We start from the raw sequence: 56,513 nt of genomic DNA, 5'->3' as shown, positions 1-56,513 counted from the left end.
CGGCGTTGGCGAGGGGCATGTTGAAGACGAGCTGGTACGGCAGGCCGTACTGGACTCCCTTCGCCGCGCCCGGGGTTATCAGGCTCGCCTGGTACTTGCCGACGACGTCCGTGCCGGTGAGCGGGCTGTACACACCCGCCTTGACGATCTGCTCGAACTGGGCGCCCCGGAAGGCGGTGAACAGGTCCCCGGTCTTGGAGCCCTGGATGCGGCGCAGGGCGGTGGACTGGTAGTCGGCGGACGGGGAGATGTCCTGTTCGACGCCGGCGTCCGGGTACTTCTCCACGAACGCCTTGATCAGCCCGGCGAGCACCGCCTTGTCCTCGGCCCGCCAGTGGGCGAAGGAGACGGTGCCCTTGACGGTGCCGGAGGTGGCGAGGGCGGAGGGCTTCGAGCCGCTGGAGGCGGTGGTGCCGCCGGGGCCGGCGCAGGCGGCGAGGCCGAGTCCGAGTCCGGAGGCGGCGAAGAGACGGAGGGCTGCTCTCCTGTCGAGCGCAGGGGACATGGCTGAGCCTCTTTCTATGCGTGGGCGGTGGTGAGTTGACGGTCAAGAAGCGGCCGGACGCACTCGCCGAACCGGATCGCCTCCTCCAGGTGCGGCTGGCCGGAGAGGATGAAGTGCTCGATGCCGAGGGCCGCGTACTCCTCGATGCGCTCGGCGACCTGCTCATGGCTGCCGACCAGGGCGGTGCCGGCGCCGGGCCGCACCAGTCCGAACCCGGCCCACAGGTTGGGGTGGATCTCCAGCCGGTCGGTCCGCCCGCCGCTGAGCGCGGCCATGGCCCGCTGCCCGGCGGAGTCGGAGCGGCTGAACCGCTCGTGGGCCGCGCTGATCGCGGCCGGGTCGAGGGAGTCGAGGATCCGGTCGGCCTCGGCCCAGGCCTCGGCGGCGGTGTCCCGGCTGATGACGTGCAGCCGGATGCCGTAGGACAGTTCACGCCCCTCGGCGGCGGCCAGCTCCCGTACCCGCCCGATCTTCTTGGCGACCGCCGCCGGCGGCTCGCCCCAGGTGAGATAGGTGTCCGCATGGCGGGCGGCGACGGGGAGGGCGGCCTCGGAGGAGCCACCGAAGAAGACGGGCGGGCGCTGCAGCGGCGGCCGGCGCAACCGGCCCCCGGCGACCCGGTAGTGGGCGCCCTCGAAGTCGTACGGCTCCCCGGACCAGGCCCGGTGCAGCAGTGCGAGGAACTCCTCGGTCCGCGCGTACCGCTCGTCGTGGGACAGGAAGTCGCCGTAGCCGCGCTGTTCGTCGGCGTCGGAGCCGGTGACGACGTTGAGGAGCAGCCGTCCTTCCGACAGCCGCTGGTAGGTGGCGGTCATCTGGGCGGCGAGCGGGGGTGCGATCACGCCGGGACGGAAGGCGACCAGGAACTTCAGCCGCCTGGTGTGCGGGAGCAGCGCGGCGGTGGTGAGCCAGGAGTCCTCGCAGTCGCTGCCGGTCGGGGTCAGCACGGCCTCGAACCCGGCGGACTCGGCGGCGCGGGCGACCTGGGCGAGGTAGTCGAGGGTGGGCGGGCGGGTGGTGGACCGGGACTGGAGGGAGTCGCGGGCGGTCACCCCGACCACGTCGCGGTCGTCGCCGGTGGTGGGCAGGAACCAGTGCAGACGCACGGTCATGGAGGTCTCCAGGAAAGGAGCAGATGCAACGTTGAATCACGCCGGGGACGGTCGGGCCGGGGCGTGCCGGAACGGGGGAAGGAGCGCCGGAGAAGGGCGCGCGGGGTCAGCTACACAGCGACGCGGCGACCCTGAGCAGGTCGACGTGCGCGCGCTTCACAAGCTCGACGCCGGATTCCATGGGCCGGGACTATACACACCGGGGGTTACGGGCAAGACGGGGATCTCGCAGGGTGGGACGAGGGTGCGCAAGTCCGCGACGTCCGGCGGATTCTGATGCCGGATCAAATGTGTACGGGGAAGGCCGCCTGGAAGGCCAGGCGAGGGGCGGCGGTCGCCCCGATCCGGGTGAGCAGGTCGTCGAGCGCGAGGTATTCCTCCCAGGGCTCCCGTCCCGTCGCGTCCGCCAGTGCCCTGACGACCCTGTCCTCGAGGCCGGCGACGCGCTTGTCCTTCCACACCTTGTCGGCCGTGCCGACCAGGAGGTCCTCGATCGTCACCTCGGGGGCGTCCCAGTCCGCATGGGTGGCGGCGAACCGGGCCAGCGCGGGCCGGAAGCCGCGGCTCAGCAGCAGGTCACGACCGGCGGCCTCGTGGGCCGAGCCGGGCCCGGCGAGTTCCTCGGGATGGCGGACCTTGCCCACGTCGTGGGTCGCCGCACCGAAGAGGACGGCGTCGCGGTCCACGGCCAGGTCCGGGTACCGGCTCCGCACCCAGTCGACCAGGTCGACCGCGACGTCGTGAACCGCACGCAGGTGCGCCGCCAGCCGAGGCGGGGCGCTCAGCGAACGCAGCAGTTCCGCCACCACGGGCGGCAGCGGCCGCAGCGGGGGCTCGCCCGGCGCGTCCAGGGCACGCGTCAACAAATCCGCAGGCATCGCGGTCATCCGGCGGACATCACCCGCACCATGCCCGCGTCACCATGACTCGGCCTGCCGGAACAGCGTGATCGCCTCGGCGAAGAACCAGACACAGAACACCAGACACGCACCCCACAGCCCCCACAGGACCCAGCGGACCTCTCGTCGTATGCGCACAGGCGGTTCATCCCCCCTCAGCAGAGGATCCAGCCCGAACTCACCGAGCTCCGCCCCACCGTGCCCTTAACCCACACGCACCGGTGACCCGCGTGGACCGTGACCGGGCCCGCGCGGTGGCTGTACTTGCCCTTGTCGACGACCGGGCGGTTGCCGCGGGCCTGGACGCTGACGGACATCGTCCGCTTGCCGCCGGACGTCCTGGGAAGGGTGATGGCGCAGATGTAGCCGCCCTGCCGGTAGACGTGCACCGTGCCGGTGGCGAAGGACAGGGTCCGCACCTCGCGCCCGGCACAGTTCGCGGCCGTCACGGCCTGGGCCTCGGCCGGTGCCGCGAGCGCGAGCGCTCCGGAGGCGGTCAGCACGGCCGCACCGAGCGCCAGCCGCCGGCGTATCGCACCACTGTCCACAGTCGTCCCCTCCCGTACCGCAGCTCTGCCCCAGCCATGACCGTACTGATGTACGGACGCGGGACGTGTGTCGGATGGTTGCACGACCGTCAGGGAGCCGGGGCGACCGGCCCTGCCGGGGGCGCGAGAAAGGTCAGCGGGTCGCGCCCACCGGCTCCTCCGGTTCCTCGGGCTGGCCGATGAAGGTGCGCCACAGCTCGGCGTACCGGCCGTCGAGGGCCAGCAGCTCGTCGTGGGTGCCGTCCTCGGCGACCCGGCCGTGGTCCATGACCACCACCCGGTCGGCGCGCGCCGCGGTGGTCAGCCGGTGCGCCACCACCAGGGTGGTACGACGGCCCGTCAGGCGGTCGGTGGCCATGTTGACCTGGGCCTCCGTCGCCAGGTCCAGGGCCGCGGTCGCCTCGTCGAGGAGCAGCACATCGGGGTCGACCAGCTCGGCGCGGGCCAGGGCGATCAGCTGGCGCTGGCCCGCGGAGAGGTTGCGGCCGCGCTCGGCCACCTCGTGGAGGTAGCCGCCGTCGAGGGTGGCGATCATCTCGTGGGCGCCGACCGCGCGGGCCGCCGCCTCCACCTCGGCGTCGGTCGCGTCCGGGCGGCCGTAGGCGATGGCGTCCCGGACGGTCCCCGGGAAGAGGTACGCCTCCTGCGGGACGACGCCGAGCCGGTGCCGGTACGAGGTGAGGTCCAGGTCGCGCAGATCCGTGCCGTCGACCGTCACCCGGCCGCCCGTCGGGTCGTAGAACCGCGCCACCAGCTTGACCAGGGTCGACTTGCCGGCGCCGGTCTCGCCGACGAAGGCGACGGTCTGCCCGGCGGGGACGGTCAGGTCGATGCCGCCCAGCGCTTCTTCGTCGTCGCCGTAGGCGAAGTGCACGTCCTCGAAGGCGATGTCGCCGTGCAGCGAGGCCACGTCGAGGGGCCTGGCCGCCGACCGGGTCGACGTCGGCTCGCGCAGGAGTTCCTGGATGCGGCCGAGGGAGACGGTGGCCTGCTGGTAGCCGTCGAAGACCTGGGAGAGCTGCTGGACGGGGGCGAAGAACAGGTCGATGTAGAGCAGGTACGCGACCAGCGCGCCGGTGGTGAGGGTCGCCGCCTCGACCCGGTGGGCGCCCTCCATCAGGACGCTCGCCGCGGCCACCGACGACAGCAGCTGGACGAACGGGAAGTAGACCGATATCAGCAACTGGCCCCGGATACGAGCCTTGCGGTAGCTCTCGCTGCGCTCGGTGAAACGCCGGCCGCTGTCCCGCTCGCGCCGGAAGGCCTGCACGATCCGGAGCCCGGACACCGACTCCTGGAGGTCGGCGTTGACCACCGACACCCGCTCCCGGGCGAGTTCGTACGCCTTCACGCTCGCCCGGCGGAAGAAGAAGGTCGCGACGATCAGCGGGGGCAGGGTGATGAAGACGACGAGCGCGAGCTGTACGTCGATCACCAGCAGGACGACCATGATGCCGAAGAAGGTGACGACCGAGACGAAGGCGGTGACCAGGCCCGTCTGGAGGAAGGTGGAGAGGGCGTCGACGTCGGTCGTCATCCGCGTCATGATGCGGCCGGTCAACTCCCGCTCGTAGTAGTCGAGTCCGAGCCGCTGGAGCTGGGCGAAGATCTTCAGGCGCAGGGAGTAGAGGACCCGCTCGCCGGTACGGCCGGTCATCCGGGTCTCGCCGATCTGGGCCGCCCACTGGGCGAGCACCGCGAACAGGCCGAGCAGCGCGGCCGCCCAGACCGCGCCGAGCGCCATCCGGCTGACGCCCTGGTCGATGCCGTGCCGGATCAGGACCGGGAGCAGCAGGCCCATGCCGGCGTCCACGGCGACCAGCCCGAGGCTGACCAGCAGGGGCGCACCGAAGCCGCGCAGCAGGCGGCGCAGGCCGTAGGAGTCCTCGGGGCGTACGGCACCGGCCTCGTCGATGTCGGGGACGTCGGTCGCCGGGGGCAGCGCCTCGACCTGGGCGAGGAGTTCGGGGGTGGCGGGGGTGCCGGCGAGGGCGAGGTCGCGGGGCGTACGGTCACCGGTCCACAGCCGCGGGGTCACGCCGCGCTCGGCGTCGAACTCGGCCTCCAGCTCGTCCCGTACGGACATGTCCTCGCGCGGGACGACGGGCAGGGCGTGTCCCGGGGAGACCCCGCCCAGCTCGTCGGGGTCGGTCAGGAGCCTGCGGTACAGGGCGGAGCGCTGCTGGAGTTCCTCGTCGGTGCCGATGTCGGCGAGCCGGCCGCCGTCGAGGACGGCGATGCGGTCGGCGAGGTTGAGGGTGGAGCGGCGGTGCGCGATGAGCAGGGTGGTGCGGCCCCGCATCACGTGGGCGAGGGCCTCGTGGATCTCGTGCTCCACGCGGGCGTCGACGGCCGAGGTGGCGTCGTCGAGGACGAGCAGGCGGGGGTCGGTGAGCAGGGCACGGGCGAGGGCGATGCGCTGGCGCTGGCCGCCGGAGAGGGTCAGGCCCTGCTCGCCGACCTTGGTGTCGTAGCCGGCGGGCAGCTCGGCGATGAACCGGTCGGCCTGGGCGGCGCGGGCGGCGGCGAGGATCTCGTCCTCGGTCGCGTCGGGACGGCCGTACGCGATGTTGCTGCGGACCGTGTCGGAGAAGAGGAACGAGTCCTCCGGGACCAGGCCGATCGCGGCCCGCAGCGAGTCGAGGGTCAGCTCGCGGACGTCGTGGCCGCCGATCAGGACGGCGCCGTGGGTGACGTCGTAGAAGCGCGGCAGGAGCAGGGAGACCGTGGACTTGCCGGAGCCGGAGGAGCCGACGACGGCGAGGGTCTCGCCCGGCCGGATCTCGAAGCTGAGCCCGTTCAGCACCGGGCGCTCATGGTCGTACCCGAAGGACACGTCGTCGAACTCGACGGTCGCGGGCGCGTCGGCGGGGAGGGTCTTGGTGCCCTCCTTCAGCGTCGGCTCGGTGTCGATCAGCTCCAGCACCCGCTCGGTGCCGGCCCGGGCCTGCTGGCCGACGGTGAGGACCACGGCGAGCATCCGGACCGGGCCGACCAGCTGGGCGAGGTAGGAGGAGAAGGCGACGAAGGTGCCGAGGGTGATGTGACCGCGGACGGCCAGCCAGCCGCCGAGCGCCAGCATGGCGACCTGGCCGAGGGCCGGGACGGCCTGGAGGGCCGGGGTGAACCTGCTGTTCAGCCGGATGGTGCGCAGGCGTCCCGCGAAGAGCCGGCGCCCGACCTCCCGGAGCTTCCCGGTCTCCTGCTCCTCCTGCCCGAAGCCCTTGACCACGCGTACGCCGCTCACCGCGCCGTCCACCACCCCGGCCACGGCGGCGGCCTGGGCCTGGGCGTACCAGGTGGCGGGGTGCAGCTTGCTGCGGCTGCGCTTGGCGATCCAGTACAGGGCCGGGGCGACGGCCAGGGCGACCAGGGTGAGCGGCGGCGACAGCCAGGCCATGATCGCGAGGGAGATCACGAAGAGCAGGACGTTGCCGATGGTCATCGGCAGCATGAAGAGGAGGCCCTGGATCAGCTGGAGGTCGCTGGTGGCCCTGCCCACCACCTGGCCCGTGGACAGCTCGTCCTGGCGCCGTCCGTCGAGCCGGGTGAGCGTGCCGTACATCTCGGTCCGCAGGTCGTGCTGGACGTCGAGAGCGAGCCGCCCGCCGTAGTAGCGGCGGACGAACGTGGTCGCGTAGACGAGGACGGCGGCGCCGATCAGGGCACCGGCCCAGGGCCCCATGGACCGGCTGTGATCATCGATGACGTCATCGATGATCACCTTGGTGATCAGCGGTACGACGGCCAGCACCGCCATACCGGCCAGCGAGGACCCGAGCGCCAGCACGACATCCCGGGGATGCCGCCAGGCATACCCCGCCAGCCTGTGCGCCCAGCCGCCCTGCCGCCGCTCCCCCTGTTGCGCTGCCACGCGGGTGCCCTTCGTTCGCCCTGCTCTTCCGCAGCTCACAACACGAAAGGAAGCGGATTTCATCCCTCCGCAACAATTGGGGAGGCGGGGCCGAGGGGGCTTGCTGCGGCGTCTACTCGTGGGCGCTGATCACACCACCGGCGCTGAGCACGATGTACACGCCGTTGGCGTCGAGGCCGGCGTCCTGCTGGTTCGCCTCCAGCGTGCCGTCCACCGAGCCGTCGCGGCCGAGGATCTGCGCGCGGTAGTGGAGCTCGCCTGCCTTGGTGACCTTGGCCGTCCAGCCGCCCGCGAGCTCGAAGGTGCCCGGTCCGGTGTGTCCGCCGCCCATCCAGGAGTGGACCTCGCCGCCGAGGGTGAGCACGACGAACATGTCGTTGGCGTCGAGCCCGGCGTCCGACCGGCCGGTCTCCATCGTGGCCAGGACCGAGCCGCGGCTGACGATCTTGAGCCGGTAGTGCTCGGCACCGAGCCGGTAGATCTCGGCCTTGCTGCCGTCCACCAGGGTCTGGGTGCGGACCGGGGCCGCCGCCTTGGCCGTGGCGACGCCGGCGGTGCCACCGGTGGCCGTGGCGGCCGGTGCGGCGGTGCGGCGCGCCCCGAGCGTGTCGGTCCTCACATCGGCCGGGGCCTCGGAGCGGGCCGCGGAAGAACCGGAGACCGTCTTCGCCGGTTTCTCCGGCCCGGCGGCACCGTCCTTGCCCCCTCCTCCCTGGCAGGCGGTCAGCGAGAACGCCGCGGCGGCGGCGACCGCCACCAGGCCGACGGAACGGACGGTACGAGCGGTACGGCGAGCACGGCGAGCGGTCGTCATCGAAATCCCCCATGAGTCATCAGGTCGCTTTCCGGAGGCTCCCTCCGGACGCTTTTTCCTACGCCCCGTGAGATGGCACCTGGGCGGGGGGGTGTTCATCGGGTTCCGTCCGCATTCGGTAACAGGTGAATCGCCGGTCTACCTCCCGGCGGGCCGGGTGAAGAAGTTGACGAGATTGCCGTCGGGGTCGCGGAACAGCAGCGACCGGTTGCCCCAGGGCATCGTGGTGGGCTCGGTGACGAAGTCGGTGACGAAGCCGGTCAGGTCCCGGTACACACGGTCCACGTCGTCGACGAGGAACTCGGTGATCACGCTGTGGTTGTCCGCCGGGCGGGCGGAGCCCGGGGCGAACAGCGGGACGGTGCGGGTGCCGGCGATCGCGAGGGTCGCGCCCGCGGTCCTGAGTTCGGCGAAGTCCTCGGTGGCCCATGTCGCCCGCACCCCCGTGGCCCGCTCGTAGAACCCGACGAGGCGCGCGACGTCGCCGGTGATGATGCGGATCGAGACGAAGTCCATGGAATCTCCCTGGCGGTAGTGCCGTACTGGCCGACGGCGTGCACTGCGCAGGCTAGGAGGAATAGTGGACAGAATCGGTCCGGTATTCGGCGCTAGATTGTGCACATGTCCCGACCCACCGGCCGCGTGCTGACACTCCTGGAGCTGCTCCAGTCGGGCGGCACCCGGACCATGGCCGAACTCGCCGGGCGGCTTGGCGTCGAAGGGCGCACCGTGCGGCGGTACGTGGACCAGCTGATCGACCTGGACGTGCCGGTGGAATCGGTGCGCGGCCGCTACGGCGGCTACCGGCTCGCCCCCGGGTACCGGCTGCCTCCGCTCATGCTCAGCGACGACGAGGCGCTGGCCGTGCTGCTCGGCCTGGTCGCCGGCCGCCGGGCGGGGCTGACGACGACGGAGCACACGGCGGGCGAGACGGCGTCGGCGAAGATCCGGCGGGTGCTGCCCAGGCACGTCGCCCGCCGGCTCGACGTCCTCCTGGAGGCTCTCGCCTTCACGGACCGTCCCGGCGGGTTCGATCCCCCGGACGCCGGCGTCCTGCTCACCGTCGCCGATGCGGTGCGCCACCGCCGGCCGGTCTCGATCCGCTACACCGACCGCGGCGGACGGCGCAGCGAACGCACGCTGCACGCGCACGGGATCGTCTCCCATGCGGGCCGCTGGTACGTCACCGGCGCGGACGCCCAGAGCGGCGAGGACCGGACCTTCCGGCTCGACCGCGTCTCGGACGCGAGGGCCCTGCCCGGCTCTTTCGAAGCACCCGCGGGTCCCGGTCCGGCGGAGCGGGTGCTGGCGGGGTTCGCGGCGGCCGAGTACCGGCACGAGGTGACCTTGCGGGTCCACGGGACGGCCGAGCAGATCCGCGCCCGCCTGCCGGCCGGGGTCGCGACCCTGGAAGAACTGGAAGCCCTGGAAGACGTGAAAGAACCGGAGGAACCGGAGGAACACGAGCCCGCGGCAGGCGCAGGCCGGGAGCTGACGGCCGAGCGCTGGTTCCGCGTCGGTCTGCGGGCGGAGCGGCTCGACTGGCTGCCTCCGCTGCTCGCCGCACTCGACCGCCCGTTCGTCGTCGAGCGCCCCGCCGAGCTGCGCGACCTCGTCACCGCACTGGCCGACCGCCTCGCGTCCTACGCCCGCCAGGTCTGACGGCTCCCTCCGTTCGCGGATTCCCCCCGAAGGCACCAGGATGCGTGCTCAGGGGAGCGTGGTGGCGCCGGCCACCGCAGGAGGTCCGCATGGCGAGGTTGCTGTCCGTCAACGCGGGACTGCCCAAGGACGTCTCCTGGCAGGGCAGGACCGTGCGTACCGGGGCGTGGAAGTCTCCCGTGCCGGGCCGCCGTATGGTGCGGCGGTTGAACGTCGAGGGGGACGGCCAGGGCGACCTGGCGGGGCACGGCGGCGAGATCCGGGCCGTCCTCGTGTACCAGCTGGACTCCTACCGGTACTGGCGCGAACAGCTCGGACGCGACGACCTGACCTTCGGGATGTTCGGGGAGAACTTCACCGTCGAGGGTCTGCCCGACGACGAGGTGTGCATCGGCGACCGGTACCGCATCGGCGAGGCCGAGTTCGAGGTGACCCAGCCCCGGGTCACCTGCTACCGCGTCGGCATGCGCCTGGGCGAACCCGCGATGGCCTCCCTCCTGGTCGCCCACCACCGCCCGGGCTTCTACCTGCGGGTGATCACCGAGGGACACGTCCAGGCCGGTGACGGGATCACCCTCACCCGCCGGGGCCCGGGAGAACTCAGCGTCGCCGACACCGACGCGCTGCTCTATCTGCCCGGCCGCGACCCCGCGAAGCTGCGCACAGCGCTGGAGATCCCCGCCCTGAGCCCCGGCTGGCAGCAGTCCTTCCGCGAACTCGCCGCCGGGCCGTCCGCTCCCGAACCGGGACCGCCGGGCTTCAGACCGATGCGCGTGGCCCGTATCGTCCCCGAGACCGCCGACGTCTCCTCGGTCCACCTCGACGCCACCGACGGCACACCCCCGCCCGGGGCCCGCCCCGGCCAGTACCTCTCCCTCCGCCTCGCCGGCGCCGTACGCAGCTACTCCCTGTCCGCGGCGCCCGCGGACGGCACCTACCGCATCAGCGTCAAGCACGAGCCGCACGGGAAGGTCAGCGGCTACATCCACGCCCGGCTCCGCGCCGGGGACCTGGTGGACGTCGCCGGCCCGCGCGGAACGTTCGTGCTCGAAGAGGGCACCGGTCCGGTCGTCCTCGTCTCGGCGGGCATCGGTGTCACGCCGGTGCTCGCCATGCTCCACCGGCTGGCGGCCGTACGGGACCCACGCCCCGTCTGGTGGATCCACACCGCCCACGACCGCGCCCACCACGCCTTCGCGGACGAGGCCCACGCCCTCCTGGCGCGGCTCCCCGACCCGCACGAGCACATCCACTACACCGCCGAGCCCCCCGGCCCCGACGAGAACCACATCACCCTCGGCCGCCCGACCCCCGCCTCGCTCACCGCCCTGGGCGTCCCCGCCGACGCCGACGCCTACCTCTGCGGACCGACCGCCTTCATGGACGACCTGGGCGGGCACCTGCGCGCACTCGGCCTGCGCCCCGAGCGGATCCGCACGGAGCGGTTCGGCGCGCTCGCCGCCGTCAACCCCGGCATCACCACCACCGCCCCGGTACGCCCGCACCGGCCACCCGGTCCCCCCGGCGCCGGTCCCCTCGTCACCTTCACCCGCAGCGGCATCACCACCCCGTGGTCCCCCGCCCGTGCCTCGCTCCTCGAACTCGCCGAAGCCTGCGACATCCCCACCCGCTGGTCCTGCCGCACCGGCGTCTGCCACACCTGCGTCACCCCACTGGTGACCGGCGACGTCACCTACACCACCCCGCCCCTCGAACTCCCCGAGCCCGGCACGGTCCTGGTCTGCTGCAGCACACCGGCCACCGAGGTGGTCATCGATCTCTAGCCCACCCGACGACCGCGGTCCGGGCGGATCCCGGGTTCGTTGCGCGCGCCCGTCGGCCGTGCTTGGCTCGCCCGATGAACCTTCTGTTGACGGCGAGTGGCCTGCGCAACGAGACGCTGCGGGATGCGCTGCGGGACATGCTGGGAAAGCCGTTCGGATCGGCGAACGTCGTGTACGTTCCCACGGCATCGGTCGCCGAGCCCGGGGACCACGGGTGGTTCGTCGCGGACCTGAACCGGCTGCACGGCCTCGGCTGGCGCGAGTTCGACGTCCTGGAGCTGAACGGCCTGCCCCGGCAGCTGGTGCTCGACCGGCTGCTCCACGCCGACGTCGTCTACGTCGAGGGCGGCAACCACTACCACCTCGCGCGCAGCATCACCGGCAACGGCCTGGCCGACGGCTTCCTGGAGGCCCTGGAGAGCCGGGTCTACGTGGGCGTCAGCGCCGGATCAATGATCTTCAGCCGCAATCTCACCGGACACTCCGCCGACGTCATCGGGGACACCACGGACCTCCACGTGCTCGGCGCGACGACCGTGGAGCCGCCGTTCGGCCTCTTCGACTGGTATCTCAAGCCCCACCTGTACTCGCCGGATTTCCCCGAGCGGGACGACGCCTGGGCCGATCGCATCGCCGCCCGGGCGGACTTCCCGATCTACTTCATCGACGACGAGACGGCCGTTCGCGTCAGGGACGGCAAGCCGGATGTCATCTCCGAAGGCCGGTGGCGGTTCCATCCGTGACGCGACGCGTGGTGGGGAGCCCCGCCGTCGAGTCCGTGCGACCGGAGACGACCGCCGGACTCCTCAACCGCGCGGCAACGAACCGCCGCGTGCAGCCCGGTGGTCGTGTCAGGGTGGCGGACATGGACTGGCAGTTCGAGAGCCCGGAACTCTGGGCGTTCCTGGAGTCACTGCACCGAGGCGAGATCCTGTCGGGAACCGTCGCGGCGATCGAGCCGTTCGGGGTCTTCGTGGCCCTGGACGACGGGCCCGCCCATCCCACGCTGCCCGGCGTCGGGTTCATCACGATCCCCGAACTGTCCTGGCGGCACATCGACGCCGTCACCGACGTCGTCACGGTCGGGCAACGCGTCACCTGCGAGTTCCTTCAGTTCGACACCCACAACGCCGAGGCCAGACTGTCCTTGTGCGCACTGCAACCCGATCCCTTCCAGCTCTTCGCCGACCGCACGGAGGTCGGCCAGATCCTGCCCGGAACGGTCGAAAAGGTGCTCTTCTTCGGGGCCTTGGTCACCGTCGGAGACGGCATCACCGGGCTGGTGCCCTTCAGGGAGGTCCACGGCAGGCCTGCGGCCGGTTCGCCGGAGGCGTTCCGGGCCGGTGAGGCGATACCCGTCGCCGTCACGGAGATCGAGCGGTCGCGACGCAGGGTGTTCCTCGCCATGCCGGAACGCAAAGACCAGTTGCGAAACTAGCCCTGGCGCCCGACGGTGATCGCCCACCGCACGCCCGCCGGCGCCGTCACCCGCACCGTGCCCGGCTTGTCGGGGCGCTTCATGTCGAACTCGTTGTCGATGCTGTTGACCTCGCCGGCGGTGCAGGCGAACGGAAAGTTCACGCCGACCGGTTCGACGGCGACGGTCAGCTCGCCCTTGCCCTCGCAGAGCACCTGGACGGACAGGGTGCCGCTCCCGATGCCGCCCTTGATGTCCATCTCCCGGCCTCCGGTCGCGTTCGCCGCCTGGGCGACGACCTCGCCGTCGGGGAACGCGGGCGCCTTGAGGACGGAGGCCGGCGTCTTGGCTGCGGAGGCCGGCGTCCTCGTCACCGGAGCGGGCGAGGAAGTCGCGCGGGCGGGTGCGGCGTGGCCGGGGCCGCCACCGCTGCTGCACCCGACGGCGAACAGCACAACCGTGACCGTGGACACCGCCGTTGCCGGCGCTCTCAGCTTTCTCATGGGCGCCATCCTCGCCCGCAGGCGGCGGTCGGCGCAGGTGACGTTTGGTTAAAGGCCGGGGCGCTCGTACAACCATTCGCGCGAACCCGTGTGTCAAGACGGGTATGACTCACAGACGAAGGAGAGGGCTGGTCGCCACTGCTCTCGGCACCGGGTTTCTCATAGCCGGCGTGGCTGTCGCAGCGCCCGCCTCGGCCGCCACGCCCACCGTCAGCTGTACGTCCACCAAGGCGGCCCTCGCCACGAAGCTGAAGAAGGACATCACCGCGGCCATCGCGAACCGCAAGGGCACGATCGCCGTCGGGCTGTACGACCGCTCGACGAAGACGACGTGCACCCTCCGCTCGACCACGCACTACGACTCGGCCAGCACGGTCAAGGTGACCGTCCTCGCCACGCTGCTGTGGGACGCGAAGAAGCACAACCGGTATCTGACGGCCACCGAGCAGTCGCTCACCAAGGCCATGATCACCAAGTCGGACAACGACGCGACCACCAAGCTGTGGAAGCAGCTCGGCATGACGAAGATCAAGGGCTTCCTGAGCGCCGCCGGGATGACGCAGACCACCCCGGGCGCAGACGGCTACTGGGGCCTGACCCAGATCGACGTGCACGACGAGCAGCGGCTGCTCGCGCTCGTCACCGCCAAGAACACCGTGCTGAGCGACAATTCGCGCGCCTACATCCTGAAGCTGATGGGGCAGGTCATCTCGTCCCAGCGGTGGGGCACCCCGTACGGCGCACCGTCCGGCGTCTCCGTGCACGTCAAGAACGGCTGGTTGCAGCGCGCCACGCACGGCTGGCGGGTGCACAGCCTCGGCACGTTCACCGGCGGCGGCCACGACTACCAGATGACCGTGCTGACCCAGGACAACAGCACCATGAGCTACGGCATCAACACCATCCAGGCCGTCGCGAAGGCCGTCCACAAGGATCTCGCGGCCTCCTGAGGCGGTCACGGCGGCGGCTCTCGTGGCGAAGAGCCATCGGCGGCCGGAAATCGACCCTTTCCTTCACGGGGCGGTCTCCACCCCGTCACCGATCCCCCCTACGGTGACCGCCATGCGCCTGCGAACCATCATCGCCACCGTCACCGCCGGCCTGGCGGCGGCCACCTGCCTGTCCGCCGCCGGGTCCGCCAACGCCGTCACCCCCGGCACCGGCGCGGCCGACACCGCCGCCGCCCACGCGTGTTCGTCCTCGGTCTCCCTCGACGGCTTCTCCGATGCCCTCGACAAGACGACCTTCGGCGGCTATTTCGTCGGCAACCTCTCCGCGCTCGCCGTGGACAGGAACGGCTCCCTGGCCGCCCTCGCCGACCGGTCCTACCTCTTCGACCTCGACGCGAAGACACTCGCGCCGAAGTCGGTCGTCGGACTCGCGGACGAGAACGGCGCCGCGCTCGACTCCGAGGGCCTGGTCGTGGACCGGGACGGCACCCGCCTGATCACCTCGGAGACCGAGCCGTCCATCCGCCGCTACTCGGTGGACGGCAAGATCCTGGACCGCCTCCCCGTACCGTCGTCGCTGCTCGTGTCCCCGGCCGGGCGGGCCACCTCCAACCAGACCTTCGAGGGCCTGACCCTCCTGAACGGCGGCCGCACCCTGCTGGCCTCCATGGAGGACGCCCTCTCCGGCGACACCGCCGGGATCGTCCGCTTCCAGACCTGGACCCGGACGAAGGGCGACCACTTCAAGCTGTCCGCCCAGTACGCCTACCGCACCGACGACCCGATCCTCGGCGTCCCCGAGGTGCAGGCGCTCCCCGACGGCCGGCTCCTCGTCCTGGAGCGCGGCTTCACCGCCGGAGTCGGCAACACCGTCCGCCTCTTCCTGGCCGACCCGCGGCACGCCACCGACACCAGCGGCATCGAGAACCTCACCGGGCAGCCGGGCGTAAGGCTGATCAAGAAGACCCTGCTCACGGACATCGCGAGCTGCCCGTCGCTCGGCGCCACCGCCAAGCAGCCGCAGCCCAACCCGCTCCTCGACAACATCGAGGGCATGGTCGTCACCGGCCGCGCGAAGGGCGCGTACAAGGTCCTCCTGGTCAGCGACGACAACCAGAACACCGCCCAGACGACGCGGTTCTACCGCCTGTCGGTCCGGGTGCGCTGACCCGGCCGCACAGCGGTCGGGGAGGGCGGCCGCACCGGCCGCCCTCTTACCGACATCTCATCCACCCACAGGCTGCGCCCAGGATCGGCACAGCCCGCGCCCATCGGCCGCCCGCATGGTGGGATGGTGACATCTGCCACCGATCCCGTCCCCCACACGCCCGTGTCCCCCGACTGGGGCCCGCCCACGGCGACCGCCACGGCACCCCCCACGGCCGCCCCGGCGGCTCCCCTGCCGGACAAGGCGCCACGCTGGTCCCTCCCCGCGCTGATCGCGATCCTGATCCTGGCGGCGGTGCTCTACTCCTGGAACCTCTCCGGTTCCGACATGAACACCTTCTACAGCGGCGCGATCTGGGCCGGCACGAAGAGCTGGAAGGCCTGGTTCTTCGGTTCGCTGGACCCCGGCAACTTCCTGACCGTCGACAAACCGCCGTTCGCGCTCATGGTCATGGGCCTGTCCTGCCGCATCTTCGGCTTCGGCACCTGGCAGATGATGGCACCCGAGGTCGTGGTCGCGCTCGCCACGATCTGGATCCTGCACTCCACCGTGAAGCGGGTGTGGGGGCACGGGGCGGCGACCGTCGCCGCACTGGTGCTGGCGCTGACCCCGATCACCGTCGCCATCAACCGCGACAACAACCCGGACACCATCCTCGTCTTCCTCATGGTGTCGGGTGCGGCGCTCGCCTTCCGCGCCACCCGTGACGAGAAGCTGCTCCCGCTGCTCGGCTCGGCGGCGTGCTTCGGTCTCGCCTTCAACACCAAGCTGCTCGCGGGCTGGATCGCGCTCCCGGCCGTCTTCGCGCTCTACCTCTACGCGTCGAAGGCCACCTGGGCGAAGCGCGCCGTCAACCTGGCCCTTGCAGCGGTCGTGCTGGCCGTCTCCAGCTTCTGGTGGGCGGTCGCCGTCTCCCTGGTCCCGACCTCCGACCGGCCGTACATCGGCGGTTCCACGGACGGCTCCGCCTGGAACCTGATCATGGGATACGACGGTCTCGGCCGCGTCTTCGGCGGCGAGGGCAACGGCGGGGGCGGCGGTGGCGGAGGCGGCGGCTTCTCCGGCTCCGCGGGCCTCGGCCGGATGTTCAACTCCATCCTCGGCGGCCAGATCTCCTGGCTGCTCCCCTTCTCGGCGATCGCCCTGATCGGCGGCCTGGTGCTGTGCGGCCGTGCCCCGCGCACCGACCTGAGGCGGATGGCCCTGGTCCTCTGGGGCGGCTGGACCCTGCTGCACTACCTGATCTTCGCGACCGCGCAGGGCACCATGCACCCGTACTACACGACCGCGCTCGCCCCGGGCATCGCGGTGCTGTGCGGCGGCGGTGGCGCGATGCTGCTGCAGGCCTTCCGCACCGACAAGCGCTGGATCTGGGTCCTCCCGGCCGCCTTCGGCGTCACCGGCATCTGGGCGATCGTGCTGCTGCGCCGCGCCTCCGGCTGGAACACCTGGCTGTGGCCGGTGATCGGCGTGCTGACCGTGGCCGGCATCGTGGGCATGATCTTCTTCCGCTCGGGCACCAAGACCCGGCTGCTGGCGGCCTCCCTGGCGGCGGCCGTGATCGCGGCGCTCGCGGGTCCGACGGCGTACGCGACGACCCTGCCGTTCGGCAGCGGCAGCGGCGGCGGCATGCGCGGCGGAACCAACCCGACCGCCGGCCCCTCCACCGGCAGCGGCTTCGGCGGCGGACCCGGCGGTGGCGGCGGCAACCGGGGCGGCTTCCCGGGCGGCGGCGAGCTGCCGGGCGGCACCCAGCAGGGCGGCCAGAACGCCGAGGCCGGCGGCGGCTTCCCGGGCGGCACGAACGGCGGGGCCCCGACCGGCGGCACGAACGGCCAGGCTCCCGGTGGCGGCACCGGTCAGATGACGCCCGGCGGCGGCACCGGTGAACTGCCGGGCGGCACAGGCGGCGAGGCTCCCGGCGGCACCGGGACCGGCACCGGCACCGGTCGTGCGGGTGGCGGCGGCTTCGGCGGCGGTGGCGGCGGCATGGGCGGCACCGTGAGCAGCGACCTGATCGCCTACCTGAAGAAGCACATGGACGGCGCCACCTGGCTGCTCGCGGTCTCCAACTCGCAGTCCTCGTCGCAGATCGAGCTGAGCTCGAACGAACCCGTCATCTCGATGTGGGGCTTCACCGGATCCGACAACGCGATGACCGTCGCCAAGCTGAAGGAACTGGTGAAGGCGGGCAAGCTGCACTACATCCAGGTCGGCAGCGGCGGCATGGGCATGGGCGGCAACAACTCCCTCAGCTCCGCGGTCACCTCCTGGGTGGAGAAGAACGGCACCGCGGTGAAGGAGAGCGCGTACAGCAAGAGCTCCACTTCGAGCAGTTCGTCGAGCTCGTCGTCCAACTCGTCGTCCAACTCGTCGTCGAAGTCGACTTCTTCGACGCAGACGACGAACACCTCGACGCTCTACCGGCTGGACCCCTCGGACGTCAGCTGACGCGACCCGGTCCCCAAGAGGCCCCCGACCACACGGTCGGGGGTCTCTTTTTACGTCCCGTTCACCTGCGCGTCCTCATGTTCATGTCACCCTCCTTCTTGCCGCCTCGTCAACCCGCGTAGATGGGAAACTCTTTATGCTGGCGACACACATCCGGCGCTGGAAGTCGGTGGCCCTGACGACCGCCGCCGTCCTGGTGGGCCTCACCGCCCCGGCGCTGACGGCGACTCCGGCCGCCGCCACCACGACCGCGTACGACTCGACGTACTACAAGAACGCGATCGGCAAGACGGGTACGAGCCTCAAGTCGTCCCTGCACACGATCATCAGCGCGAACGTCACCAAGCTGTCGTACTCGGCCCTCTGGGACGCCCTGAAGAAGACCGACCAGGACCCGAACAACAGCAACAACGTGATCCTGCTGTACTCGGGCATCTCGCGCAGCAAGTCCCTCAACGGCGGTGACAGCGGCGACTGGAACCGCGAGCACGTGTGGGCGATCTCGCACGGCGACCTCACCACGTCCACCGGCCCCGGCACGGACCTGCACCACATCCGTCCCGAGGACGTGGCGGTCAACGGCAAGCGCGGCAACCTCGACTTCGACGAGGGCGGCTCCACCTTCACCAACAGCGGCGGCAGCAAGGTCGACTCGGACTCCTTCGAGCCCCGCGACGCGGTCAAGGGCGACGTGGCCCGCATGATCCTCTACATGGCCGTCCGCTACGAGGGCGACGACGGGTTCGCGGACCTGGAGCCCGACGACAAGGTCGGCAACGGCTCCAACCCGTACATCGGCAAGCTGTCCGTCCTCAAGCAGTGGAACGACGAGGACCCGCCGGACTCCTTCGAGGAGAACCGCAACGACGTCATCTACAACACCTACCAGCACAACCGGAACCCGTTCATCGACCACCCGGAGTGGGTGGACGCGATCTGGTAGGCGAGCCGGTCGTACTACTTACCTCACACAGGTGAAGTCGATCTTGGACTCGGGCGTGTCCAGGTGATCACGGCCGAGCATGGGGATGTCCCGGCAGTCCCGCCGGGGCATCCCCAACTCCCGTTTCCGGAGAGCCCCGTGAAGCTTCGCACCTGGTCCCTCGCCGCCGCCCTCGCCCTGACCGCGCTCGTCGCCCCCGCCCAGAGCGCCTCCGCACACGCGGCCGCTCCCTCCTGTCCCGACGGCTCGGTGTGCTTCTGGAGCGGCGAGGGCTTCGGCGGCGACTACTGGGAGTGGACGGCCCGCAGCGGCTACCGCGACATGCCGCCCAACCTCCACGACAACGTGGGCTCCTTCGTCGCCTCCACCCGCGCCTGCTTCGTCAACTGGTCACCGACCGAGAAGCGCGACGTCTTCAACGGAGACTGGCGCTCCCAGTACCGCGGCGACTTCGGCGGCCGCATCGACGGGGTGGGGGCGGGGGCCTGTTAGTCCTCCAGGTGCGTCGGCGCGAACATCCTCAGCAGGGCCGGGAGCACGACCACCGAGGGGCCGGGCGCGGCCAGCGCCTTCGCCAGGTCCGTCTCCAGGGTCTCCGGAGTGGTGCGGACGCCCGGGACGCCGAAGGACTCGGCCAGGGCCACGTAGTCGGGGCGGGCCAGTTCCGTCGCCGTGGCCTCGCCGAACGCGCCGGTCATGTACTCGCGCAGGATGCCGTAGCCGCCGTCGTCGACGATCAGCCAGGTGACCGGGAGGTCGTGCTGCCGTGCCGTCGCCAGTTCCGCAATGGAGTAGAGGGCGCCGCCGTCGCCCGACACCGCGAGCACCGGGCGGGTCGGGTCGGCGGCCGCCGCGCCCAGTGCCGCAGGGAAGCCGTAGCCGAGGCCGCCCGCGCCTTGGGCGGAGTGCATGAGGTTCGGTGTCTGGGCGTCGAAGGCGGACCAGGCCCAGTACGCCAGGATCGTCATGTCCCAGAAGGACGGTGAGCCGGCCGGGAGGGCCCGGCGGACCGATGCCAGCACGTCCTGTTCCAGGGTGAGTTCCTGGGCGGCGATGCGGCCGGCGACCCGGTCGAGCACGGTCCGTACCCGGTCCGGGGCCGACGGGTCCTCGCGCGGGGTCACCGTCTCCAGGAGGGCCTGGAGGGCGAGGCGGGCGTCCGCGTGGATGCCGAGGGCCGGGTGGTTGGACTCCAGTTTGCCGAGGTCCGCCTCGATCTGGACGACCCGGCCGCGCGGTTTGAACGTGTGGTAGTTCGAGGAGAGTTCGCCGAGCCCCGAGCCGACGACGAGAAGGACGTCCGCGTCCTCCAGGAAGTCGGTGGTGTGCCGGTCCTCCAGCCAGGACTGGAGGGAGAGGGGGTGCGTCCACGGGAACGCGCCCTTGCCGCCGAAGGTGGTGACGACCGGGGCGTTCAGCGTCTCGGCCAGCTGCCGCAGCTTGCCGGAGGCGTCCGCCCGTACCACCCCGCCGCCCGCGATGATCGCCGGGCGGGCGGCGTGCGAGAGCAGGTCGGCCGCCACCGCGGTCAGTTCGGGGCGCGGGGGGAGTTCGTCCGGGCTCGCGTCCACCGCCGTCACCACGGGCAGCGCGGTCGGTGCGAGGAGCACGTCCTGCGGGATCTCCACCCACACCGGGCCGTGCGGGGCGGTCAGTGCCGACTTCCAGGCCGCCGCGAGCGCGGACGGGATCTGCGACTGGGTGCGGACGGTGTGCACCGACTTCACCACGCCCCGGAACGAGGCCGCCTGGTCCGGGAGTTCGTGCAGATAGCCGTGGCGGCCGCCGCCCAGGCCCGCGGTGGGGATCTGGCTGCTGATCGCCAGCACGGGCGCGGAGGCGGACGCCGCCTCGTGCAGCGCGGCCAGCGAGGTCAGCGCGCCGGGGCCGGTCGACAGGAGCAGCGGGGCCGCCTCGCCGGTGATCCGGCCGTAGGCGTCCGCCGCGAAGCCCGCGTTGTTCTCCACCCGCAGGCCGACATAGCGCAGCGAGGAGCGGCGCAGGGCGTCGAACATGCCGAGGGCGTGCTGGCCGGGCAGCCCGAAGACGGTGGTCGCGCCGAGCCCGGCCAGGGTCTCCACGACCAGGTCCCCGCCGCGTCGGCCGGCGGGCGGGTTCAGGGCTGCGGCCGTCTGCGCCTCGGTCGGGCGGAGCACCAGGTCGTGGTCGTGGGTCACTTCGCGCGCGCCTCGGCAATCTGTCGGGTCATGATCGTGGTCAGTTCGTACGCCGTGTGCGAGGCCGCCACCGAGGTGATCTCGGCGTGGTCGTACGCGGGGGCCACCTCGACGACGTCCGCCGAGACGAGGTGGCATGCGGAGAGACCGCGCAGGATCTCCAGCAGTTCCCTGGACGTCATACCACCGGCCTCGGGCGTGCCGGTGCCCGGGGCGTGTGCGGGGTCCAGGCAGTCGATGTCGATCGAGATGTACAGCGGGCGGTCGCCGATGCGCTGGCGCAGCTGGTCGGCCACCTCGTCGGCGCCCCGGCGGTAGATGTCCGCCGAGGTCACGATGCCGAAGCCCATCTTCTCGTCGTCGGTGAGGTCCTGCTTGCCGTACAACGGCCCGCGGGTGCCCACGTGCGAGAGGGCGGAGGTGTCCAGGATGCCCTCCTCCACCGCCCGCCGGAACGGGGTGCCGTGCGTGTACTCGGCGCCGAAGTAGGTGTCCCAGGTGTCGAGGTGGGCGTCGAAGTGGAGGAGCGCGACCGGCCCGTGCTGCTTGGCGACGCTCCGCAGCAGCGGCAGCGCGATGGTGTGGTCGCCGCCGAGGGTCATCAGCCGGGCGCCGGTGCCCAGGAGCTCGTCCGCGGCCGCCTCGATGGTCTCGACGGCCTCGTTGATGTCGAAGGGGTTCACCGCGATGTCGCCGCCGTCCGCCACCTGCGCCAGTGCGAAGGGGGAGGCGTCCTGCGCCGGGTTGTAGGGGCGCAGCAGCCGGGACGCCTCGCGGATGGCGTTGCCGCCGAAGCGGGCGCCCGGCCGGTAGGAGACGCCCGAGTCGAACGGCACGCCCACCACCGCGACGTCGGCGCGGCCGACCTCGTCGAGGCGGGGCAGCCGGGCGAAGGTGGCGGGACCGGCGTACCGCGGGATGCGGGAGGAGTCGACGGGGCCGCGGGGGGTCTCGTTGCTGCTCATCGGGTGCTGCCTTCTTTCCTACGCTTCATCGCGTACGTACCGCTATGCACTGCTTCTGCTTCGACTCTACTGGTGGGCCGGAACCGGCTCGGACACGAGTTCGGGAACGCCCCGGCCCGCGAGCCGCTCGCGCCAGTTCGCCAGCACGGCCGCGTCGGTCGGCTCCGTCGCCAGGGAGACGGCGACATACGCGACGAGGGAGGAGAGGAGGCCGTAGTAGACCGGCTCGTTGGCGAGGATGCCGTAGCCCGCCATCAGGCCGATCACCGCGAGGCCGCCGACGGTCACGGCGGCGAGGGCGCCCTGGACGGTGCCGCGCTTCCACAGCAGCCCGCCGAGGATCGGCACGAGGAGGCCGCCGACGAGCAGGTTGTACGCCACGGTCAGCGCCTGCACGACGTCGTCGAGGGCGATGGCCGTGCCGATCACCCCGATCCCCATGACCAGGATGAAGACCCGGTTGCCCCGCACTTCGTCATGGTCGCCGGCCCTCGTCCGCCCCCGCAGCCGCGACCAGATGTCGTTGTTGGCGACGGTCGCGCAGGCGATCAGCGCGCCGGAGGAGGTCGACATCACGGCGGCGAGGGCGGCGGCCAGCACCAGCCCGCGCACCCCGACGGGCAGTTCGTCCTTGACGATGGTGGCGAAGGCGTCGTCGGGGCTGCCCAGCTTCGGGTACAGCACCTTGGCGGCCGTACCGATGACGGCACCGGCGAGGGCGTACGCCAGGCAGTACGTGCCGGCGACCGTGCCGCCCCACTTCGCCGTGCGGTCACCGCGCGCCGTGAAGACCCGCTGCCAGATGTCCTGCCCGATGAGCATGCCGAAGGTGTAGATCAGCACGTAGGTGAAGATCGTCTCGCCGCCGATGCCCAGCGGGTCGAAGTACGCCGTCGGCAGCTTCGCCCTCATCGCGCCGAAGCCGCCCGCCTTCACGACGGCGATGGGGAGCAGGAGCAGCAGCACGCCGATCGTCTTCACCACGAACTGGACCATGTCCGTCAGCGTGATCGACCACATGCCGCCCAGCGTCGAGTAGGCGACGACGATCGAGCCGCCGATGACGATCGCGACGGTCCGGTTCAGGTCGAAGAGAACGTCGAAGATCGTGGCGTACGCGATGGTCGAGGTGACGGCGAGCATCAGGGTGTACGCCCACATGACCACGCCGGAGACGACCCCGGCCCGGCCGCCGTACCGGAGATCGAGCATCTCGGAGACCGTGTACACCTTGAGGCGGGCGATCCGGGCCGAGAAGAAGACGGAGAGGGCGAGCAGGCCCAGGCCGATGGTGAAGACCATCCAGGCACCGGACAGCCCGTACCGGTACCCCAGTCCGACCCCGCCGATGGTGGACGCGCCGCCGAGGACGATCGCGGCCATGGTGCCGGAGTACATGACCGGCCCGAGCCGGCGCCCGGCCACCAGGAAGTCGCTCTTCGACCTGGCGCGCCGCATCCCCCACCAGCCCATGGCCAGCATGCCGGCCAGATAGAGGACGATCACGGTGTAGTCGACGGCCATAGGACCTCCCTCACTCGGATGAATCGGGGTCGGAATCGGAGTCGCCGGGGGGTGACGGTCATCGACACTAGGTGGCCGGACAGCGGCTGCGAAGTGTACGTTTCATCCATTCGAGGCGTACGGGATGAAGGAAACGCACACCATGCCGGACCCCACGGTTCCCCCCGCCCCTCCCACGCCCGCCGTGCCCCTCGCCGCCCTCCTGGCCCGCGAGGACCTCGCACTGCGCCAGATCGCCGGGCCGACCGACCCGCCCCCCGTGGTCCACGCGGCGCACACCTCGGAGATGGCCGACCCGTACCCGTACCTGCTGGGCGGCGAGCTGCTGCTGTCGGCCGGGGTGCACATCCCGGACGCGGCGGGCTCGGGCACCTACTTCGACGACTACGTCTCCCGGATCGTCGCGGCGGGCGGCGCCGCCCTCGGCTTCGGGCTGGCCCCCGTGCACGACACCGTCCCGCGCGCCCTGGTCGAGGCCTGCGACACCCACGGCCTCCCGCTCCTGGAGGTCCCGCCGCAGACCCCCTTCACCGCCGTCGCCCGCGCGGTCTGGCAGCTGCTGGCCCAGGCCCGCCTGGCCGAGCTGCGCCGCGTCACCGAGGCCCAGCAGAGCCTCGCGGCCGCCGCGGCCCGCCCCGACCCGGTCCCGTCGGTCCTGCGGCAGCTGGCCCAGCGGGTGGGCGGCTGGACCGCCCTGTACGGCCCGGAGGGAGCGGAGATCGCGTCGGCGGGCCGCGAGCCGGAGGCACCGGTACGCGCCGCACTGGCCGAGCTGACCGACGTCGTACGCCCCTCGGGCCCGGGCACCCCCGCCTCGGCGACCCACGCCACGGCGGGCACCCACCTCGCGGCCTACACCCTCAGCACCGACTTCGTACTCGGCGTGGCCACCCCGTCCCGCGAACCGGGCGACCACACCATCGCCTCGGTGGCCACGGTCCTCCTCACCCTCCTCACCACAGAACAACAGAGCAACTCAGGCGCGACCCGCACCTCGGCACTCGTCAGACTGCTGCTGGGAAGCAGTCCGGAGGAGGTAGCGCCACTGCTGGGCGGGCGCGACACCTGGTTCGTCGTAGATGCCTGTCCTCATGGCCAACGCGACCGCCCCTACCTTCTTCCAGGGGCGCGGGACCCTGTCGACATGCGGCTCCGCCGCGGGGCGCGACAAGCCCCCGCCCACCCGCACCCGCCGGACCTCCTGGCCGCCACCGCACTGGGCGCCTCACTGGGCTCGACCCTCATCGACCCCGTAGGGGAAAACGTACGCATCCTCGTCCCCGCCGACCGAGCCCCTCAGCCACAGCCCGGCTGGACCCTCGGCGTAAGCGACGCAGTCCCCCCGCAGCAACTCCCGGCCGCCGCCGCGCAAGCGGCCCGCGCACTGGCCCGCGCCCGAGCGACCCGCACCCCGCTCCTGAGGCACAGCACCCGCCCCGCCCTCGGCGACCTGGTCCCCCGCCGGGAGGCCCGGGCCCACGCCCGGGCCCTGCTCGCCCCCCTCGCCGGACAGCCCGCCCTCGTCGAGACCCTGCGCACCTGGCTGTCGCTGCACGGCAGCTGGGACCGCACCGCGGTCGCCCTGTCCGTCCACCGCAACACCGTGCGGCAGCGCATCACCCGTTCCGCGGAGCTCCTGCGCGCCGAACTCGACGATCCTGACGTCCGGATGGAGCTGTGGTTCGCGCTCCGTCAGGAGTGAGTGACGCACGTCCCAGCGGGCAATACGCAGGGAAACCGCACAGCGCGCTGCCTCACAATGGGGCCATGCCGATACCCGGGACACCCAGCCGCGCCGAGCTCGTCGAGCACCTTGTGAAGACCCGTATCGCGGGCGATGTCGCCACGCCCCGCGAGAACAACCTGCTCCACTACCGCAAGCTGGCCAACGGCGAGCGCAACTGGTGGCTCGGACTGGAACTCGGCGACCGCTGGACCGACGAGCAGGACGTGCTGGCCGTGATGGCCGAGCGGGTCGGGGTGAACGACGACCCCGAGCACCGGTACGGCCAGGACACCATCGACCCCGAGCTGACCGTCGACGGCCTGGACCGGCTGGCGGCACGGCTGCGCAAGGCGGCCGAGGGACGGCAGCGGGTGCTGTTCGCGACCGGTCACCCGGGCGGTCTGCTGGACGTGCACCGGGCCACCGCGGCCGCGCTGCGCACCGCCGGCTGCGAGATCGTGGTCATCCCGGACGGGCTGCAGACGGACGAGGGCTACGTCATGCAGTTCGCCGACGTGGCCGTCCTCGAACACGGCGCGACGCTGTGGCACACCCACTCCGGGGAGCCGATGAAGGCGATTCTGGGCGGCCTGGAGCGCGCGGGGCGCCCGCTGCCCGACCTGGTCGTCGCCGACCACGGCTGGGCCGGCTACGCGGCGCAGGCGGGCCTGGACTCGGTCGGGTACGCAGACTGCAACGACCCGGCGCTGTTCCTCGCCGAGTCGGAGGGCACCCTCCAGGTGGCCGTACCGCTGGACGACCATGTGCTCAGCCCGCGGTACTACGACCCGCTGACCGCGTATCTGCTGGCCGCGGCGGGACTGGTCTGACGTCCGGCAGACCGATGTGCGGCCCCCGGGAGCGGGAGCCGCACATCGTGGCCTGGTCCTAGACCCTCAGTTCCTGATCCGGTGACGCCCGGTCGGTTCAGCCGAAACCGAAACCGTTGAAGCCACCGAAACCGTTGAAGCCACCGAAGCCACCGAAGCCGCCGAACCCGACGGTGGGGACGACCACGACGGGGACCACGGGGACGACGGGGACGAACCCGAAGTTGCTGAAGCGGCAGCCGTTGTTGAACCCGCCGCCCCGGAAGCCGTTGCAACCGAAGCCGCCGGTGACGACGGACTGGTGAGTGGAGGCGGGGGCCGCCGAGGCGGTACCCGCGGCGCCGACCGCGGCGCCACCGGCCAGCAACAGGCCGGCGGCGGACATCGCGGCGAGACGCCTCGCGCGCTGTACTCGCATGGGAAATACCTTTCTGCCGGACTTACGTCCGCTACGCGGCACGTCCGCTATGCGGCACATGCACTGTGCGGCATTTCACTCATACGAGCTTAATTCCGAACAAGGCGGATGGCACGCCGGACGATCACCTGCCGTGATCCGCCGAGCTCACCGGCCCGGGAGTGGGGTCCAGGTACACCCTGCCGATCGCGGGGAACGCGGCGCGCAGCCGCTGTTCGGCCCGCTCGCAGGCCCACTCGATCTCGGCCGCCGTCGACACGTCCCGGAAGTCCACCTTGGCCGCGACCAGCGCCTCGTGCGGGCCCTGCACCAGGGTGGTCAGCTCCAGTACGGCCACGATGTGCTCGGACTCCAGCAGCTCGGCGCGGATCCGCTCCCGCACGGGCTTGGGCAGCGGCCGCCCGATGAGGAGCTCGGCGTTGGACCGGCCCAGCACCCAGGCCACGTACAGCAGGAGCAGGCCGATGAGGAGGGAGGCGAGGCCGTCCCAGACGCCGGAGCCGGTGAGCTGGCCGCCGAGCAGGCCGCCGGCCGCGAGCACCAGCCCGACGAGCGCGGCCGAGTCCTCCATCACCACGGCCTTCACGGCGGTGTCCGGGGTGTTCCGGAGGTACAGCTTGAACGGGGCCTTGAAGCGGGCCGCCTCCCCGCGCGCCTGCCGCAGCCCGGTGCGCAGCGAGAAGCCCTCCAGCGCGAAGGCGACGGCGAGCACGACGTACGACACCAGCGGGTCGCCCGGCTTCTCCCCCACGGCCAGGGTGTGGATGCCGTCGTAGAGGGAGAAGACCGCGCCGCCGACGAAGGTGGCGACGGCGGCGAGCATGGCCCAGATGTACCGCTCGGGGCCGTAGCCGAGGGGGTGCTCCTCGTCGGCGGGCTTCTCGCTGCGCTTGAGGGCGGTGAGCAGCAGCAGTTCGGTGACGGTGTCGGCGACCGAGTGCGCCGCCTCGGAGAGCATCGCGCCGGAGCCGCTGATGACTCCGGCGACCGCCTTGGCGAGCGCGATCCCGAGATTGGCGACGGCGGCGACGATCACCGTGCCGGTGCTCTCGCCGCCGCCGTTCTGCGTCTGCGGCGTCTCGGGTGTCTTCGGCGTCTCCTGCGTCTCCGCTTGCGTCACGCCCGTCAGTCTGCCCGAGGGACGCGGACCACACCCTCCTGGATCACGGAAATGGCGAGTGAACCGTCCTGGGTGTAGATCCGGGCCTGGCCGAGCCCGCGGCCGCCGTGCGCGGACGGCGACTCCTGGTCGTAGAGCAGCCACTCGTCGGCGCGGAACGGCCGGTGGAACCACATGGCGTGGTCGAGCGAGGCGCCCACCACGTCCCCGACCGCCCAGCCGCCGCGGCCGTGCGCGAGCAGGACGGAGTCGAGGAGGGTCATGTCGGAGACGTACGTCGCGAGGACGACGTGCAGCAGGGGGTCGTCGTCGAGCTTGCCGTTGGTGCGGAACCAGACCTGGCTGTGCGGTTCGCGCGGCTCGCCGTACTTCCCGAACGGCGGCTCCTCGACGTAGCGCAGGTCGATCGCCTCGCGGGCCTCGAGAAACTTCTCCACGACGGCCGGGTCGAGGTGGCGGTAGTCGCGGAAGCGTTCCGCCGAGGTGGGCAGGGTCGCCGGGTCGGGTGCGGCGGGCATCGGGGCCTGGTGGTCGAGGCCCTCCTCGTCCAGCTGGAACGAGGCCGACAGGGCGAAGATCGGCCGGCCGTGCTGGACGGCGACCGCGCGCCGGGTGGTGAAGGAGCGGCCGTCGCGGATGCGCTCGACGGTGTAGACGATGGGCGCGCCCGGGTCGCCGGCCCGCAGGAAGTACGCGTGCAGGGAGTGGGCGTGCCGGTCCGCCGGGACGGTGCGTCCGGCGGCGACCAGCGCCTGGGCCGCGACCTGCCCGCCGAAGACGCGCGGGACGACGGCGGACCGGGACTGGCCGCGGAAGATGTTCTCCTCGATCTGCTCCAGGTCGAGCAGGTCGAGGAGATCGTTTAGTGCCTGGTTCATGGCACCTTTTCTACTGGCGGGTTGTTGCGGCAGCCCTACAGGCCCATGTCCTTCGCGATGATCGTCTTCATGATCTCGCTGGTGCCGCCGTAGATGCGGTTGACGCGGTTGTCCGCGTACAGGCGGGCGATCGGGTACTCGTTCATGAAGCCGTAGCCGCCGTGCAGCTGGAGGCAGCGGTCGATCACGCGGTGCGCGACCTCGGTGGTGAACAGCTTGGCGCTGGCGGCCTCGGCCGGGGTCAGCTCACCGGCGTCGAGAGCCTCCGTGGCCCGGTCGACGACGGCCTCGGCCGCGTCCACCTCGGCCTGGCAGGCGGCCAGCTCGAACTTGGTGTTCTGGAAGGCGGCGACGGGCTGGCCGAAGACGACCCGCTCCTGCACGTACTGCTTGGCGAACCGGACGGCGGCCTTGGCCTGTGCGTAGGCGCCGAAGGCGATGCCCCAGCGCTCGGAGGCGAGGTTGTGGCCGAGGTAGTAGAAGCCCTTGTTCTCCTCGCCGAGGAGGTCCTCGACGGGGACCTTGACGTCGACGAACGCGAGCTCGGCGGTGTCGGAGGTCTTGAGGCCCAGCTTGTCGAGCTTGCGGCCGACGGAGTAGCCCTCCGCCTTCGTGTCCACCACGAAGAGGGAGATGCCGTGCCGGCGGTCCTCCTTGGTGGGCGCCGAGGTGCGGGCGCAGACGATCATGCGGTCGGCGTGCACACCGCCGGTGATGAAGGTCTTGGCGCCGTTGAGGACGTAGTGCGTGCCGTCCTCGCTGAGCTTGGCGGTGGTCTTCATGCCCGCGAGGTCGGAGCCGGTGCCCGGCTCGGTCATCGCGATCGCCCACATCTCCTCGCCGGAGACGAACTTCGGCAGGTACCGCTTCTTCTGCTCGTCGGTGGCGAGCAGCTTTATGTACGGCAGGCCGAGCAGCACGTGCACACCGGAGCCGCCGAAGGCGACGCCCGCACGGGCGGTCTCCTCGTACAGGACGGCCTCGAACTTGTAGGAGTCGATGCCGGCGCCGCCGTACTCCTCGTCGACGCGGATACCGAAGACGCCGAGCTCGGCGAGCTTGTAGTAGAACTCGCGGGGAGCCTGGCCAGCGGCGAACCACTCGTCGTAGACGGGTACGACCTCGGCCTCGATGAAGGCGCGGATGGTCTCCCGGAACGCCTCGTGATCCTCGTCGAACAACGTACGGCGCACGGCCGCCACCTCCACGGACTTCGGCATGTCTAAGCGCTTGCTCAGACTCCAAGGTACCGGCGGGTAGGCGACGGGTCCAGGGCGAACGGACGAGCGAGGGGGGTAACGCTCGTCACTCCCCCGCCGCCGCCTCGAACGCCCCCCGCGCCATCCGGTGCAGCAGGACCGCGGTCGCGCCGCGGCCCGGCAGGGAACCCGGTCGGCCCAAGTGCGGGGTCGAGTTCAGGAGGCCGAAGACCGAGTGGACCGCCGAGCGGGCCGCGGGCTCGGGGAGCGCCGGGTAGACGCCGCGGAGCACGTCCACCCACAGTTCGACGTACTGCCGCTGGAGCTGCCGCACCAGTTTCCGGTCGCTGTCGCGCAAGCGGTCCAGCTCACGGTCGTGCAGGGTGATCAGTGGGCGGTCGTCGAGGGCGAAGTCGATGTGGCCCTCGATGAGGGAGTCCAGGACCTCCGGCGACGCGGTGCCCCCGTCGGCCTCCGCCAGGCGGCGCCTGGCCCCCGTCAGCAGCTGCCCGCTGATCCCCACCAGCAGCTCCGCGAGCATCGCGTCCTTGCCCGCGAAGTGCCGGTAGAGACCGGGCCCGCTGATGCCGACCGCGGCACCTATCTCGTCCACGCCGACACCGTGGAAGCCGCGCTCGGCGAACAGCCGGGCGGCCTCCTTGAGGATCTGCTCGCGGCGGGTCGGGGCGTCGGTTCTCGTGACCATGAAGGCAATTCTAGACAGGGAGGTTAGCGGTCGTTAACCTGAAGGAAATGCGTTAACGCTCATTAACAAGAATGAGGGGATCGCGGCATGGACCAGGCACCGGAGCTGACGAGCGCGGCGGACCCCGCGTCGGAGGCCTTTCGGGCCAACGAGGAGGCGCACCGCGTCCTCGTGGCGGAGCTGCGCGGCAAGCTCGCCGCGGCCGCACTGGGCGGCGGCGAGAAGGCGCGGGCCCGGCACACCGCGCGCGGCAAGCTGCTGCCCCGGGACCGGGTGGACACCCTCCTCGACCCCGGCTCCCCCTTCCTGGAGCTGGCCCCGCTGGCCGCCGACGGGATGTACGACGGGGCGGCCCCGGCGGCCGGCGTGATCGCCGGGATCGGCCGGGTCAGCGGGCGCGAGTGCGTGATCGTCGCCAACGACGCCACCGTCAAGGGCGGCACGTACTACCCGATGACCGTGAAGAAGCACCTGCGCGCCCAGGAGGTGGCCCTCGACAACCGGCTGCCGTGCGTGTACCTGGTCGACTCCGGCGGCGCCTTCCTCCCCATGCAGGACGAGGTCTTCCCGGACCGCGACCACTTCGGGCGGATCTTCTACAACCAGGCCCGGATGTCGGGGGCGGGCATCCCGCAGATCGCGGCCGTGCTCGGGTCCTGCACCGCCGGCGGCGCCTACGTCCCGGCCATGAGCGACGAGGCGGTCATCGTCCGCAACCAGGGCACGATCTTCCTCGGCGGCCCCCCGCTGGTGAAGGCCGCCACCGGCGAGGTCGTCACCGCCGAGGAACTGGGCGGCGGCGAGGTCCACTCCCGGGTCTCCGGCGTCACCGACCACCTCGCCGAGAACGACGCGCACGCGCTCAGGATCGTCCGGAACATCGCCGCCACGCTCCCCGCCCGGCGCTCCCTGCCCTGGGAGGTCGCCCCGGTCGTCGAGCCCAAGACCGACCCCTACGGCCTGTACGGCGCCGTCCCCGTCGACTCCCGCACCCCCTACGACGTCCGCGAGATCATCGCCCGGGTCGTCGACGGCTCCCGGTTCGCCGAGTTCAAGGCCGAGTTCGGGCAGACCCTCGTCACCGGCTTCGCCCGCATCCACGGCCACCCGGTCGGCATCGTCGCCAACAACGGCATCCTCTTCTCCGAGTCCGCCCAGAAGGGCGCCCACTTCATCGAGCTGTGCGACCAGCGCGGGATCCCGCTCGTCTTCCTCCAGAACATCTCCGGCTTCATGGTGGGCAAGGACTACGAGGCGGGCGGCATCGCCAAGCACGGCGCGAAGATGGTCACGGCGGTGGCCTGCACGAGGGTCCCGAAACTGACCGTCGTCGTGGGCGGTTCGTACGGCGCGGGCAACTACTCCATGTGCGGCAGGGCCTACTCCCCCCGCTTCCTGTGGATGTGGCCCAACGCCAAGATCTCCGTGATGGGCGGCGAGCAGGCCGCCAGCGTGCTGGCCACGGTCAAGCGGGACCAGCTGGAAGCCCGCGGGGAGTCGTGGCCGGCCGACGAGGAAGAGGCCTTCAAGGCGCCGGTCCGCGCCCAGTACGAGCGCCAGGGCAGCGCCTACTACGCGACCGCCCGGCTCTGGGACGACGGGGTCATCGACCCGCTCGACACCCGGCAGGTGCTGGGACTGGCCCTGACGGCCTGTGGCAACGCGCCGCTGGGTGAGCCCCAGTTCGGCGTCTTCCGGATGTGAGGAGGGGACTCGTGTTCGACACCGTACTCGTGGCCAACCGGGGCGAGATCGCCGTCCGGGTCATCCGCACCCTGCGCTCGCTGGGCGTCCGCTCGGTGGCCGTGTACTCCGACGCCGACGCGGACGCGCGGCACGTCCGGGAGGCCGACACCGCGGTCCGGATCGGTCCGGCGCCGGCGGGCGAGAGTTACCTGTCGGTGGAGCGGCTGCTGGCGGCGGCCGCCGTGAGCGGCGCCCAGGCGGTCCACCCTGGCTACGGCTTCCTCGCCGAGAACGCGGCCTTCGCACAGGCCTGCGCGGAAGCCGGCCTGGTCTTCATCGGCCCGCCGGCCGAGGCGATCGCGCTGATGGGCGACAAGATCCGCGCCAAGGAGACGGTGGCGGCGGCCGGGGTGCCGGTGGTGCCCGGCGGCCGTGACCCCGAACTGGCCGACGCCGCCCGCGAACTGGGCGCCCCCGTGCTCCTCAAGCCGTCCGCCGGCGGCGGTGGCAAGGGCATGCGGCTGGTACGGGACCTGCGGGACCTGGAAGACGAGATCGCCGCCGCCCGCCGCGAGGCCCGCGCCTCCTTCGGCGACGACACCCTCCTCGTCGAGCGCTGGATCGACCGCCCCCGGCACATCGAGATCCAGGTCCTGGCCGACGGCCACGGCAACGTCGTCCACCTCGGCGAGCGCGAGTGCTCGCTCCAGCGCCGGCACCAGAAGGTGATCGAGGAGGCGCCCTCGGTCCTGCTGGACGAGGACACCCGGGCGGCGATGGGCGAGGCTGCGGTGCAGGCGGCGCGCTCGTGCGGGTACGTCGGGGCGGGCACGGTGGAGTTCATCGTGCCGGGCGCCGACCCCTCGTCGTACTACTTCATGGAGATGAACACCCGCCTCCAGGTGGAGCACCCGGTCACCGAGCTGGTCACCGGCCTGGACCTGGTGGAGTGGCAGCTGCGGGTGGCGGCCGGGGAGCGGCTCGGGTTCGCGCAGGAGGACGTCCGGCTGACCGGGCACGCGGTCGAGGCCCGGATCTGCGCCGAAGACCCGGCGCGGGGCTTCCTGCCCACCGGCGGCACGGTCCTCCTCCTCGACGAGCCCTCGGGGGACGGCGTCCGCACCGACTCCGGGCTCGGCGAGGGCACCGAGGTCGGCAGCCGGTACGACCCGATGCTGTCCAAGGTGATCGCGTACGGCCCGGACCGCGCGACCGCGCTCCGCAAGCTCCGCCGGGCCCTCGCGGAGACGGTCACCCTGGGCGTGCAGACCAACGCCGGGTTCCTGCGCCGGCTCCTCGCCCATCCCGCGGTGGTGGCGGGCGAGTTGGACACCGGCCTGGTCGAGCGGGTCGTCGACGACCTGGTCTCCACGGACGTACCGGACGAGGTGTACGAGGCGGCCGCGGCCGTACGGCTGGAGGCGCTGAAGCCCGCCGCCGGCCAGGCGTGGACCGACCCCTTCTCGGTGCCCGGCGGCTGGCGGCTCGGCGGCACCCCCAGGCCCGTCACCTTCCACCTCCGGGTGCAGGACCCGGTGGAGTACGCCCCGCGCGGCACCCACACGGTCACCGCCGACCGCGTGTCCGTGACCCTGGACGGCGTCCGCCACACCTTCCACCGCGCCGCCGACTGGATCGGCCGCGACGGAGACGCCTGGCAGGTCCGTGACCACGACACGGTCGCCGCCTCGCTGAGCCGTACCGTCCGCTCCGGCGCCGACTCCCTCACCGCGCCCATGCCCGGCACGGTGACCGTCGTGAAGGTCGCCGTCGGCGACGACGTCACCGCCGGGCAGAGCCTGCTGGTGGTGGAGGCGATGAAGATGGAGCACGTCATCTCCGCCCCGCACGCCGGCACGGTCGCCGAACTCGACGTGCAGCCCGGTGCCACGGTCGCCATGGACCAGGTGCTGGCCGTGATCGCCCCGCACGAGGAGGAGACGGCATGACCACCCCGGAGAGCGCCCTTCCCATGGTCGTACCGGCCACGGATCTGCCCGCCCGGGTCCGGATCCACGAGGTCGGCGCCCGCGACGGCCTGCAGAACGAGAAGACGGCCGTGCCGACGGCGGTGAAGGCCGAGTTCGTCCACCGCCTGGCCGACGCCGGCCTGAGGACGATCGAGGCGACCAGCTTCGTCCACCCGGAGTGGGTGCCCCAACTGGCCGACGCGGAGGACCTGTTCCCCCGGCTGGCCGATCTCCGGGGCGTCGCCCTCCCCGTCCTGGTCCCCAACCGGCGCGGCCTGGACCGCGCGCTCGCCCTCGGGGCCTCCCGGGTCGCCGTCTTCGCCAGCGCCACCGAGTCCTTCGCCAAGGCCAACCTCAACCGCACGGTCGACGAGTCGCTGGCGGTGTTCGACCCGGTCGTCCGGCAGGCGAAGGACGCGAACGCGCACGTCCGCGGCTATGTCTCGATGTGCTTCGGCGACCCCTGGGAGGGCGCCGTCCCGTTCCACCAGGTGGTCCGGGTCTGCAGGGCACTGCGCGACATGGGCTGCGACGAGCTGAGCCTCGGCGACACCATCGGCGTGGCCACCCCCGGCCACGTCCTGGAGTTGCTGTCCCTCCTGAACGAGGAGGGCGTGCCGACGAACGTCCTCGGCGTGCACTTCCACGACACCTACGGCCAGGCGCTCGCCAACACCTACGCGGCCCTGGAACACGGCGTGACGACGATCGACGCGTCCGCCGGCGGGCTCGGCGGCTGCCCGTACGCCAAGTCCGCCACCGGCAACCTCGCCACCGAGGACCTGGTCTGGATGCTCCAGGGCCTCGGCATCGAGACCGGAGTCGACCTCGGCCGCCTGACCGCCACCAGCGTGTGGATGGCCGAACAACTGGGCCGACCCAGCCCGTCCCGTACCGTCCGCGCCCTCTCCCACCAGGAGTGACGACCATGGACCACCGCCTCTCCCCCGAACTGGAAGAACTCCGCCGTACGGTGGAGGAGTTCGCGCACGACGTCGTGGCGCCGAAGATCGGCGACTTCTACGAGCGGCACGAGTTCCCGTACGAGATCGTCCGCGAGATGGGCCGCATGGGCCTGTTCGGCCTGCCGTTCCCCGAGGAGTACGGCGGCATGGGCGGCGACTACCTGGCGCTCGGCCTCGCCCTGGAGGAGCTGGCCCGCGTCGACTCGTCGGTGGCGATCACGCTCGAAGCCGGGGTCTCCCTCGGAGCCATGCCGATCCACCTCTTCGGCACGGAGGACCAGAAGCGCGAATGGCTGCCGCGCCTGTGCTCCGGCGAGCTCCTGGGCGCCTTCGGCCTCACCGAGCCGGACGGCGGCAGCGACGCCGGCGCCACCCGCACCACGGCCCGCCTCGACCCCGCCACCGACGAGTGGGTGATCAACGGCAGCAAGTGCTTCATCACCAACTCGGGCACGGACATCACCGGGTTGGTCACCGTCACCGCGGTAACCGGCCGCAAGCCCGACGGCAAGCCGCAGATCTCCTCGATCATCGTCCCGTCCGGCACCCCCGGCTTCACGGTCGCCGCCCCCTACTCCAAGGTCGGCTGGAACGCCTCCGACACCCGCGAGCTGTCCTTCGCCGACGTCCGGGTCCCCGCCGCCAACCTGCTGGGCGAGGAGGGCCGCGGCTACGCCCAGTTCCTGCGCATCCTGGACGAGGGCCGTATCGCCATCGCCGCCCTGGCCACGGGCCTCGCCCAGGGCTGCGTCGACGAGTCCGTCAAGTACGCCAAGGAGCGCCACGCCTTCGGCCGCCCCATCGGCGCCAACCAGGCCATCCAGTTCAAGATCGCCGACATGGAGATGAAGGCCCACACGGCCCGCCTCGCCTGGCGCGACGCGGCCTCCCGCCTGGTGGCCGGCGAACCCTTCAAGAAGGAGGCGGCCCTCGCCAAGCTGTACTCCTCCACCATCGCCGTGGACAACGCCCGCGACGCGACCCAGGTCCACGGCGGCTACGGCTTCATGAACGAGTACCCGGTGGCCCGCATGTGGCGCGACTCCAAGATCCTGGAGATCGGGGAGGGCACGAGCGAGGTGCAGCGGATGCTGATCGCACGGGAGCTGGGTCTGGTGAGCTGAGCCGATCGCCCGGGTCCCGCACCCCGCGAACGCGCCCGGGCACGAGAGGGATACCGGAAACTCGGATGACCGCGGGCTTCGGTCGGCGCTAGCGTGCGGCGGTGATCAGCGGTGAGGGAACACGTCTGGGTGCACAGGCCGCACGCCGCCTGGCGGAGACCGGCCTCTACGAGGTCGAACCGGGGCTGACGGACGCCGAGTTCGAGCGCATCGAACGCGACTACGGCTTCGAGTTCGCCGACGACCACCGGGCGTTCCTCGCCGCCGGTCTTCCGGTCAACGTCCCTCCCGAGGACGGGCAGACCTGGTCCAGGCCCTGGCCGGAATGGCGCGGCGGCGATCTGGACAGCGTGCGCCGACAGCTCGACTGGCCGGTGGAGGGTGTTCTGCTCGATGTCGAGCACAACGCGTTCTGGTACGAGGGCTGGGGCGAACGTCCGGCTGACGGCGCGGCGGCACTGGACGCGGCGCGGCATCATCTGCTCGCGGTGCCGGTACTGGTGCCCGTGTACGCCCACCGGTACCTGCCCGCCGGCCGGGGAAGCTTCGGGCATCCGGTGCTCTCGATGTGGCAGACCGACGTCATCTACTACGGGCTGGACCTGGTCGACTACATCCACCGGGAGTTCGACGAGGCACGGGGTGACGTCGACGAGAGCTGGAGCCCGCGGGCAACGGCTCCCTTCTGGCGGGACCTCCTCTGACGACAACGAGAACGGACGAGCGCCGATGCTTTCGGCAATCGTGGTGAACAAGGCCGGCCGCGAGCCATCGGAACAGTTCTCCGACCTTGTCCGCGGCCTCCCCTTCTCCCGTTCGGACGAATGGAGCCGGCACGACGAGCAGCAGGCTCTCTTCACCCACTACCGCGAAGGCAGTTGACCTGCTGTCACGCGCCCTGGGCCGATCTCCTTCTGATCCGTAGGTCTGTGGAGACGGCCTCGTGCTGGGCCTTGTTCGGCTGTTTGGCAAACGAAAAGAGAGGCCGTGCCGGGCGTCGCGAGGGTCAAAGGTCCTCGACCTGTGATCATGGAGCGTTCATTGGAAGTGATCGACGAGGAGCTTCACGTCTCGGGCCCGATGTGCCGCCGTCGTGGGGCGCTCGCGGGAACGCGCTGTAGGTGATGTGGTGAACTGGTTGACCTCGCTGCCGGCGGCGGTGCTGGTTGTGGGCGGACTCCTGCTTGCCTTGCTGGTTGCGGCAGTGGCGCGGGTCGGCGTCCGGGCGCTCGTACCGGTCGATGAACGGGATCGGGTGCCGCAGATCGCGACGCCCCTGATGCCGACACTCGGCGCTGCCTTCGCGATCTTTGCGGCACTCTCACTGGCCAGCGAGGCCGGCTACCTGCGGGCAGCCGAGGGGTTGGTCAGCGATGAGGCGGCAGCGTCCTCCCGCCTCGCATGGGCGGCGACAAGTCCGCAAGTCCAGTCGGAGCCGATCCATGCGGCACTGCTGGACTACTTGCAGACCACGCGTGCCAGGGAGTGGGAAGGTACAGCAGCGGCGTCCGGTGACGACCCGGCCACCGCTCGTGCGATCGCCCGGTTGGAGCGCGGTGTGCGCGCCGAGGCGGCCCGGCCCGATGTGGGAACCCCGACAGGCACGGAGCTGGTGGCCTCCCTGGACGCTGTCACCAGTAGTCGTCGCGCCCGCGTTGCGGCTGCCTCACGCGACGTTCCCGCGCTCTACGTCGTCACGCTTGTGGTCAGCGGACTGGCCTTGATCGTGAACTCCGGCGCACTGGTCTTCCGCAGCAGTCTGCGAACGTCGCTGCTCATCGTAGGGGTTGCGAGTGTGGTCGGCCTGAGCCTGGCGCTGCTCTTCGCACTCAGCGCACCCTGGAGCGGGCCGTTCATCGTCAGTGGACATCCGCTCGACGCCGTCATCGGAGACCTGAAATCCGGCTTCTTCGACGGCAGGCCGTAGGCGGCGGCGCGATCAGCGCGCCGCCAACTGATCACCGGCTACCGTGACCTGCGGCCACCTAACCGATCAACGCCCTGGCCTGCTGTCGAGCTGTCGACAGCTGTCGACATCGGTCACCATCGAGCCCTTTCACGCCAGGAGGGCCCGGGAGAGCACTCACGCGTGAGCACCGCATCAGGAGTTCGATCGGGTGGCTGCCATACGGCCCTCGCGCTCCCACCGCCATGGCGCGCATGATTGCTCAAGGCCGCCTGCGTTCGCTGTCGTTGATGTCAGATGGTGATGTCAGGTTGGATGACCCGATGGAGCGTATTGAGGCCGAACTGTTCACGGACGGCGGCAACAACGCCGTGGTGCGCCTGCCCGGCAGACGGTTCCCCGGGGTCTTGGTACAGGGCGACTCCCTTCGCATCCTCCGCAGCGACGCGGCCGAGGTGGCGGACGCGTGCGAACGGGGCAACCTGGATGAAGCGCGGGAGTCCGCAGACCTGCTTCTTACGAACCTGGATGCTCTGCTCACACGGTACGAGGCTGCGTTGGCCGAGCACGATATTCCGCGGCCGTACTGAGCTGTCGGGCCATCAGCTTGGGAAGCTGCGACCATTTGGAGCAGGTCTGGGCGCTGACCTGGGCCAATGGCTGGGTCGGGGCCTCGCCCGGCTCAGTTGCCTTCACCGTGATTCCCCGCTGTTCCCCGCTCTATCCGGTGCGCTGGTGGTGCGGCTTCCGCGTTCCTGCCTGACGCCGCTGGTCCGTCGGCATCGCCGTAGAGGTCTGGTGGTACTGCCGGTCCCAGCGTCAGTGGTGACCAACACGCTTTCCAATTGTGGTGGTGCTTCCTGAGGCCGTGAACATGGTCGTTCACCTGCGTTCACAAATGGCCTGGATCCGTTTCCCACCGGGCCCGTGATCTCGTCTGAACGGCCGTGAACTCCTATGACTGAGACGGAAACCGAGACGAGGCCCCTTCGACCTCACGGGTGGCGACAGTCAGAGCCGGCCGATACGCGATTCCGGTAGGGGCCCTCGTGCGCCTCTCCGCGCAACCAGTCGGTGAGTCACTGCGCGAATGATTGCCCGATCGGCGCAGAGCGCAGGGGCATGCCGGATACAGCACAGGTGGGGTCCCAGTCCCACGTCTGGCCGTCGGTCGTCCGGAAGTCGATCAGCGCCCACATCGCGCGTCCCCGGTCCATCAGCGGGACGATCCCCGACGGGAGGACGTCATCGTGGCGGATGGTGGCGGAGAATCTCGCGGGGCCCTGCAGCAGCGGAGCAGCAGCGCCGACTACGTGACGATGAGCAGAACGATCCACATGACCGCGGCGAGAACCGGAAGCGCATATGCGATCAGCGGCATCGCGCTGGGACCAGAGATGCGGCTAACTGTGTAGGTTTCCGCGTAGTCCGTCAGACGCTCGGCAGTACGTCGTTGGATGGCCCGGTTGTAGCGGTGATATCGGTGTCCCACGTATGCCCAGATGACGGTGAGAGCGAGCCCGAAGCTGGCCAAGACACGTGCTGCCGCGTGCGTGGTGCCCGATGCGGCAGTGCTGCTGTAGGCCACCGCCAGCAGAGATTGCGCGACCAGGAACAGGTTGCCGCGCTGGAAGAGCATGGTGTCGGTGTGGAGGTGGTGCTCCCACAGACGGGCGTCTGCGTCTCGCCGCTGTTCGTCGTTCTCTGGCGTCGACATGCGGCAGGTCTGCCCGCGGCTTCAGGGGAATAGTCGACTCCGGCAGGGCTCACAGCAGTATTCCCCGGCGTGAACTTTGCCGAGGGAGCGCTGTCGTCGCAGAGTCACGCGGTGGCGACCGCAGCAACGTCGAAGTGGTCGGTAACGACTGAATTTCACCCGTTGCCGAGAGCCTGCAGCTTGGGAAGCCAAGGGCATTTACGGGAGGTTGCCGAACCGACCGACTCCGCGTCGGTGTCGTGGGGCGCCTCGGCCGCCGCGGCGTTGAGCGCGGCACCGAGTTCTCTCATCAGGACGACCTCTTCGTCACTTCGTAGGCTGACGCCGAGGTACCGCTCTGGCTCGTCGGCGTCGCAGAAGTCGTCGAAGAGTGTGTGGAAGACATGGGCCAGGTCTTCGAACGCCGACGGGTCGAGCCACACATCCCGCTGCCATGGTGGATTGGCCAGAGCCAACACAACGGGTACGGCGTGGACTCGGTGGTTCGCTATGAGTCGGGCGGCATCGCTCACGAGTCCGAGCGTAGCGACCCCGAACCCGCACACCCCAACACTCTTAGTCGTATGGACGAGTGGGCAAGCCGTGTGGCAGGTGATCGTCATGAGCCCTGGAGGTCGGGTTCACGGATCGCTGTTTGATGTCGAGAACGTGCCACCGGCTCCGTCCCAGGAACATCAGCGGCCACCACCGGCCGCGCGGGGAAGAAGGAGAGACCAGCATGGCGATTCAGCGGATGGACAACGTCGGCATCGTCGTCGAGGACATGGACGCCGCCATCGCGTTCTTCGTGGAACTCGGTATGGAGCTGGAGGGCAGGGCGGAGGTCGAGGGCCTCTTCGCCGACCGGTGCACCGGACTCGACGGCGTCCGCTGTGACATCGCGATGGTCCGGACCCCGGACGGACACAGCCGGATCGAGCTGGCGAAGTACCGCAGCCCCGCGGTGATCGACGCCGGGCCGCGCAACCGGCCGCACAACATCCTGGGCACGCACCGCGTCATGTTCGCCGTGGACGACATCGAGGACACCGTTGCCCGCCTGCGCCCTCACGGCGCCGAACTCGTCGGCGAGATCGCCCGGTTCGAGGACAGCTATCTGCTCTGCTACCTCCGCGGCCCCGAGGGCATCATCGTCGGACTGGCCGAGCAACTGCGCTGAGGAAGCGACGATACGAACGTCGGGTACAGCGCCGGGTGGCTGCCGATCCGCTGTGGAGCTGCCATCTTGGGATGATGAGGAGGCATGCTCTGGAAGACGGCGAGGTTGGTCGTCCGGCGCTGGTCCTGGTGCACGGCGCCGGGCAAGGTGCGCGGATGTGGCGACGTCAACTGAGGGCGTTGTCCGACGACTTTCACGTGGTGGCCCCTGATCTGCCGGGGTTCGGCGGCAGGCCCGGCCGGTTCAGCCTCGCGGCGGCCGTGGAGTCCGTGACCGAGGTCGCCCGGGAGCTGGAGCGGGTTCACCTGTGCGGCCATTCTCTCGGGGCGATCGTGGCGGCACGGGTCGCGGCTGAGAGCCCGGACCTCGTTGCCCGGTTGGTTCTGTCCGGTGGACCCGAGATCGCACCTGGCAGGACGTCAGCACGGCGGCTCCGGATCGAACGGCACCGCCCCGGCCGGCTGGTGCGCGCGATCTCCGACCTCCCCGACCGTGCCGGGTGGATCGACCTGCTGGACGCTCTGGAGACCAGCGATGTCTCCGGTGCGCTTCCGCAGATCGCCGCGCCCACGCTTGTGCTGTGCGGGAAACGGGATCGTGCCGTTCTGGCGGACGCCCGACGGTCCGCGGCGGCCGTCCCGGGAGCCCAGCTGCTCGTGGTTCCGCATACCGGTCATCTCATGCCCATGACGGCGCCGCACGCGTTCAACGCCATCGTCCGGGGATTCCTCGCCCCCGAGCAGCAGACGCGTTGAGGGCAGCGTCCCGTCGCGGCTCGTAGACTCACCGCGTGGCATTCATGAGCACCCCGCACTGCTGCTTCCTGTGACCGGAAGGCGTTGAGGGCGAGGCCGGTCGGCGTCGCCCTCCTTGGTGTGCCTGCGGTGTGAGCCACGTTCACGCAGGCACTGCCCTTCTCCTTCCCTCGCTGCCAGGAGTGCCTCGTGCCCGTTCCGCTTCCCCCTGCCCTCGAACTCTCCCTCGATCTGCTGCGCTGCCCCACGTGCCGCACGCGCCGCCTGCACCCCGGCCGCAACGCACTTCGCTGCCCCGCGGGGCACAGTTTCGACATCGGCCGCCACGGCTACGTCGGCCTGCTGACCGGCACCCGTGCCACCAGCGGCGACGAGGCGGCCATGGTCCAGGCCCGGGAACGGTTCCTGGCCACCGGCGGCTACGCGCCCATCCGCGGGGTCGTGGCCCGTCTGGTGGCCGGAGCCCTGCGCGAGCAGGCCACGGTTGTGGACGTGGGCTGCGGCACCGGCTACTACCTGGCCGGTGTGCTCGACCAGTTGCCCGGCGCCCGGGGCCTCGGTCTGGACACGTCGGTGCGGGCGCTGCGCTCGGCGGCCCGGGCCCATGACCGCGCCGCCGCCGCGGCCTGGGACGTCTTCCGGCCCTTTCCGCTGGCCACCGGGGTCGCCGATGTCGTCCTGGACGTGTTCGCGCCGCGCAACCCGGCCGAGTTCCACCGGGTGCTCCGCCCGACCGGCCGGCTGATCGTGGTCCGCCCCACCGGGCGGCACCTGGCCGAACTGCGCGACCGGCTGCCCGCGATGGTGACGATCGACCCGGCCAAGGAACAGCGCCTGCACCGGGCGCTGGATCCCTTCTTCGCCGTCGCCGGCACCGAACGCGTGGAGTACCGCGCGCTCCTGACCCCGAAGGAGGCCCTGGACCTGCTGGAAATGACCCCGAGCGCACGGCACTTGAGTCATGCGGACCTGAGCGATGACGGCATCCTGCCCGGCCGGATCACCGTCTCCGTGCTGGCCACCGCCTACCGGCCCCGGTGACCGCGACGGGGCTCGACAGGGACGCGGCAGGGACGCGACAGAGGCCCGGATCTGGACAAGATCTGAGGTTAGGCTAACCTAATCTCCATCCCGTCCGGCGGTGTTTCCGCACGTCCGAAAGCAGCCACACCTATGTCCAACGTCAGAGCAGCCCACCTCACTCGCCGTGGCATCCTCGCTGCCGGCGGCGCCCTCGGTCTCGGCGCCGCGCTCGCGGCCTGCGGTGACGGCGACGCGAAAAGCGGCTCCTCCGGCAAGGAGACGACGGCCGCCGAGTCCGGTCCCTGGACCTTCAAGGACGACCGCGGGACCACGGTGAAGCTGGACAAGGCCCCGGCAAACATCGTCGCGTTCGTCGGGGTCGCCGCCGCGCTGTACGACTACGGCATCGGCGTGAAGGGCGTCTTCGGGCCGACCACGACCAAGGCCGGCAAGGCCGATGTCCAGGCCGGCGACATGGACGTGAGCAAGCTGACCGTCCTCGGCAACGAGTGGGGGCAGTTCAATGTCGAGAAGTACGCGGCGCTCGCCCCGGACGTCCTCATCACCACGATGTTCGACGCCGCCGGCACCCTCTGGTACGTCCCGGACGAGTCAAAGGACAAGATCGCCAAGCTCGCCCCGAGCGTCGGCATCTCGGCCTACGACCGTCAGCTGACCGTCCCGCTCCAGCGCATCTGGGCGCTCGCCGAGTCGCTCGGCGCGGACCTGACGGCGAGCAAGGTGACCGACGCGAAGAAGCGGTTCGAGGAGGCGTCCTCCCGGCTGCGCGCCGCCGCCAAGGCGCACCCCGACATCAAGGTGCTGGCCGGTTCCGCCGCCCAGGACCTGTTCTACGTCTCCGGCACCAACCTCTCGGTGGACCTGGAGTACTTCAAGGCCCTCGGCGTGAACTTCGTCGAGCCGTCGGCGTCCGTACTGAAGGCGAGCGGCGGCTGGTACGAGTCGCTGAGCTGGGAGAACGTCGACAAGTACCAGGCCGACATCATCATGATGGACGACCGTACGGCGACCATCCAGCCCGCCGACATCACCCAGGCCACCTGGAAGAAGCTCCCCGCGGTCAAGGCCGGCCAGGTCATCGCCCGCTCCCCCGAGCCGATCTTCTCCTACGACAAGTGCGTCGCGATGGTGGAGAACCTCGCCAAGGCGCTGGAGACGGCGAAGAAGGTCAGCTGACCCCACCCAGGCAACCCGTACAACTTCCTGAGTCTCAGGAGCTCATATGACGACGGCCGTAGCCGCCCCGTTCCGTTTCTTCTCCCTCCAGGTCGTACGGACGAGGCGGCTCGGTCCGTCTCTGGTCCGGGTCACCTTCGCCGGCGCCGACCTGACGCACTTCCACTCCCATGGACGCGACCAGTCCCTCTCCCTGTTCATCCCGGCCGAGGGGCACACCGAGCCCGTCGTACCCGTCGAGCTGGGATGGGGGTCCCCCCGCTCGAGCGAAGCCGAGAGTGGGGGAGGGTGGTGGCAGGGCTGGCGTGAACTCCCGGACGGCGTACGGGCCGTGATGCGGTCGTACACGCTGCGGGCGCTGCGCCGGGACCCGGACGAGATCGACATCGACTTCGTGCTGCACGGAGTCGAGCCGGGCGCGGCCGTCGCGGCCGGGCCCGCCTCCCGGTGGGCCTCCCGGGCCGCCGCCGGTGACCGGGTGATCCTGCTCGGACCCGCGATCGCCGACAACCGGGCGATCCGGTTCCGGCCGCCCGAGGACACCGATCTGGTGCTGGTGTGGGGTGACGAGACCGCCGTACCCGCCGCGACCGCCATCCTCGAATCCCTTCCCGCCGGCGCGCGCGTGCGCGCCTGGCTGGAGGTGCCGTGCGCCGGGGACGTCCAGGACGTGGCCACCGAGGCGGAGGCGGAGATCACCTGGCTGGTGGGCGGCCGCGATGCCACGCAGGAGATCCGCGCCGCTCAACTCCCCTCCCACGCACATCCGTACGTCTGGATCGCCGGGGAGTCGGGGCGGGTGAAGGAGCTGCGCCGGCATCTCGTCGGCGAGCGCGGGATCGACCGGCGCCGGGTCACCTTCGTCGGGTACTGGCGGCGGGGTCTGACGGAGGAGCAGCTCCGGGCGACAGGCGAGTAGTTACGGCCGCCGACGTGACGGCTGTCACGGGAGGGGCAGCGTTTCACTCGCGTTACTTAGGTTAGGCTAACCTAAGTGGAGCCGATCACTCCCCTCCCCCGCACGGATCGTCCCGGAGGACCCCCTCATGCGCTCGCACCTGCTCAATGACCTCACCGCGGAGCACTACCGCCGCTCCGTGACCGAAGGAGTAGAGCGGGTGGCGGCCAAACTCGCCACCACCGACCGTCCGTTCACGGGTGTCACCGTCGACGCCCTGTCCCCCCTCATCGACGGCATCGACCTCGACCGGCCGCTGCACGACACCACCGCGGTCCTGGACGAGCTGGAGGACGTCTACCTCCGAGACGCCGTCTACTTCCACCACCCCCGCTACCTCGCCCACCTCAACTGCCCGGTGGTCATCCCGGCGGTGCTCGGCGAGGCGGTGCTCTCCGCCGTCAACTCCTCCCTGGACACCTGGGACCAGTCGGCCGGCGGCACCCTCATCGAGCGGAAACTGATCGACTGGACCGCCGAGCGGATCGGCTTCGGCGAGGCCGCCGACGGCGTGTTCACCTCCGGCGGCACCCAGTCCAACCTCCAGGCGCTGCTGCTGGCGCGGGAGGAAGCGAAGAGCGACAGCCTCGCCGAACTGCGGATCTTCGCCTCCGAGGTCAGCCACTTCAGCGTGAAGAAGTCGGCGAAACTGCTCGGCCTCGGCCAGGACGCGGTGGTCTCCGTCCCCGTCGGCGCCGACAAGCGGATGCAGACCGTGGCCCTCGCCCGCGAGCTGGAGCGCTGCAAGCAGGACGGTTTTGTGCCCATGGCCGTCGTCGCCACCGCCGGCACCACCGACTTCGGCTCCATCGACCCGCTGCCGGAGATCGCCGAGCTGTGCGAGCAGTACGGCGTCTGGATGCACGTCGACGCGGCCTACGGCTGCGGGCTGCTCGCCTCCCTGAAGCACCGGGACCGGATCGCCGGCATCGAGCGCGCCGACTCGGTCACCGTCGACTACCACAAGTCCTTCTTCCAGCCGGTGAGTTCCTCCGCGGTGCTGGTCCGGGACGCCTCGACCCTGTGCCATGTCACATATCACGCGGACTACCTCAACCCCCGCCGCATGGTCACCGAACGCATCCCCAACCAGGTCGACAAGTCCCTCCAGACCACCCGCCGCTTCGACGCCCTCAAGCTGTGGATGACCCTGCGCACCATGGGCGCCGACGGCATCGGCGAACTCTTCGACCAGGTCTGCGAGCTGGCGGCGGAGGGCTGGCGGCTCCTGGCGGCCGACCCGCGCTACGACGTCGTCGTCGAGCCGTCCCTGTCCACCCTCGTCTTCCGCTACATCCCGGCGGCCGTCACCGACCCGGCCGAGATCGACCGGGCCAACCTGTACGCCCGCAAGGCCCTGTTCGCCTCCGGCGACGCCGTGGTCGCGGGCACCAAGGTCGGCGGCCGCCACTACCTCAAGTTCACCCTGCTCAACCCCGAGACCACGACGGCCGACATCGCCGCCGTCCTCGACCTGATCGCCGGCCACGCCGAGCAGTACCTGGGAGAGTCCCTTGACCGCGCGTCCTGAAGCCCCGAGCAAGACCTACGACTTCGTGGGGATCGGGCTCGGCCCGTTCAACCTCGGCCTCGCCTGCCTGACCGAGCCGATCGCCGAACTGGACGGCGTCTTCCTGGACTCGAAGCCCGACTTCGAGTGGCACGCCGGCATGTTCCTGGACGGTGCCCACCTCCAGACCCCGTTCATGTCGGACCTGGTCACCCTCGCCGACCCCACCTCGCCGTACTCCTTCCTCAACTACCTGAAGGAGAAGGGCCGGCTGTACCCGTTCTACATCCGGGAGAACTTCTATCCCCTGCGGGTGGAGTACGACGACTACTGCCGCTGGGCGGCGAACCGGCTGACCAACGTCCGCTTCGACACGACGGTGACGGAGGTCCGGTACGACGACACGGACGAGGTCTACGTCGTCACGACGGCCGCCGGTGGGACGGGCGAGACGTGCCAGACGTACCGCGCCCGTCGCCTGGTCCTCGGCACCGGCACCCCGCCCCACATCCCCGAGGCCTGCCAGGGCCTGGGCGGCGACTTCATCCACAACTCGCGCTACCTGCGGCACAAGCAGGAGCTCCAGTCCAAGGAGTCGATCACGCTGGTCGGCAGCGGCCAGTCCGCCGCCGAGATCTACTACGACCTGCTCGGCGAGATCGACGTCCACGGCTACCGGCTGAACTGGGTGACCCGCTCCCCGCGCTTCTTCCCGCTCGAATACACCAAGCTCACGCTGGAGATGACCAGCCCCGAGTACATCGACTACTACCACGCCCTGCCCGAGGCGACCCGCTACCGGCTCACCGCCGAGCAGAAGGGCCTCTTCAAGGGCATCGACGGCGACCTGATCAACGAGATCTTCGACCTGCTCTACCAGAAGAACCTCGGCGGCCCGGTGCCGACCAGACTGCTGACCAACTCGTCCCTGAACGCGGCCGCTTACGACAACGGCACCTACACCCTCTCCCTCCGCCAGGAGGAGCAGGACAAGGACTACGAGATCGAGACCCAGGGCCTGGTCCTGGCCACCGGCTACAAGTACGCCGAGCCCGAGTTCCTGAAGCCCGTCCGGGACCGGCTGCGCTACGACACGCACGGCAACTTCGACGTGGCCCGCAACTACGCGATCGACGTCACCGGCCGGGGCGTCTTCCTCCAGAACGCCGGCGTCCACACCCACAGCATCACCAGCCCCGACCTGGGCATGGGCCCCTACCGGAACGCGTACATCATCCGCGAGCTGCTCGGCTCGGAGTACTACCCGGTGGAGAAGACGATCGCCTTCCAGGAGTTCGCCGTATGAGCACGATGACGACGACCTTCACGTTCCGGCCCCTCGACCCCCTCCAGGACGCCGAGCTGCTGCACCACTGGGTCACCCACCCCAAGGCGGCCTACTGGATGATGCAGGACGCCCGGCCGGCGGACGTCGAGCGGGCGTACCTGGAGATCGCGGCCGACGAGCACCACCACGCCCTGCTGGGCATCGGCGAGGACGGTGAGCCGGCCTTCCTCATGGAGTACTACGACCCGGCCCACCGCGAGCTGGTCGGGCTCTACGAGCCCGAACCCGGTGACGTCGGGATGCACTTCCTCACCCCCGCCACCGACACGCCCGTGCACGGCTTCACGAAGGCCGTCATCACGGCCGTGGTGGCCCGCCTCTTCGAGGACCCGGCGGCCCGCCGGATCGTCGTCGAGCCGGACGTGCACAACACGGCCGTACACGCACTGAACGAGGCCGTCGGGTTCGTGCCCGTACGGGAGATCCAGAAGCCGGAGAAGAAGGCGTTGCTGAGCTACTGCACCCGGGAGCGGTTCGAGAGGGCGGTGGCCGCCGTATGACCCTCGCCGACGCCGTGGCCCACCTCTCCCCCGAACGCTGGGAGAAGGCCAACCGGCTCCTGATACGCAAGGCGCTCGCAGAGTTCGCCCACGAGCGCCTGATCACCCCGGAGGCGGACGGGCCGTCGTACGTCGTCCGCAGCGACGACGGGCTCACCCGCTACCGCTTCACCGCCGTCCGCCGCGCCCTCGACCACTGGCAGGTGGACGCCGACTCGATCACCCGTACCCGCGACGGCGCCGAACTCCCCCTCGCCGCCCTGGACTTCTTCATCGAGCTGAAGGACGCCCTGGGGCTCAGCGAGGAGGTCCTGCCGGTCTACCTGGAGGAGATCTCCTCCACGCTCTCCGGCACCTGCTACAAGCTCACCAAGCCCCAGGTCCCGGTCGCCGAGCTGGCACGCTCCGGCTTCCAGGCGATCGAGACCGGGATGACCGAGGGCCACCCCTGCTTCGTCGCGAACAACGGGCGGCTCGGCTTCGGCGTCCACGAGTACCTGTCGTACGCCCCCGAGACCGCGAGCCCGGTCCGGCTGGTGTGGCTGGCGGCGCACCGGTCGCGGGCCGCGTTCACGGCGGGGGTCGGGATCGAGTACGAGGCCTTCGTACGGGACGAGCTGGGCGCGGCGACCGTCGAGCGGTTCGACGGCGTGCTGCGCGAGCGGGGCCTGGACCCCGCCGACTACCTCCTCATCCCGGTCCACCCCTGGCAGTGGTGGAACAAACTCACCGTCACCTTCGCCGCCGAGGTCGCCCGCGGGTACCTGGTCTGCCTGGGCGAGGGCGACGACGAGTACCTGGCCCAGCAGTCCATCCGGACCTTCTTCAACAGCTCGCATCCGCAGAAGCACTACGTCAAGACCGCGCTCTCGGTCCTCAACATGGGCTTCATGCGCGGGCTTTCCGCCGCCTACATGGAGGCCACCCCGGCCATCAACGACTGGCTGGCCCAGCTCATCGACAACGACCCGGTGCTCAAGTCCACCGGCCTGTCGATCATCCGGGAGCGGGCGGCCGTCGGCTACCGGCACCTGGAGTACGAGAAGGCGACCGACCGCTACTCGCCGTACCGGAAGATGCTGGCCGCGCTGTGGCGGGAGAGCCCGGTCCCGTCCCTGCGGGAGGGCGAGTCCCTGGCGACCATGGCCTCCCTGCTGCACGTGGACCACGAGGGCGCCTCCTTCGCGGCCGCGCTCATCGAGCAGAGCGGGCTGCCGGCCAAGGAGTGGCTGCGCGCCTACCTCCGGGCCTACTTCACGCCGCTCCTGCACAGCTTCTACGCCTACGACCTGGTGTTCATGCCGCACGGCGAGAACGTCATCCTGGTGCTGGAGGACGGGGTGGTGCGGCGGGCGGTGTACAAGGACATCGCCGAGGAGATCGCGGTCATGGACCCGGACGCGGTGCTGCCGCCGACGGTCGAGCGGCTGCGCGTCGAGGTCCCCGAGGACAAGAAGCTGCTTTCCATCTTCACGGACGTCTTCGACTGCTTCTTCCGCTTCCTCGCCGCGCACCTCGCGACCGAGGGGGTCCTGACGGAGGACGACTTCTGGCGGACGGTCGCCGAGATCACCCGTGAGTACCAGGAGTCGGCGCCCGAACTCGCCGACAGGTTCGCGCGGTACGACATGTTCGCGCCCGAGTTCGCGCTGTCCTGCCTCAACCGGCTCCAGCTGCGCGACAACCGGCAGATGGTGGACCTGGCCGACCCGTCGGGCGCCCTCCAGCTGGTCGGAACCCTGAGAAATCCCGTCGCGGGGTTCTGATCCGGGCAGGCGGGCTCCCCCGAGTACGGTCCTCGGGGGAGCCCGTCGGTCGTTTCACCCTGGTTTCACCCTAGGGTGCGGGCCAGGGCACCTGCGGCGAGCGGTAGTAGGCGATGCCGAGGGCGTCCCAGCGCGGGGCCTGGGCGGCGAGCCGCACCTTGTAGGCGTCCCAGGAGTGGGTGGCGGCCGGCGACCAGCCGAGCTCCGCGACTCCCGGCAGCCGCGGGAAGGCCATGTAGTCGATGTCGGCGTCCGTCACGATGGTCTCGGTCCACAGCGGCGCCTCGACGCCCTTGACGGCCGAACCCGGGGCGCCGGCGAGGTAGTCGCCCGGGTCCCAGTCGTACGACCGCTTCACCTCCACCAGTCCGGCCCAGTCCTGGCCCAGCGGGGTGTCCTCGGTGTACTTCATGTCCAGGTACACCCGGTCGGCGGGCGAGAGGATCAGCCCGGTGCCGTTCCGAGCGGCCGCGACCACCTGGGCCTTCTCGTCCGCGCTCGTGTCTTCCTGCCCCCAGTACTGGGCGATCGCCCCCTTGGCCGGGTGGGCGCCGGTCAGCTGGTGCCAGCCGATCACCGTCTTGCCGTACTTCGCGACGATCGGCTGCACCCGGTCCATGAACGTGACGTAGTCCTCGTGGCTGGTGGAGTGCGCCTCGTCGCCGCCGATGTGGAGGTAGCGGCCGGGGGTGAGGGCGGCCAGTTCGCGGATGACGTCGGCGGCGAAGTCGTACGTCACCTGCTTGCCGGCGCACAGCGAGCTGAAGCCGACCTCCGTGCCCGTGTACAGCGGCGGCGCGGTGCCGTCGCAGTTGAGGTCGGCGTAGGAGGCGAGGGCCGCGTCGGTGTGGCCCGGCATGTCGATCTCGGGGACGACTTCGAGGTAGCGGGAGGCGGCGTACCGGACGATCTCCTCGTACTGGGCCTTGGTGTAGAAGCCGCCCCGGCCGCCGCCGACCTGGGTCGAGCCGCCGTAGGCCGCCAGGCGCGGCCAGGAGTCGATCGCGAGGCGCCAGCCCTGGTCGTCGCTCAGATGCAGATGCAGCTCGTTGATCTTGTAGAGGGCCAGCTGGTCGATGTAACGCTCGACCTGGGCCACGGTGAAGAAGTGCCGGGAGACGTCGAGCATCGCGCCCCGGTAGGCATAGCGCGGGCGGTCGCTGACGGTGCCGCCGGCGACCAGCCAGGGTCCGGGCTGGACGGTGTCCTTCTCGACGGCCGCCGGGAGCAGCTGGCGCAGGGTCTGGACGCCGTGGAAGAGGCCGGCGGGCTGGGCGGCGGTGATGGTGACGCCGTCGCGGCCGCTGTCGAGACGGTAGCCCTCGGCGCCGAACGGGCCGTGGGACAGGACGAGCCGGATGCCCGCCGTGCCGTGGGTGGTCAGGGGCAGCCGGTAGCCGGTCGACGGGCGCAGCAGGTCCGCGAGGTACTCGGCGACCCGGCGGGCCCGAGGGGAGCCGTCGACGCGGACGGCGGTGTCGCGGGTGATGCGGTACGGCGCTCCGCCGGGCGTGACCGAGGCGGGCGCCGGGACCACCCGGCCGAGCGGGGTCGGCGCGGGCGCGGGCGCCGCCGGGGTGGCGCCGGCCGTGAAGGCGCCGCCCGCCGCGACGAGCAGCAGGGACCCGAGGACGCGGGCCGTACGGCGCGGCCGGGAAGTCCGAGGCGTATGGGAAGTCCGGGGAGTTCGAGGGGCTCGGGGGGTTCGGGGAGTCGTTCTGAGGTGCGTTCGCACGTGCGCTCCCTTCAGTGGGGGGTCGAGACCGACCAGGATTGGTCGAGACCACTCTCCCGCACTCGCGGTGGAACAATCCCCGCATGGCGGAAATCATCCAGAAGGACGGCATCTGGGCCTTCGACGGAGACACCCTGCGGCTGACTCCCGGGCGGGACAAGAACGTGAGTGTGCTGCGCCGGGCACTGGGTGAACTGGCGCTCCCGCTGGACGCGTTGGCCGGGATCTCGTTCGAGCAGGGCCGCAGGCAGGGGCGGCTGAGGCTGCGGCTGCGGGACGGCGCCGATCCGCTGCTGCACGCCACCGGGGGCCGCCTGACCGAACCCCACGACCCCTATCGGCTGGCCGTCGAGTCGGACCGGTACGGGGTCGCCGAGTACTTCACGGACGAGGTGCGCGACGCGCTGCTCCTTGCGCAGGTGCCGGGCACGCCGGTGGGCGCGTACCTGCTGCCGGGGCCGCCGCTGCCGCTGTCGGTGTCCGCCGGGGACGGCACGGCGTCGTTCGACGGGGAGCGGGTGCGCCTGGAGTGGAACTGGAAGACGGAGGACACCAAGGCCGCCGCGGGTCCGCGCACGCTCGCCCTGGCGGACATCCTCGGCGTGGAGTGGCAGCCGTCCGCCGGTCTCGAGAACGGCCATCTGCGGTTCCGGGTGACCGGCGCACCGGCCGGGACACGGGCCAAGTACGACCCGCACGCGGTGGAGTTGTGGGGGTTCAAGCGGGATCCGCTGATGGCACTGGTCGCGGCGGCGGTACAGGCGCGGCTGCCGCATCCGTCGACGGCCGACGCACCGGAGCCGCCCGGGAAGCCGGAGGCGACGGAGACGGCGCGGGCGACGGAGACGACAGGAGCGACGGGGGCCGATCACGACGCGCTGCTGCGCCGGCTGCGGGAGCTGGGTGAGCTGCACCGCGAGGGGGTGCTCACCGACGAGGAGTTCACGATGGCCAAACAGGCGGTCCTCAAACGCTTGTGAGGACCGCCTGCGGGTGCGTTGCCGCCGTGCGCCCTGCCTTCGGGGCGTACGGACTTACCGGGTGTCGCCGGGCCTTACTTGGCCTTGCGCGCCACCGTGAAGTGGTCGATGCGGTCGCCGGTCTCGGCGATGCCCGACACCTTCAGCTTGGCGTACTGGCCGCGCGGGGCGGGCTCGACGTCCACGCGCAGGAAGGAGTAGTTGAGGTAGCGCACCCGGGACCAGGCGACGGTCTCGTTGACCTTGCCGTCCTTGGTGTTGATGAAGGAGGCGACGGAGTCGACCTCGTTCAGGTGGCCCTCGTAGGAGTCCGGGGCGGTGAACGCGTACAGGCTGCGGCCGGCCGCGCCCGCGGTGACGTAGACGACGCCCTCGGTCTCGGAGTAGGCCGTCTCGCCGATCGGGAGCTTCTTGACGACCGTGTTGCCCTTGATGACGTCGGTGCGCTCGTACTGGTGGTTGTGGCCGTTGATGACCAGGTCCACCGTGTACTTCTCGAACAGCGGCACCCACTCCTGTCGCACGCCCCCCTCCGAGGCGTGCGCCGTGGAGGTGCAGTAGGCGCAGTGGTGGAAGAACACGACGATGAAGTCGATGTCCTTCGAGGCGCGGAACTTCTTCAGCTGCGCCTCGAACCACGTGGTCTGGGTGCCGCCCGAGATGCCGAGGTTGGCCGGTATCTCGAAGGAGACGTCGTTCGGGTCGAGCGAGATGATCGCCGTGTTGCCGTGGACGAAGGAGTAGACGCCCGGCAGGTTCTTCTTGTCCGGCCCGTTGTCGGGCAGGGAGAAGCGGGCCTCCTCGCCGCCGTAGCCGTTGGGCGAGTACCAGGCCTCCATGTCGTGGTTGCCGTACGACACCATCCACGGCACGGACTTGGCGACCGACTCGGTCTGGGCCAGGAACTGGTCCCAGACGCGGGAGTCGAAGCCGGTGTCGGCGGTCTTGCCGGCGCCGGACGGGTCGGCGTAGGCGATGTCGCCGGCGTGCAGGTGGAAGCTGGGGTTCTGGCCGAGGATCAGGCTGTCGTTGGCCAGGCCGTGGTAGCTGACGCCCTGGTCGCCGAAGGCCGTGAAGGTGAACGGCTCCTTGTGCGAGGGCGCGGTGGTGAAGGTGCCGATGGTGCTGGCGAACTGCGGCGAGGCCGGGTCGAAGCCCTGGTGGCCGACGCCGTAGAAGTACGTCCGGCCCGGCTTGAGGTTGGCCAGCTTGGCGTGCACGTAGTACTGGGTGTGGTCGCCGCTGGCGCCGATGCCGGCCGGGGTGTAGAGGGTGCGGATCTCGGCGTCGATCTTGACCGAGAGGTGCGAGGCGTGGGTGCCGATGCGGACGAAGGGCTTCTTCACCGCGACCGGGACCTGCCAGGAGATCGTCATCTCCGTGGCGGCGTCGTTGCCGAAGGCCAGGTGGCGGCCGAACGGGGCGACGAACGCGCCGTCGACGTACTGGGTGGCGGGAGCGGAGGACTGGGTGGGGACGGCGGCCTGGGCGGTGCCGCCCAGGACGAACGAGCCGCCCGTGACGGCGCCGAGGGTGACGGCGCCGCCTCTGATCATGGAGCGCCGGGAGAACTTGGCGCGGAGGTACTCGTGCTGCTCAGCCATGCTCATGCGTTCGGCGAGCTCATCGGGTACGCCCATACGAGGAATGTCCATGGCGTCTGAAAATCGTCTCCACAAGCGACGTGGCGCAAGACACAGGATGGACAGCTTACGAACAGAGCCCCATAAGCGATTGAACAGTCTGCTGCCCGGAATCGGGCAGGATTCTTGCGAAACTCACGCCGGTACTCCAGGATCAACCGGGTGCACGACGAACTCGTTGATCATCTGACCCGGTCCACGCCCCTGAGCAGGGGCGAGGCGCTGCGGGTGATCCAGGACGTGCTCGCCTACTTCGACGAGACGACCGGGGACTACGTCCGGCGCCGCCACCGCGAGCTCCAGACCGAAGGCCTGGTCAACGCGGAGATCTTCGACCGGATCGCGGCGGATCTGAAGTACAGGGCGGTCGCTCCGCCGGAGCTCACCCTCCGGCAGCTGCGCCGCATGGTCTACGGGTGACTACGACTTAGGGATACGGAACACCTATATATGTGCGGAATTGTCGGATACATCGGTAGGCGCGACGTCGCCCCCCTCCTCCTCGAAGGTCTGCAGCGGCTGGAATACCGCGGCTACGACTCGGCGGGCATCGTCGTCTCCGCCCCGAAGACGGCCGGCCTGAAGATGGTGAAGGCCAAGGGCCGGGTCCGGGACCTGGAGGCCAAGGTACCGGCGCGCTTCAAGGGCACCACCGGCATCGCCCACACCCGCTGGGCCACCCACGGCGCCCCCTCCGACCTGAACGCCCACCCGCACATGTCGGCCGACCAGAAGGTCGCCGTCGTCCACAACGGCATCATCGACAACGCCTCCGAGCTGCGCCGCAAGCTGGAGGCGGACGGCGTGGTGTTCCTCTCCGAGACCGACACCGAGGTCCTCACCCACCTGATCGCCCGCTCCCAGGCGGAGACCCTGGAGGAGAGGGTCCGCCAGGCGCTGCGCATGATCGAGGGCACCTACGGCATCGCGGTGATGCACGCCGACTTCCCTGAGCGGATCGTCGTCGCCCGCAACGGCTCCCCGGTCGTCCTCGGCATCGGCGACAAGGAGATGTTCGTCGCCTCGGACATCGCGGCCCTGGTCACCCACACCCGGCAGATAGTGACCCTCGACGACGGCGAGATGGCCACCCTCAAGGCCGACGACTTCCGCACCTACACCACCGAGGGCACCCGCACGACGGCCGAGCCGACCACCGTGGAGTGGGAGGCCGAGTCGTACGACATGGGCGGCCACGACACCTACATGCACAAGGAGATCTTCGAGCAGCCCGACGCGGTCGACCGCGTGCTGCGCGGCCGGATCGACGACCGCTTCTCCACCGTGCACCTCGGCGGCCTCAACCTGGACGCCCGCGACGCGCGTGCCGTGCGCCGGGTGAAGATCCTCGGCTGCGGCACGTCGTACCACGCGGGCATGATCGGCGCCCAGATGATCGAGGAGCTGGCCCGCATCCCCGCGGACGCCGAGCCGGCCTCGGAGTTCCGCTACCGCAACCCGGTGGTCGACCCCGACACCCTGTACATCGCGGTCTCCCAGTCCGGTGAGACGTACGACGTGCTCGCCGCCGTCCAGGAGCTGAAGCGCAAGGGCGCACGGGTGCTGGGCGTGGTGAACGTGGTGGGCTCGGCGATCGCGCGGGAGGCGGACGGCGGCACGTACGTGCACGCGGGCCCGGAGGTCTGCGTGGTCTCGACGAAGTGCTTCACCAACACGACGGTGGCCTTCGCCCTGCTCGCCCTGCACCTGGGCCGCATCCGCGACCTGTCGGTCCGCGACGGCAAGCGCATCATCGACGGCCTGCGCAAGCTGCCGGCCCAGATCTCGGAGATCCTCGCCCAGGAGGCGGAGATCGAGAAGATGGCCGCGGAGTACGCCGAGGCCCGCTCGATGCTCTTCATCGGCCGCGTCCGGGGCTACCCGGTGGCCCGCGAGGCGTCCCTGAAGCTCAAGGAGGTCTCCTACATCCACGCGGAGGCCTACCCGGCGTCCGAACTGAAGCACGGCCCGCTGGCGTTGATCGAGCCGGCCCTCCCCACGGTGGCGATCGTCCCCGACGACGACCTCCTGGAGAAGAACCGCGCGGCCCTGGAGGAGATCAAGGCCCGCAGCGGCAAGATCCTGGCGGTGGCCCACCAGCACCAGGAGAAGGCGGACCGCACGATCGTCGTCCCCAAGAACGAGGACGAACTGGACCCGATCCTGATGGGCATCCCGCTCCAACTCCTCGCATACCACACGGCGAAGGCACTGGGCCGCGACATCGACAAGCCGCGGAACCTGGCCAAGTCGGTGACGGTGGAGTAGCGCCGTTCGAGTCTGCGGGTGCGTGGTGGTTGCTCGCGCAGTTCCCCGCGCCCCTAAAGGGGCGCTCGCTCCAGCGCCCTTTCTTTTGGGGGCGCGGGGTACTGCGCGTCAAGCCCCCACCGGCCCGCAC

52 protein-coding genes (1 of these 52 running past the window's edge) are annotated in these 56,513 nt (G+C 70.7%); 31 read left to right on the top strand and 21 right to left on the bottom strand.

From position 1 onward, the window contains the following. From ACWGKQ_RS29195 to ACWGKQ_RS29160, 8 genes are all read right to left on the bottom strand, one after another. On the bottom strand, positions 1-505 hold the 5' portion of the coding sequence (locus ACWGKQ_RS29195) for an ABC transporter substrate-binding protein (protein WP_453294964.1). 788 nt of this gene lie to the left of the window's left edge; the window shows 505 of its 1,293 coding nt (coding positions 1-505); the start codon lies at positions 503-505; its stop codon lies off the left edge, out of view. Between the two features lie 14 nt (positions 506-519). Next, on the bottom strand, positions 520-1,617 hold the full coding sequence (locus ACWGKQ_RS29190) for an LLM class flavin-dependent oxidoreductase (protein ID WP_453294963.1): 1,098 nt from the start codon (positions 1,615-1,617) through the stop codon (positions 520-522). Between the two features lie 106 nt (positions 1,618-1,723). Further along, complete coding sequence (locus ACWGKQ_RS29185) at positions 1,724-1,798, bottom strand: putative leader peptide (RefSeq protein ID WP_350780434.1); 75 nt, start codon at positions 1,796-1,798, stop codon at positions 1,724-1,726. Positions 1,799-1,901: 103 nt separating this feature from the next. Further along, positions 1,902-2,504: an HD domain-containing protein gene (locus ACWGKQ_RS29180; RefSeq protein ID WP_453294962.1), complete on the bottom strand. Its 603-nt coding sequence runs from the start codon at positions 2,502-2,504 to the stop codon at positions 1,902-1,904. A gap of 167 nt (positions 2,505-2,671) precedes the next feature. Continuing rightward, entirely contained in the window at positions 2,672-3,064 is a 393-nt protein-coding gene (locus tag ACWGKQ_RS29175) for a hypothetical protein (RefSeq protein ID WP_453294961.1), read from the bottom strand. A gap of 133 nt (positions 3,065-3,197) precedes the next feature. After that, positions 3,198-6,938 (bottom strand): ABC transporter ATP-binding protein, encoded by a 3,741-nt coding sequence (locus ACWGKQ_RS29170; RefSeq protein ID WP_453294960.1) that lies wholly within the window; start codon positions 6,936-6,938, stop codon positions 3,198-3,200. Positions 6,939-7,050: 112 nt separating this feature from the next. Then, positions 7,051-7,752 (bottom strand): hypothetical protein, encoded by a 702-nt coding sequence (locus tag ACWGKQ_RS29165; RefSeq protein WP_453294959.1) that lies wholly within the window; start codon positions 7,750-7,752, stop codon positions 7,051-7,053. Positions 7,753-7,890: 138 nt separating this feature from the next. Further along, on the bottom strand, positions 7,891-8,268 hold the full coding sequence (locus ACWGKQ_RS29160; protein ID WP_453294958.1) for a VOC family protein: 378 nt from the start codon (positions 8,266-8,268) through the stop codon (positions 7,891-7,893). A gap of 105 nt (positions 8,269-8,373) precedes the next feature. Between ACWGKQ_RS29160 and ACWGKQ_RS29155 the strand changes: the two genes are divergently transcribed. The 4 genes from ACWGKQ_RS29155 to ACWGKQ_RS29140 all read left to right on the top strand — a co-directional run bounded on the left by ACWGKQ_RS29155 (position 8,374) and on the right by ACWGKQ_RS29140 (position 12,636). Beyond that, positions 8,374-9,414, top strand: a complete 1,041-nt coding sequence (locus tag ACWGKQ_RS29155) for a helix-turn-helix transcriptional regulator (RefSeq protein ID WP_453294957.1) — start codon at positions 8,374-8,376, stop codon at positions 9,412-9,414. Positions 9,415-9,503: 89 nt separating this feature from the next. Continuing rightward, positions 9,504-11,198: an MOSC domain-containing protein gene (locus tag ACWGKQ_RS29150; protein WP_453294956.1), complete on the top strand. Its 1,695-nt coding sequence runs from the start codon at positions 9,504-9,506 to the stop codon at positions 11,196-11,198. Positions 11,199-11,272: 74 nt separating this feature from the next. After that, complete coding sequence (locus ACWGKQ_RS29145) at positions 11,273-11,941, top strand: Type 1 glutamine amidotransferase-like domain-containing protein (RefSeq protein ID WP_453294955.1); 669 nt, start codon at positions 11,273-11,275, stop codon at positions 11,939-11,941. Between the two features lie 122 nt (positions 11,942-12,063). After that, complete coding sequence (locus tag ACWGKQ_RS29140) at positions 12,064-12,636, top strand: S1 RNA-binding domain-containing protein (RefSeq protein WP_453294954.1); 573 nt, start codon at positions 12,064-12,066, stop codon at positions 12,634-12,636. On the opposite strand, the gene ACWGKQ_RS29135 is transcribed toward ACWGKQ_RS29140, so the two are convergent. Continuing rightward, the gene (locus ACWGKQ_RS29135; protein ID WP_453294953.1) at positions 12,633-13,118 is read right to left on the bottom strand and encodes a hypothetical protein; all 486 of its coding nucleotides are present in this window, start codon (positions 13,116-13,118) and stop codon (positions 12,633-12,635) included. The two genes, ACWGKQ_RS29140 and ACWGKQ_RS29135, sit on opposite strands and share 4 nt — an antisense overlap. Before the next feature lie 104 nt (positions 13,119-13,222). On the opposite strand from ACWGKQ_RS29135, the gene ACWGKQ_RS29130 reads away from it, so the two are divergent. The 5 genes from ACWGKQ_RS29130 (at position 13,223) to ACWGKQ_RS29110 (ending at position 19,122) form a co-directional block, all read left to right on the top strand. Then, on the top strand, positions 13,223-14,068 hold the full coding sequence (locus ACWGKQ_RS29130) for a serine hydrolase (RefSeq protein WP_453294952.1): 846 nt from the start codon (positions 13,223-13,225) through the stop codon (positions 14,066-14,068). A gap of 112 nt (positions 14,069-14,180) precedes the next feature. After that, the gene (locus tag ACWGKQ_RS29125) at positions 14,181-15,236 is read left to right on the top strand and encodes an esterase-like activity of phytase family protein (RefSeq protein ID WP_453294951.1); all 1,056 of its coding nucleotides are present in this window, start codon (positions 14,181-14,183) and stop codon (positions 15,234-15,236) included. Positions 15,237-15,362: 126 nt separating this feature from the next. Continuing rightward, positions 15,363-17,687 carry an ArnT family glycosyltransferase gene (locus ACWGKQ_RS29120; protein ID WP_453295019.1) on the top strand — a complete coding sequence of 775 codons (2,325 nt, stop codon included), beginning with the start codon at positions 15,363-15,365 and terminating at the stop codon, positions 17,685-17,687. 136 nt (positions 17,688-17,823) lie between these two features. After that, positions 17,824-18,630, top strand: a complete 807-nt coding sequence (locus ACWGKQ_RS29115) for an endonuclease I family protein (protein ID WP_453294950.1) — start codon at positions 17,824-17,826, stop codon at positions 18,628-18,630. A gap of 138 nt (positions 18,631-18,768) precedes the next feature. Then, a complete protein-coding gene (locus ACWGKQ_RS29110) occupies positions 18,769-19,122 on the top strand; it encodes a peptidase inhibitor family I36 protein (protein ID WP_453294949.1) in 354 nt (117 codons plus the stop codon). Here ACWGKQ_RS29110 and ACWGKQ_RS29105 read toward each other — a convergent pair. From ACWGKQ_RS29105 to ACWGKQ_RS29095, 3 genes are all read right to left on the bottom strand, one after another. Next, positions 19,119-20,807 (bottom strand): thiamine pyrophosphate-binding protein, encoded by a 1,689-nt coding sequence (locus ACWGKQ_RS29105; protein ID WP_453294948.1) that lies wholly within the window; start codon positions 20,805-20,807, stop codon positions 19,119-19,121. The genes ACWGKQ_RS29110 and ACWGKQ_RS29105 overlap by 4 nt on opposite strands. Then, a complete protein-coding gene (speB, locus tag ACWGKQ_RS29100; protein ID WP_453294947.1) occupies positions 20,804-21,772 on the bottom strand; it encodes an agmatinase in 969 nt (322 codons plus the stop codon). The genes ACWGKQ_RS29105 and speB overlap by 4 nt, the downstream gene beginning before the upstream one ends. Positions 21,773-21,838: 66 nt before the next feature. Continuing rightward, entirely contained in the window at positions 21,839-23,296 is a 1,458-nt protein-coding gene (locus ACWGKQ_RS29095) for a sodium:solute symporter (protein ID WP_453294946.1), read from the bottom strand. Between the two features lie 142 nt (positions 23,297-23,438). Between ACWGKQ_RS29095 and ACWGKQ_RS29090 the strand changes: the two genes are divergently transcribed. Both ACWGKQ_RS29090 and ACWGKQ_RS29085 read left to right on the top strand, forming a co-directional pair. Next, positions 23,439-24,998: a PucR family transcriptional regulator ligand-binding domain-containing protein gene (locus tag ACWGKQ_RS29090; RefSeq protein ID WP_453294945.1), complete on the top strand. Its 1,560-nt coding sequence runs from the start codon at positions 23,439-23,441 to the stop codon at positions 24,996-24,998. A 65-nt stretch (positions 24,999-25,063) separates the two neighbouring features. Further along, on the top strand, positions 25,064-25,852 hold the full coding sequence (locus ACWGKQ_RS29085; protein WP_453294944.1) for a phosphatase: 789 nt from the start codon (positions 25,064-25,066) through the stop codon (positions 25,850-25,852). A 97-nt stretch (positions 25,853-25,949) separates the two neighbouring features. Here ACWGKQ_RS29085 and ACWGKQ_RS29080 read toward each other — a convergent pair whose 3' ends face one another. From ACWGKQ_RS29080 to ACWGKQ_RS29060, 5 genes are all read right to left on the bottom strand, one after another. Continuing rightward, positions 25,950-26,270, bottom strand: coding sequence for a hypothetical protein (locus ACWGKQ_RS29080; RefSeq protein WP_453294943.1), 321 nt, complete (start codon positions 26,268-26,270; stop codon positions 25,950-25,952). Between the two features lie 124 nt (positions 26,271-26,394). Continuing rightward, complete coding sequence (locus tag ACWGKQ_RS29075; protein WP_453295018.1) at positions 26,395-27,306, bottom strand: cation diffusion facilitator family transporter; 912 nt, start codon at positions 27,304-27,306, stop codon at positions 26,395-26,397. 89 nt (positions 27,307-27,395) lie between these two features. Further along, a complete protein-coding gene (locus ACWGKQ_RS29070) occupies positions 27,396-28,268 on the bottom strand; it encodes an acyl-CoA thioesterase (RefSeq protein WP_453294942.1) in 873 nt (290 codons plus the stop codon). 35 nt (positions 28,269-28,303) lie between these two features. Continuing rightward, positions 28,304-29,461, bottom strand: a complete 1,158-nt coding sequence (locus ACWGKQ_RS29065; RefSeq protein ID WP_390639996.1) for an acyl-CoA dehydrogenase family protein — start codon at positions 29,459-29,461, stop codon at positions 28,304-28,306. A gap of 112 nt (positions 29,462-29,573) precedes the next feature. Next, complete coding sequence (locus ACWGKQ_RS29060) at positions 29,574-30,173, bottom strand: SACE_7040 family transcriptional regulator (protein WP_453294941.1); 600 nt, start codon at positions 30,171-30,173, stop codon at positions 29,574-29,576. An 87-nt stretch (positions 30,174-30,260) separates the two neighbouring features. Between ACWGKQ_RS29060 and ACWGKQ_RS29055 the strand changes: the two genes are divergently transcribed. The 8 genes from ACWGKQ_RS29055 to ACWGKQ_RS29020 all read left to right on the top strand — a co-directional run bounded on the left by ACWGKQ_RS29055 (position 30,261) and on the right by ACWGKQ_RS29020 (position 38,414). Beyond that, positions 30,261-31,877: a carboxyl transferase domain-containing protein gene (locus ACWGKQ_RS29055; protein ID WP_453294940.1), complete on the top strand. Its 1,617-nt coding sequence runs from the start codon at positions 30,261-30,263 to the stop codon at positions 31,875-31,877. A gap of 11 nt (positions 31,878-31,888) precedes the next feature. Further along, positions 31,889-33,808 (top strand): acetyl/propionyl/methylcrotonyl-CoA carboxylase subunit alpha, encoded by a 1,920-nt coding sequence (locus tag ACWGKQ_RS29050; protein ID WP_453294939.1) that lies wholly within the window; start codon positions 31,889-31,891, stop codon positions 33,806-33,808. Beyond that, positions 33,805-34,752 carry a hydroxymethylglutaryl-CoA lyase gene (locus ACWGKQ_RS29045; RefSeq protein ID WP_453294938.1) on the top strand — a complete coding sequence of 316 codons (948 nt, stop codon included), beginning with the start codon at positions 33,805-33,807 and terminating at the stop codon, positions 34,750-34,752. The genes ACWGKQ_RS29050 and ACWGKQ_RS29045 overlap by 4 nt, the downstream gene beginning before the upstream one ends. 5 nt (positions 34,753-34,757) lie before the next feature. Next, a complete protein-coding gene (locus tag ACWGKQ_RS29040; RefSeq protein WP_453294937.1) occupies positions 34,758-35,918 on the top strand; it encodes an acyl-CoA dehydrogenase family protein in 1,161 nt (386 codons plus the stop codon). A gap of 101 nt (positions 35,919-36,019) precedes the next feature. Continuing rightward, positions 36,020-36,622 (top strand): hypothetical protein, encoded by a 603-nt coding sequence (locus ACWGKQ_RS29035; protein ID WP_453294936.1) that lies wholly within the window; start codon positions 36,020-36,022, stop codon positions 36,620-36,622. Positions 36,623-36,647: 25 nt separating this feature from the next. Continuing rightward, a complete protein-coding gene (locus tag ACWGKQ_RS29030) occupies positions 36,648-36,800 on the top strand; it encodes a hypothetical protein (protein WP_453294935.1) in 153 nt (50 codons plus the stop codon). A gap of 247 nt (positions 36,801-37,047) precedes the next feature. Next, complete coding sequence (locus tag ACWGKQ_RS29025; RefSeq protein WP_453294934.1) at positions 37,048-37,845, top strand: bestrophin-like domain; 798 nt, start codon at positions 37,048-37,050, stop codon at positions 37,843-37,845. A gap of 224 nt (positions 37,846-38,069) precedes the next feature. After that, positions 38,070-38,414 (top strand): DUF6959 family protein, encoded by a 345-nt coding sequence (locus tag ACWGKQ_RS29020; RefSeq protein ID WP_453294933.1) that lies wholly within the window; start codon positions 38,070-38,072, stop codon positions 38,412-38,414. A 719-nt stretch (positions 38,415-39,133) separates the two neighbouring features. Here ACWGKQ_RS29020 and ACWGKQ_RS29015 read toward each other — a convergent pair. Then, entirely contained in the window at positions 39,134-39,541 is a 408-nt protein-coding gene (locus ACWGKQ_RS29015) for a hypothetical protein (RefSeq protein WP_453294932.1), read from the bottom strand. 155 nt (positions 39,542-39,696) lie between these two features. After that, the gene (locus tag ACWGKQ_RS29010; RefSeq protein ID WP_453294931.1) at positions 39,697-40,053 is read right to left on the bottom strand and encodes an SCO4402 family protein; all 357 of its coding nucleotides are present in this window, start codon (positions 40,051-40,053) and stop codon (positions 39,697-39,699) included. A gap of 206 nt (positions 40,054-40,259) precedes the next feature. Here ACWGKQ_RS29010 and ACWGKQ_RS29005 point away from each other — a divergent pair, with 206 nt between their 5' ends. The 9 genes from ACWGKQ_RS29005 to ACWGKQ_RS28965 all read left to right on the top strand — a co-directional run bounded on the left by ACWGKQ_RS29005 (position 40,260) and on the right by ACWGKQ_RS28965 (position 49,757). Then, the gene (locus tag ACWGKQ_RS29005) at positions 40,260-40,700 is read left to right on the top strand and encodes a VOC family protein (RefSeq protein ID WP_453294930.1); all 441 of its coding nucleotides are present in this window, start codon (positions 40,260-40,262) and stop codon (positions 40,698-40,700) included. Between the two features lie 71 nt (positions 40,701-40,771). Beyond that, positions 40,772-41,455 (top strand): alpha/beta fold hydrolase, encoded by a 684-nt coding sequence (locus ACWGKQ_RS29000; protein WP_453294929.1) that lies wholly within the window; start codon positions 40,772-40,774, stop codon positions 41,453-41,455. Positions 41,456-41,644: 189 nt separating this feature from the next. Next, positions 41,645-42,496, top strand: coding sequence for a putative RNA methyltransferase (locus ACWGKQ_RS28995; RefSeq protein ID WP_453294928.1), 852 nt, complete (start codon positions 41,645-41,647; stop codon positions 42,494-42,496). Between the two features lie 132 nt (positions 42,497-42,628). Further along, the gene (locus tag ACWGKQ_RS28990) at positions 42,629-43,675 is read left to right on the top strand and encodes an ABC transporter substrate-binding protein (RefSeq protein WP_453294927.1); all 1,047 of its coding nucleotides are present in this window, start codon (positions 42,629-42,631) and stop codon (positions 43,673-43,675) included. Positions 43,676-43,721: 46 nt separating this feature from the next. Then, a complete protein-coding gene (locus tag ACWGKQ_RS28985) occupies positions 43,722-44,594 on the top strand; it encodes a siderophore-interacting protein (protein WP_453294926.1) in 873 nt (290 codons plus the stop codon). Positions 44,595-44,721: 127 nt separating this feature from the next. After that, positions 44,722-46,164, top strand: coding sequence for a lysine decarboxylase DesA (desA, locus tag ACWGKQ_RS28980; protein WP_453294925.1), 1,443 nt, complete (start codon positions 44,722-44,724; stop codon positions 46,162-46,164). Continuing rightward, entirely contained in the window at positions 46,148-47,449 is a 1,302-nt protein-coding gene (locus ACWGKQ_RS28975) for a lysine N(6)-hydroxylase/L-ornithine N(5)-oxygenase family protein (RefSeq protein ID WP_453294924.1), read from the top strand. Before desA ends, ACWGKQ_RS28975 begins: the two co-directional genes overlap by 17 nt. Then, positions 47,446-47,991: a GNAT family N-acetyltransferase gene (locus ACWGKQ_RS28970; protein WP_453294923.1), complete on the top strand. Its 546-nt coding sequence runs from the start codon at positions 47,446-47,448 to the stop codon at positions 47,989-47,991. Before ACWGKQ_RS28975 ends, ACWGKQ_RS28970 begins: the two co-directional genes overlap by 4 nt. After that, positions 47,988-49,757, top strand: a complete 1,770-nt coding sequence (locus ACWGKQ_RS28965) for an IucA/IucC family protein (RefSeq protein ID WP_453294922.1) — start codon at positions 47,988-47,990, stop codon at positions 49,755-49,757. Before ACWGKQ_RS28970 ends, ACWGKQ_RS28965 begins: the two co-directional genes overlap by 4 nt. A gap of 70 nt (positions 49,758-49,827) precedes the next feature. Here the strand turns inward: ACWGKQ_RS28965 and ACWGKQ_RS28960 are convergent, their stop codons facing one another. Then, complete coding sequence (locus ACWGKQ_RS28960) at positions 49,828-51,492, bottom strand: beta-N-acetylhexosaminidase (protein ID WP_453294921.1); 1,665 nt, start codon at positions 51,490-51,492, stop codon at positions 49,828-49,830. An 83-nt stretch (positions 51,493-51,575) separates the two neighbouring features. On the opposite strand from ACWGKQ_RS28960, the gene ACWGKQ_RS28955 reads away from it, so the two are divergent. After that, a complete protein-coding gene (locus tag ACWGKQ_RS28955) occupies positions 51,576-52,472 on the top strand; it encodes a DUF4429 domain-containing protein (RefSeq protein WP_453294920.1) in 897 nt (298 codons plus the stop codon). 74 nt (positions 52,473-52,546) lie between these two features. Here the strand turns inward: ACWGKQ_RS28955 and ACWGKQ_RS28950 are convergent, their stop codons facing one another. After that, positions 52,547-54,112 (bottom strand): purple acid phosphatase family protein, encoded by a 1,566-nt coding sequence (locus ACWGKQ_RS28950; RefSeq protein WP_453294919.1) that lies wholly within the window; start codon positions 54,110-54,112, stop codon positions 52,547-52,549. Between the two features lie 165 nt (positions 54,113-54,277). On the opposite strand from ACWGKQ_RS28950, the gene ACWGKQ_RS28945 reads away from it, so the two are divergent. Both ACWGKQ_RS28945 and glmS read left to right on the top strand, forming a co-directional pair. Then, entirely contained in the window at positions 54,278-54,535 is a 258-nt protein-coding gene (locus ACWGKQ_RS28945) for a hypothetical protein (RefSeq protein WP_453294918.1), read from the top strand. 30 nt (positions 54,536-54,565) lie between these two features. After that, positions 54,566-56,383 carry a glutamine--fructose-6-phosphate transaminase (isomerizing) gene (glmS, locus tag ACWGKQ_RS28940; protein WP_453294917.1) on the top strand — a complete coding sequence of 606 codons (1,818 nt, stop codon included), beginning with the start codon at positions 54,566-54,568 and terminating at the stop codon, positions 56,381-56,383. Positions 56,384-56,513: the final 130 nt, after the last annotated feature.

Source organism: Streptomyces sp. NPDC054770 (assembly GCF_053611985.1).
This window is presented reverse-complemented; position numbering and strand designations above follow the sequence as displayed.

What these genes read in the sequence shown, in the direction of transcription:
- ACWGKQ_RS29190 (WP_453294963.1), bottom strand. Translation starts at nt 1,617, where the DNA reads ATGACCGTGCGTCTGCACTGGTTCCTGCCCACCACCGGCGACGACCGC.
- ACWGKQ_RS29180 (WP_453294962.1), bottom strand. Translation starts at nt 2,504, where the DNA reads ATGACCGCGATGCCTGCGGATTTGTTGACGCGTGCCCTGGACGCGCCG.
- ACWGKQ_RS29165 (WP_453294959.1), bottom strand. Translation starts at nt 7,752, where the DNA reads ATGACGACCGCTCGCCGTGCTCGCCGTACCGCTCGTACCGTCCGTTCC.
- ACWGKQ_RS29160 (WP_453294958.1), bottom strand. Translation starts at nt 8,268, where the DNA reads ATGGACTTCGTCTCGATCCGCATCATCACCGGCGACGTCGCGCGCCTC.
- ACWGKQ_RS29155 (WP_453294957.1), top strand. Translation starts at nt 8,374, where the DNA reads ATGTCCCGACCCACCGGCCGCGTGCTGACACTCCTGGAGCTGCTCCAG.
- ACWGKQ_RS29150 (WP_453294956.1), top strand. Translation starts at nt 9,504, where the DNA reads ATGGCGAGGTTGCTGTCCGTCAACGCGGGACTGCCCAAGGACGTCTCC.
- ACWGKQ_RS29145 (WP_453294955.1), top strand. Translation starts at nt 11,273, where the DNA reads ATGAACCTTCTGTTGACGGCGAGTGGCCTGCGCAACGAGACGCTGCGG.
- ACWGKQ_RS29140 (WP_453294954.1), top strand. Translation starts at nt 12,064, where the DNA reads ATGGACTGGCAGTTCGAGAGCCCGGAACTCTGGGCGTTCCTGGAGTCA.
- ACWGKQ_RS29135 (WP_453294953.1), bottom strand. Translation starts at nt 13,118, where the DNA reads ATGAGAAAGCTGAGAGCGCCGGCAACGGCGGTGTCCACGGTCACGGTT.
- ACWGKQ_RS29130 (WP_453294952.1), top strand. Translation starts at nt 13,223, where the DNA reads ATGACTCACAGACGAAGGAGAGGGCTGGTCGCCACTGCTCTCGGCACC.
- ACWGKQ_RS29125 (WP_453294951.1), top strand. Translation starts at nt 14,181, where the DNA reads ATGCGCCTGCGAACCATCATCGCCACCGTCACCGCCGGCCTGGCGGCG.
- ACWGKQ_RS29115 (WP_453294950.1), top strand. Translation starts at nt 17,824, where the DNA reads ATGCTGGCGACACACATCCGGCGCTGGAAGTCGGTGGCCCTGACGACC.
- speB (WP_453294947.1), bottom strand. Translation starts at nt 21,772, where the DNA reads ATGAGCAGCAACGAGACCCCCCGCGGCCCCGTCGACTCCTCCCGCATC.
- ACWGKQ_RS29095 (WP_453294946.1), bottom strand. Translation starts at nt 23,296, where the DNA reads ATGGCCGTCGACTACACCGTGATCGTCCTCTATCTGGCCGGCATGCTG.
- ACWGKQ_RS29090 (WP_453294945.1), top strand. Translation starts at nt 23,439, where the DNA reads ATGCCGGACCCCACGGTTCCCCCCGCCCCTCCCACGCCCGCCGTGCCC.
- ACWGKQ_RS29085 (WP_453294944.1), top strand. Translation starts at nt 25,064, where the DNA reads ATGCCGATACCCGGGACACCCAGCCGCGCCGAGCTCGTCGAGCACCTT.
- ACWGKQ_RS29080 (WP_453294943.1), bottom strand. Translation starts at nt 26,270, where the DNA reads ATGCGAGTACAGCGCGCGAGGCGTCTCGCCGCGATGTCCGCCGCCGGC.
- ACWGKQ_RS29070 (WP_453294942.1), bottom strand. Translation starts at nt 28,268, where the DNA reads ATGAACCAGGCACTAAACGATCTCCTCGACCTGCTCGACCTGGAGCAG.
- ACWGKQ_RS29060 (WP_453294941.1), bottom strand. Translation starts at nt 30,173, where the DNA reads ATGGTCACGAGAACCGACGCCCCGACCCGCCGCGAGCAGATCCTCAAG.
- ACWGKQ_RS29055 (WP_453294940.1), top strand. Translation starts at nt 30,261, where the DNA reads ATGGACCAGGCACCGGAGCTGACGAGCGCGGCGGACCCCGCGTCGGAG.
- ACWGKQ_RS29045 (WP_453294938.1), top strand. Translation starts at nt 33,805, where the DNA reads ATGACCACCCCGGAGAGCGCCCTTCCCATGGTCGTACCGGCCACGGAT.
- ACWGKQ_RS29040 (WP_453294937.1), top strand. Translation starts at nt 34,758, where the DNA reads ATGGACCACCGCCTCTCCCCCGAACTGGAAGAACTCCGCCGTACGGTG.
- ACWGKQ_RS29030 (WP_453294935.1), top strand. Translation starts at nt 36,648, where the DNA reads ATGCTTTCGGCAATCGTGGTGAACAAGGCCGGCCGCGAGCCATCGGAA.
- ACWGKQ_RS29020 (WP_453294933.1), top strand. Translation starts at nt 38,070, where the DNA reads ATGGCGCGCATGATTGCTCAAGGCCGCCTGCGTTCGCTGTCGTTGATG.
- ACWGKQ_RS29015 (WP_453294932.1), bottom strand. Translation starts at nt 39,541, where the DNA reads ATGTCGACGCCAGAGAACGACGAACAGCGGCGAGACGCAGACGCCCGT.
- ACWGKQ_RS29005 (WP_453294930.1), top strand. Translation starts at nt 40,260, where the DNA reads ATGGCGATTCAGCGGATGGACAACGTCGGCATCGTCGTCGAGGACATG.
- ACWGKQ_RS29000 (WP_453294929.1), top strand. Translation starts at nt 40,772, where the DNA reads ATGATGAGGAGGCATGCTCTGGAAGACGGCGAGGTTGGTCGTCCGGCG.
- ACWGKQ_RS28990 (WP_453294927.1), top strand. Translation starts at nt 42,629, where the DNA reads ATGTCCAACGTCAGAGCAGCCCACCTCACTCGCCGTGGCATCCTCGCT.
- ACWGKQ_RS28985 (WP_453294926.1), top strand. Translation starts at nt 43,722, where the DNA reads ATGACGACGGCCGTAGCCGCCCCGTTCCGTTTCTTCTCCCTCCAGGTC.
- desA (WP_453294925.1), top strand. Translation starts at nt 44,722, where the DNA reads ATGCGCTCGCACCTGCTCAATGACCTCACCGCGGAGCACTACCGCCGC.
- ACWGKQ_RS28970 (WP_453294923.1), top strand. Translation starts at nt 47,446, where the DNA reads ATGAGCACGATGACGACGACCTTCACGTTCCGGCCCCTCGACCCCCTC.
- ACWGKQ_RS28965 (WP_453294922.1), top strand. Translation starts at nt 47,988, where the DNA reads ATGACCCTCGCCGACGCCGTGGCCCACCTCTCCCCCGAACGCTGGGAG.
- ACWGKQ_RS28955 (WP_453294920.1), top strand. Translation starts at nt 51,576, where the DNA reads ATGGCGGAAATCATCCAGAAGGACGGCATCTGGGCCTTCGACGGAGAC.
- ACWGKQ_RS28950 (WP_453294919.1), bottom strand. Translation starts at nt 54,112, where the DNA reads ATGGGCGTACCCGATGAGCTCGCCGAACGCATGAGCATGGCTGAGCAG.
- glmS (WP_453294917.1), top strand. Translation starts at nt 54,566, where the DNA reads ATGTGCGGAATTGTCGGATACATCGGTAGGCGCGACGTCGCCCCCCTC.